The sequence below is a fragment of the Actinoallomurus soli genome (assembly GCF_024055715.1).
Lineage (GTDB): Bacteria > Actinomycetota > Actinomycetes > Streptosporangiales > Streptosporangiaceae > Actinoallomurus > Actinoallomurus soli.
In genome coordinates, this window is the sequence record NZ_JAMXMV010000008.1 from 338,762 (window position 1) to 389,433 (window position 50,672).

43 protein-coding genes (1 of these 43 cut by a window edge) are annotated in these 50,672 nt (G+C 72.1%); 20 read left to right on the plus strand and 23 right to left on the minus strand.

Annotation, left to right across the window (positions count from 1 at the left end):
- Nucleotides 1–926, minus strand: partial view of a GH92 family glycosyl hydrolase gene (locus NDW01_RS22250; protein ID WP_252823188.1) — the start only. The gene continues 2,989 nt to the left of window position 1, outside the view; 926 of the gene's 3,915 nt are visible here — the first part of the coding sequence; its start codon is at nucleotides 924–926; the stop codon falls past the left edge of the window.
- A 343-nt stretch (nucleotides 927–1,269) separates the two neighbouring features.
- On the opposite strand from NDW01_RS22250, the gene NDW01_RS22255 reads away from it, so the two are divergent.
- Both NDW01_RS22255 and NDW01_RS22260 read left to right on the plus strand, forming a co-directional pair.
- Nucleotides 1,270–4,953: a discoidin domain-containing protein gene (locus NDW01_RS22255; RefSeq protein WP_252823189.1), complete on the plus strand. Its 3,684-nt coding sequence runs from the start codon at nucleotides 1,270–1,272 to the stop codon at nucleotides 4,951–4,953.
- 164 nt (nucleotides 4,954–5,117) lie between these two features.
- Nucleotides 5,118–7,481 (plus strand): transketolase-like TK C-terminal-containing protein, encoded by a 2,364-nt coding sequence (locus NDW01_RS22260; RefSeq protein WP_252823190.1) that lies wholly within the window; start codon nucleotides 5,118–5,120, stop codon nucleotides 7,479–7,481.
- 49 nt (nucleotides 7,482–7,530) lie between these two features.
- Here NDW01_RS22260 and NDW01_RS22265 read toward each other — a convergent pair whose 3' ends face one another.
- Entirely contained in the window at nucleotides 7,531–9,708 is a 2,178-nt protein-coding gene (locus NDW01_RS22265) for an MMPL family transporter (protein ID WP_252823191.1), read from the minus strand.
- A gap of 169 nt (nucleotides 9,709–9,877) precedes the next feature.
- Here NDW01_RS22265 and NDW01_RS22270 point away from each other — a divergent pair, with 169 nt between their 5' ends.
- The gene (locus NDW01_RS22270) at nucleotides 9,878–11,170 is read left to right on the plus strand and encodes a M18 family aminopeptidase (protein WP_252823192.1); all 1,293 of its coding nucleotides are present in this window, start codon (nucleotides 9,878–9,880) and stop codon (nucleotides 11,168–11,170) included.
- Nucleotides 11,171–11,176: 6 nt separating this feature from the next.
- Here the strand turns inward: NDW01_RS22270 and NDW01_RS22275 are convergent, their stop codons facing one another.
- Both NDW01_RS22275 and NDW01_RS22280 read right to left on the minus strand, forming a co-directional pair.
- Nucleotides 11,177–12,784, minus strand: coding sequence for an esterase-like activity of phytase family protein (locus NDW01_RS22275; RefSeq protein ID WP_252823193.1), 1,608 nt, complete (start codon nucleotides 12,782–12,784; stop codon nucleotides 11,177–11,179).
- Between the two features lie 178 nt (nucleotides 12,785–12,962).
- On the minus strand, nucleotides 12,963–14,387 hold the full coding sequence (locus tag NDW01_RS22280) for a dihydrolipoyl dehydrogenase family protein (RefSeq protein ID WP_252823194.1): 1,425 nt from the start codon (nucleotides 14,385–14,387) through the stop codon (nucleotides 12,963–12,965).
- 84 nt (nucleotides 14,388–14,471) lie between these two features.
- On the opposite strand from NDW01_RS22280, the gene NDW01_RS22285 reads away from it, so the two are divergent.
- From NDW01_RS22285 to NDW01_RS22300, 4 genes are all read left to right on the plus strand, one after another.
- Complete coding sequence (locus tag NDW01_RS22285; RefSeq protein ID WP_252823195.1) at nucleotides 14,472–14,714, plus strand: hypothetical protein; 243 nt, start codon at nucleotides 14,472–14,474, stop codon at nucleotides 14,712–14,714.
- A gap of 127 nt (nucleotides 14,715–14,841) precedes the next feature.
- A complete protein-coding gene (locus NDW01_RS22290; protein WP_252823196.1) occupies nucleotides 14,842–15,432 on the plus strand; it encodes a hypothetical protein in 591 nt (196 codons plus the stop codon).
- A gap of 91 nt (nucleotides 15,433–15,523) precedes the next feature.
- A complete protein-coding gene (locus tag NDW01_RS22295; protein WP_252823197.1) occupies nucleotides 15,524–16,714 on the plus strand; it encodes a sensor histidine kinase in 1,191 nt (396 codons plus the stop codon).
- A complete protein-coding gene (locus NDW01_RS22300) occupies nucleotides 16,711–17,400 on the plus strand; it encodes a response regulator (RefSeq protein ID WP_252823198.1) in 690 nt (229 codons plus the stop codon). Before NDW01_RS22295 ends, NDW01_RS22300 begins: the two co-directional genes overlap by 4 nt.
- A 201-nt stretch (nucleotides 17,401–17,601) precedes the next feature.
- Here the strand turns inward: NDW01_RS22300 and NDW01_RS43060 are convergent, their stop codons facing one another.
- The 4 genes from NDW01_RS43060 to NDW01_RS22310 are packed head-to-tail and all read right to left on the minus strand — an operon-like array spanning nucleotide 17,602 to nucleotide 18,680.
- Entirely contained in the window at nucleotides 17,602–17,733 is a 132-nt protein-coding gene (locus NDW01_RS43060) for a DUF397 domain-containing protein (RefSeq protein WP_308211757.1), read from the minus strand.
- Between the two features lie 5 nt (nucleotides 17,734–17,738).
- A complete protein-coding gene (locus NDW01_RS44400) occupies nucleotides 17,739–17,849 on the minus strand; it encodes a DUF397 domain-containing protein (protein WP_406567751.1) in 111 nt (36 codons plus the stop codon).
- Complete coding sequence (locus tag NDW01_RS22305) at nucleotides 17,834–18,181, minus strand: Scr1 family TA system antitoxin-like transcriptional regulator (RefSeq protein ID WP_406567752.1); 348 nt, start codon at nucleotides 18,179–18,181, stop codon at nucleotides 17,834–17,836. The genes NDW01_RS44400 and NDW01_RS22305 overlap by 16 nt, the downstream gene beginning before the upstream one ends.
- The gene (locus NDW01_RS22310; RefSeq protein WP_252823200.1) at nucleotides 18,174–18,680 is read right to left on the minus strand and encodes a helix-turn-helix domain-containing protein; all 507 of its coding nucleotides are present in this window, start codon (nucleotides 18,678–18,680) and stop codon (nucleotides 18,174–18,176) included. Before NDW01_RS22310 ends, NDW01_RS22305 begins: the two co-directional genes overlap by 8 nt.
- A 177-nt stretch (nucleotides 18,681–18,857) precedes the next feature.
- Between NDW01_RS22310 and NDW01_RS22315 the strand changes: the two genes are divergently transcribed.
- The gene (locus tag NDW01_RS22315; RefSeq protein ID WP_252823201.1) at nucleotides 18,858–19,193 is read left to right on the plus strand and encodes a hypothetical protein; all 336 of its coding nucleotides are present in this window, start codon (nucleotides 18,858–18,860) and stop codon (nucleotides 19,191–19,193) included.
- 276 nt (nucleotides 19,194–19,469) lie between these two features.
- Here the strand turns inward: NDW01_RS22315 and NDW01_RS22320 are convergent, their stop codons facing one another.
- A complete protein-coding gene (locus tag NDW01_RS22320) occupies nucleotides 19,470–20,399 on the minus strand; it encodes a LysR family transcriptional regulator (protein ID WP_252823202.1) in 930 nt (309 codons plus the stop codon).
- Nucleotides 20,400–20,471: 72 nt separating this feature from the next.
- Here NDW01_RS22320 and NDW01_RS22325 point away from each other — a divergent pair, with 72 nt between their 5' ends.
- On the plus strand, nucleotides 20,472–21,359 hold the full coding sequence (locus tag NDW01_RS22325) for a PhzF family phenazine biosynthesis protein (RefSeq protein ID WP_252823204.1): 888 nt from the start codon (nucleotides 20,472–20,474) through the stop codon (nucleotides 21,357–21,359).
- A gap of 224 nt (nucleotides 21,360–21,583) precedes the next feature.
- Here NDW01_RS22325 and NDW01_RS22330 read toward each other — a convergent pair whose 3' ends face one another.
- From NDW01_RS22330 to NDW01_RS22355, 6 genes are all read right to left on the minus strand, one after another.
- Nucleotides 21,584–22,642 (minus strand): M56 family metallopeptidase, encoded by a 1,059-nt coding sequence (locus tag NDW01_RS22330; RefSeq protein ID WP_252823205.1) that lies wholly within the window; start codon nucleotides 22,640–22,642, stop codon nucleotides 21,584–21,586.
- A complete protein-coding gene (locus NDW01_RS22335; protein ID WP_252823206.1) occupies nucleotides 22,639–23,013 on the minus strand; it encodes a BlaI/MecI/CopY family transcriptional regulator in 375 nt (124 codons plus the stop codon). Before NDW01_RS22335 ends, NDW01_RS22330 begins: the two co-directional genes overlap by 4 nt.
- A 51-nt stretch (nucleotides 23,014–23,064) precedes the next feature.
- A complete protein-coding gene (locus tag NDW01_RS22340; RefSeq protein WP_252823208.1) occupies nucleotides 23,065–23,784 on the minus strand; it encodes a hypothetical protein in 720 nt (239 codons plus the stop codon).
- Between the two features lie 232 nt (nucleotides 23,785–24,016).
- Entirely contained in the window at nucleotides 24,017–24,892 is an 876-nt protein-coding gene (locus NDW01_RS22345) for a TIGR03619 family F420-dependent LLM class oxidoreductase (RefSeq protein ID WP_252823210.1), read from the minus strand.
- Between the two features lie 6 nt (nucleotides 24,893–24,898).
- On the minus strand, nucleotides 24,899–26,149 hold the full coding sequence (locus NDW01_RS22350) for an LLM class flavin-dependent oxidoreductase (RefSeq protein ID WP_252823211.1): 1,251 nt from the start codon (nucleotides 26,147–26,149) through the stop codon (nucleotides 24,899–24,901).
- Nucleotides 26,146–26,958 (minus strand): alpha/beta fold hydrolase, encoded by an 813-nt coding sequence (locus NDW01_RS22355; protein WP_252823213.1) that lies wholly within the window; start codon nucleotides 26,956–26,958, stop codon nucleotides 26,146–26,148. The genes NDW01_RS22350 and NDW01_RS22355 overlap by 4 nt, the downstream gene beginning before the upstream one ends.
- Before the next feature lie 104 nt (nucleotides 26,959–27,062).
- Between NDW01_RS22355 and NDW01_RS22360 the strand changes: the two genes are divergently transcribed.
- Complete coding sequence (locus NDW01_RS22360; protein ID WP_252823214.1) at nucleotides 27,063–27,938, plus strand: LLM class F420-dependent oxidoreductase; 876 nt, start codon at nucleotides 27,063–27,065, stop codon at nucleotides 27,936–27,938.
- Between the two features lie 458 nt (nucleotides 27,939–28,396).
- Here the strand turns inward: NDW01_RS22360 and NDW01_RS22365 are convergent, their stop codons facing one another.
- Nucleotides 28,397–29,881 carry an aldehyde dehydrogenase family protein gene (locus tag NDW01_RS22365; protein ID WP_252823215.1) on the minus strand — a complete coding sequence of 495 codons (1,485 nt, stop codon included), beginning with the start codon at nucleotides 29,879–29,881 and terminating at the stop codon, nucleotides 28,397–28,399.
- A 56-nt stretch (nucleotides 29,882–29,937) separates the two neighbouring features.
- The gene (locus NDW01_RS22370) at nucleotides 29,938–30,753 is read right to left on the minus strand and encodes an SDR family NAD(P)-dependent oxidoreductase (protein WP_252823216.1); all 816 of its coding nucleotides are present in this window, start codon (nucleotides 30,751–30,753) and stop codon (nucleotides 29,938–29,940) included.
- A gap of 114 nt (nucleotides 30,754–30,867) precedes the next feature.
- Between NDW01_RS22370 and NDW01_RS22375 the strand changes: the two genes are divergently transcribed.
- Together NDW01_RS22375 and NDW01_RS22380 are read left to right on the plus strand one after the other, a co-directional pair.
- The gene (locus NDW01_RS22375; protein WP_252823217.1) at nucleotides 30,868–31,476 is read left to right on the plus strand and encodes a TetR/AcrR family transcriptional regulator; all 609 of its coding nucleotides are present in this window, start codon (nucleotides 30,868–30,870) and stop codon (nucleotides 31,474–31,476) included.
- Between the two features lie 405 nt (nucleotides 31,477–31,881).
- Nucleotides 31,882–35,169, plus strand: coding sequence for an NACHT domain-containing protein (locus NDW01_RS22380; RefSeq protein WP_252823218.1), 3,288 nt, complete (start codon nucleotides 31,882–31,884; stop codon nucleotides 35,167–35,169).
- On the opposite strand, the gene NDW01_RS22385 is transcribed toward NDW01_RS22380, so the two are convergent.
- The gene (locus NDW01_RS22385; protein WP_252823219.1) at nucleotides 35,170–36,285 is read right to left on the minus strand and encodes an alcohol dehydrogenase catalytic domain-containing protein; all 1,116 of its coding nucleotides are present in this window, start codon (nucleotides 36,283–36,285) and stop codon (nucleotides 35,170–35,172) included.
- 187 nt (nucleotides 36,286–36,472) lie between these two features.
- Here NDW01_RS22385 and NDW01_RS22390 point away from each other — a divergent pair, with 187 nt between their 5' ends.
- Nucleotides 36,473–37,114 (plus strand): PaaI family thioesterase, encoded by a 642-nt coding sequence (locus tag NDW01_RS22390; RefSeq protein WP_252823220.1) that lies wholly within the window; start codon nucleotides 36,473–36,475, stop codon nucleotides 37,112–37,114.
- Nucleotides 37,115–37,149: 35 nt separating this feature from the next.
- On the opposite strand, the gene NDW01_RS22395 is transcribed toward NDW01_RS22390, so the two are convergent.
- Together NDW01_RS22395 and NDW01_RS22400 are read right to left on the minus strand one after the other, a co-directional pair.
- A complete protein-coding gene (locus NDW01_RS22395; protein WP_252823221.1) occupies nucleotides 37,150–37,764 on the minus strand; it encodes a hypothetical protein in 615 nt (204 codons plus the stop codon).
- A gap of 20 nt (nucleotides 37,765–37,784) precedes the next feature.
- A complete protein-coding gene (locus NDW01_RS22400; protein ID WP_252823222.1) occupies nucleotides 37,785–38,579 on the minus strand; it encodes an SDR family NAD(P)-dependent oxidoreductase in 795 nt (264 codons plus the stop codon).
- Nucleotides 38,580–39,139: 560 nt separating this feature from the next.
- On the opposite strand from NDW01_RS22400, the gene NDW01_RS22405 reads away from it, so the two are divergent.
- From NDW01_RS22405 to NDW01_RS22420, 4 genes are all read left to right on the plus strand, one after another.
- Complete coding sequence (locus NDW01_RS22405; RefSeq protein ID WP_252823223.1) at nucleotides 39,140–40,147, plus strand: hypothetical protein; 1,008 nt, start codon at nucleotides 39,140–39,142, stop codon at nucleotides 40,145–40,147.
- Nucleotides 40,148–40,307: 160 nt separating this feature from the next.
- Nucleotides 40,308–42,371, plus strand: coding sequence for a hydantoinase/oxoprolinase family protein (locus tag NDW01_RS22410; protein ID WP_252823224.1), 2,064 nt, complete (start codon nucleotides 40,308–40,310; stop codon nucleotides 42,369–42,371).
- A gap of 55 nt (nucleotides 42,372–42,426) precedes the next feature.
- A complete protein-coding gene (locus NDW01_RS22415) occupies nucleotides 42,427–44,031 on the plus strand; it encodes a hydantoinase B/oxoprolinase family protein (protein WP_252823225.1) in 1,605 nt (534 codons plus the stop codon).
- Nucleotides 44,028–44,861 carry a TIGR03619 family F420-dependent LLM class oxidoreductase gene (locus tag NDW01_RS22420; RefSeq protein WP_252823226.1) on the plus strand — a complete coding sequence of 278 codons (834 nt, stop codon included), beginning with the start codon at nucleotides 44,028–44,030 and terminating at the stop codon, nucleotides 44,859–44,861. Before NDW01_RS22415 ends, NDW01_RS22420 begins: the two co-directional genes overlap by 4 nt.
- 229 nt (nucleotides 44,862–45,090) lie before the next feature.
- Here the strand turns inward: NDW01_RS22420 and NDW01_RS22425 are convergent, their stop codons facing one another.
- The gene (locus NDW01_RS22425) at nucleotides 45,091–45,747 is read right to left on the minus strand and encodes an enoyl-CoA hydratase/isomerase family protein (protein WP_252823227.1); all 657 of its coding nucleotides are present in this window, start codon (nucleotides 45,745–45,747) and stop codon (nucleotides 45,091–45,093) included.
- 238 nt (nucleotides 45,748–45,985) lie between these two features.
- On the opposite strand from NDW01_RS22425, the gene NDW01_RS22430 reads away from it, so the two are divergent.
- Together NDW01_RS22430 and NDW01_RS22435 are read left to right on the plus strand one after the other, a co-directional pair.
- On the plus strand, nucleotides 45,986–46,213 hold the full coding sequence (locus NDW01_RS22430) for a DUF397 domain-containing protein (protein WP_252776537.1): 228 nt from the start codon (nucleotides 45,986–45,988) through the stop codon (nucleotides 46,211–46,213).
- A 74-nt stretch (nucleotides 46,214–46,287) separates the two neighbouring features.
- The gene (locus NDW01_RS22435; RefSeq protein WP_252776539.1) at nucleotides 46,288–46,611 is read left to right on the plus strand and encodes a YkvA family protein; all 324 of its coding nucleotides are present in this window, start codon (nucleotides 46,288–46,290) and stop codon (nucleotides 46,609–46,611) included.
- Nucleotides 46,612–46,663: 52 nt separating this feature from the next.
- Here the strand turns inward: NDW01_RS22435 and NDW01_RS22440 are convergent, their stop codons facing one another.
- Together NDW01_RS22440 and NDW01_RS22445 are read right to left on the minus strand one after the other, a co-directional pair.
- Complete coding sequence (locus tag NDW01_RS22440; protein WP_252823228.1) at nucleotides 46,664–48,109, minus strand: GAF domain-containing protein; 1,446 nt, start codon at nucleotides 48,107–48,109, stop codon at nucleotides 46,664–46,666.
- A gap of 369 nt (nucleotides 48,110–48,478) precedes the next feature.
- Nucleotides 48,479–49,036 carry a TetR/AcrR family transcriptional regulator gene (locus tag NDW01_RS22445; RefSeq protein ID WP_252823229.1) on the minus strand — a complete coding sequence of 186 codons (558 nt, stop codon included), beginning with the start codon at nucleotides 49,034–49,036 and terminating at the stop codon, nucleotides 48,479–48,481.
- Between NDW01_RS22445 and NDW01_RS22450 the strand changes: the two genes are divergently transcribed.
- The gene (locus NDW01_RS22450; RefSeq protein WP_308211759.1) at nucleotides 48,980–50,533 is read left to right on the plus strand and encodes an amidase; all 1,554 of its coding nucleotides are present in this window, start codon (nucleotides 48,980–48,982) and stop codon (nucleotides 50,531–50,533) included. The two genes, NDW01_RS22445 and NDW01_RS22450, sit on opposite strands and share 57 nt — an antisense overlap.
- Nucleotides 50,534–50,672 lie beyond the last annotated feature (139 nt).

Genomic DNA, 50,672 nt, shown 5'->3' on the forward strand with positions numbered 1-50,672 from the left:
TACGTACTCGGGTATCCCAGATCCCTGCCCGTGAACTCCGGGAAGACCTTGTAGGACAACCGGGTGTCGCGGCGTACCGGCAAAGAGACCCGGTAGATCTTGTCGTACGCCGTGCCGTGGCCGGTGAGCTGCCAGCCCGCGTAGTGGAGAGCGTGCGTCCCGGTGAAGCCGACGTGCGTCTTGGCCGTGGGGCTCGACGCCGGGCCGTCCCCGATCGCGGTCGTCATCCCGGCGTCACCCGGCGGCGCCCCGCCCAGTGCCAGTTCGGCGAGCTGGGTGTGACCGTCACCGTGATTGGCGGAGACCGCCAGCCGGTAGTGGGAGTACGCTCCCGCGTGCCGGACGGTGAAGAGTCTCGTCTGCGAGCGCTGACCGAACCGCTGCCTGCTCTCGGTGTCCACCGTCTGCCAGGTCCGGCCGTCGGTCGAGCCCTCCAGCCGCCAGGACTCGGGGTCCCGTTCGGGCCAGTCGGAGGCCGAGGTCATGGCGTAGCCGTCGATCCGGGTGGGTGCGGCGAAGGCCACCGTCAGCGAGGGCGTCCGGCTCGCGGCCTGCCAGCTGCTGCCGACGTCGCCGTCGACGGCACGTTTCGCGCCGTGGTCGGGCAGGACCTCGTCGCTCGCGGTGACCTCCGTCACCGCGGACATCGCCGAGCCGGGCAGCCCGGCGCCGGTGTCGGGGTACACGCCCGCCGTTCGGTGGGCGCCGCGGCCGCTGTCCGAGGTGTTCTGCCAGGTAGGGGCGGGGTCGTTCGGCTCGAACGAGGTCGCGAAGGTGCCGCGTTCGGCGGAAGCCGGCGCGGGCCCGGCCAACGCGCTCTGCGCCGGGAGCAGGGACAGGACGATGCCGGCCAGTGCCGCCAGCGGTACGGGCGCGGGAGGTCGGGAACAGCGCCTGTGGGAGAGGCGACGAGGGGGTCGGGCCACGACCAGGCTCCTTGGCGGGGGAGAGAGACGCTTCGACAGCTCGGGAGTTCGCGAAGAGATCTGACGGCTCGGGGAGCGCGGCCGGCGGTCGACGCTAGGCACGCAGGGGCAATGACAACGTTGACAACAAGGGGACAGTGTCAGACGTGCCGAATTCGCCTGTCAACCCTCCGTCGAGCCCCATCGACGGACATCGGCACCTCGGGTCAGCGTTGGAGTCTTGACGAACGTGCGGCCTGAGGCCAAAACTAGGCGGAGCTTTGACAACGATGTCATGCCATCCGACCTACGTTGCCGTGCCTCCGCGCCACGAGGTCTCCGCACCACGAGCCAAGGAGCGCCGATGCTCGACGACCATGCCGAGGACACCCGCGAGAGAGCGCGGTTGTCGCGCCGCGACATCCTGCGCACGGGGGCCACTGTGCTCGCGAGCGTCAGCCTGTTCGGGGCGTTCGAGGACCGGGCCGTCGCGTCGCCCGCCGCAGCGGGCCAGGCGCCCGCCGGCGACCTGGCGCTCTACCGCCCCGTACAGGTCTCCTCGACCGCTTACGCCCCCACTCCCGGTCACTTCGTCGTCGACCGCATGGCGAGCAGCGGGCCCCGCGGCAGCGGGTGGCGGGCGGCCGACGCCGAGACCCCGCAGTGGGTGGCCGTCGATCTTCAGGCGGCGTGTCAGGTCACCTCGGTCGTCCTCGTCTTCGAGGCGGCCGAGGGCGACGTCGTGTTCAAGCCCGCCGACGACGTCAACCCTCGCGTGAACACGACGGGCTGGGAAGTCCTGTCCAGCTACGCCACCCGCTTCCGCATCGAGGTCTCGCCCGACGGAAAAGCGTGGAAGACGGTCAAAGAGGGCACCACCAAGGCCGGCGGCACCGTCGAGGTGGCCCTCGACCAGCCCGTCACGACGCGGTGGATCCGCATGGTCGGCACCGCGCTGTCCAACCCGAACCCCCTGGGCCTGAACTCCTTCCAGGTCCTCGGCACCGCGCCGGCCAACCGTCCGCGGTCGTCGGGATGGACCGACTGGACGAGCGGCGCCCGGCCGGTCCCCCCGCTCAAGGTCGCGGACGACGGCACCGTGCCGATCGAGTCGGGCTGGAACCTCACCCTCGAAGGATTCGCCGGCACCGGTGACGGATCGCGGCTGTCGTCCCCTGAGGTGGACACCTCGCGCTGGTTGCGGGCACAGGTGCCGGGCACGGTACTGGCCTCCCTGGTGGAGGAGGGCCACCTGCCCGACCCCGTGCGGGGCCTCGACAACCTCCACGTCCCGGAGGCGCTCAGCCGCAACTCCTGGTGGTACCGCCGCGTCTTCGACGTCCCGCATGGTTTCGGCGCCCGCGGCCATGACCACGTCTGGCTGGAACTGGACGGCGTCAACCACCAGGCCGAGATCTGGCTCGACGGCACCAAGGTGGGCGAGCTCGCCCACCCGTCCGCGCGCGGCGCCTTCGACGTCACCGCCCGGCTCCAGAACGGCGGGCGGCACGTGCTGGCCGTCCGCATCGACCCCATGCCCTACCCGGGCAGCCCCGGGGACAAGGGTCCCGACGGCATCCCCTACGCCGACGCCGGCTCCGGCATGATGATGCGCAACGGCCCCACCTACCTGGCGGTGTCCGGCTGGGACTGGATGCCCGCGGTACGCGACCGCGTCATGGGCATCTGGAACCATGTGCGGCTGCGCTCGACAGGCCCGGCCGTCATCGGCGATCCACGGGTGGACACCGTGCTGCCCGATCTGCCGGAACGCTCCCGGGCCGACGTCACCATCACCGTGCCGATCCGTAACGCCTCCGCGAACCGGCGTACGGTGACGGTCCGGGCCCGGCTCGGCGACGTCCGCGTCCGCAAGGACGTCCCGGTCGACGGCGGGAAGATCGCCGACGCGGTCTTCACCCCGGACGAGTTCTCCGCCCTGCGCCTGTCCGACCCGGCCCTGTGGTGGCCCAACGGCTACGGCGATCCCACCCTGCACGACCTGGAGGTCTCCGCCTCGGTCGGCGCCGTCACGAGCGACCGGCGCACCGTACGGACCGGGTTGCGCCACCTGCAGTACGCCTCCGAGAACCCCATCACCTTCGAACCGGGCGCCAACCGCGTCGAGCAGACCGTCGACATCCCGACGCAGCAGGCCCGATACGTCCGTGTGCAAGCGGGCCGTCGCGCCACCGGCTACGGCGTCTCCCTGTGGACGCTGTCCGTCATCGACAGCGCCCAGCCCCAGACCGACCTCGCTCTGCACGGCGACGCCTCCGCCTCTTCCACCGACAATTCCAGCAATCCCGCTTCGGCCGCGGTGGACGGCGACCCCCAGACCCGCTGGTCGTCCGCCTACTCCGACAACCAGTGGATCCAGGTGGACCTGGGCAAGACACGAACCTTCAACCGGATCACCCTGCTCTGGGAGGTCGCGTACGCCCTGACCTTCACCATCCAGGTCTCCGACGACGGTCAGAAGTGGACCGATGTCCAGGCCGTCGACAACCGGCCTCACCAGCTGCAGATCAGCGTCAACGGCGTGAAGATCATGTGCCGTGGCGGCAACTGGGGATGGGACGAACTGCTGCGCCGCATGGGGGGCGGCCGCATGGAGGCCGTGGTCGAGATGCACCGCGACATGAACTTCACGATGATCCGCAACTGGCTCGGCAGCAGCGACCGCGAGGAGTTCTACGCCCGTTGCGACGAGAACGGCCTGCTGGTGTGGAACGACTTCTGGAACGCGTGGTTCCTCGACCCGCCGGACCACGCGCTCTACCTCGACCACGTACGCGACACCGTGCGACGGTACCGATCGCACCCGTGCATCGCGGTGTGGTGCGGCGCCAACGAGGGCACTCCTTCGGGCGAGATCGACGAGGGCGCCAAGACGGCCGTCGCCGAGGAGCATCCCGGCGTGCGTTACGTCAGCAACTCGGCGGCCGGCGTCGTCAGCGGCGGCGGGCCGTACGCCTGGATCGATCCCGCGCAGTACTACTCGCCCCACACTTACGGTGCCGGCACCTTCGGCTTCCACACCGAGATCGGCATCCCGACCGTGTCGGTCGTCGAGAGCATGCGCAACCTGGTGGGCGACGAGGAGGGCTGGCCCATCGGCACGGTGTGGAACTACCACGACTGGTCCACCCGCGGAAACCAGTACCCGCAGAACTACAAGGCGGCGATCGACGAACGCCTGGGCGAGTCGTCCAGCCTGGAGGAGTTCTGCGCCAAGGCGCAGCTGGTCAACTTCGAGTCCATGCGCGCGATGTTCGAGGCGTGGAACGCCAATCTGTGGAAGGACGCCAGCGGCCTGCTGCTGTGGATGTCCAACCCGGCCTGGCACAGCACCGTGTGGCAGACATATGACTACGACCTCGACGTCAACGGCAGCTACTATGGCGCCCGCGCCGGCTGCGAGGCGCACCACGTGCAGGCCGACCCACAGCACTGGAACGTGATCGCGGTCAACCACACCGCCGGCGAACTGCGCGCGGCGGTCGTCGAGGCCGAAGTGCTGGACCTGTCCGGTCGGCGGCTGGCGGCACTTCAACGGCAGACCGTCGACATCGCCGCCTCCTCGACGGCGCCCGCCTTCACCGTCGCCCAGCCGGGCGGTGACGTCCCCCTGCACCTGGTCCGGCTGCGCCTCACGGACGCCGACGGGAAGAAGCTGTCGGAGAACACCTACTGGCGCTGCGCCGAGCCCAAGAATCTCCAGGCGCTGACCAAGCTGTCCGGAGCCGTCTTGCGCCTCACCGGAGGCCACGTCCGCACCGGACGTGACGGCCGCCTGACCACCACGGTGACCGTGCGCAACACCGGCGACGTCGTCGCCCCGATGGTCCGGCTCTCGCTCCGCGACCACCGGTCGGGAACCCGGGTGCTGCCCACCCGATACTCCGACAATTACCTGTGGCTGCTGCCGGGAGAACAGCGGACCGTGACGATCTCCTGTCCACGAGGCGAGCTGTCTCCCGGGCACCTGGAGGTCACGGCGCAGGGCTACGGCACCTCCCGCGTCTCGGATCGCCCAGGACGCTGAGGCCCGGCCGAACGAGGGATCACTCGAGTCCCGGCGCGCCGCGTCCTGGCGGGCGGCGTGCCGGGCCGAGCAGTATCGAGGCAGGATCCAACGTCCTTTACGCTCATCTCGGAGGGCAACCCGCGCTGAACGGATACAGTGCGCTCTTCCGCTGAGAGGCTGACATGCAGGACGTTCGTGACAATGGGGTCGCGGGTGTGGACCTGGCCGGCGTCGACCTGAGTGTGCTGGAGGAGATCCAGCGCCGGGTGCTCTGGCTGGCCGTGCGCATCGTCGACGCGGCCAACCGGGAGCGCAGCACCGGCGATGGCGTGAAGGTCGGCGGGCACCAGGCGTCGAGCGCGTCGCTGGTCACCGCGATGACCGCGCTGTGGTTCGCGCACCTGAACGCCGAGGACCGGGTGAGCGTGAAGCCGCACGCCTCCCCGGTGTTCCACGCGATCAAGTACCTCCTCGGCGACCTCGACCGGTCCTACCTGACGACCCTGCGCGCCCGCGGCGGCCTGCAGTCCTACCCGAGCCGTACGAAGGACCCCGACGACGTCGACTTCTCCACCGGCTCGGTCGGCCTCGGCGCGGCGGCGCCGCTGTTCGCCGCCGCGGTCCGCCGTTACGTCGACGCGCACTGGGGTGACGGGTCCGGGCCGGCGGCGCGGTTCGTCGCGCTGCTGGGCGACGCCGAGCTCGACGAGGGCAACGTCTGGGAGGCCATCGCCGACCCGGCGACCCAGGGCCTCGGCAACGTCATGTGGGTCGTCGACTTCAACCGGCAGTCCCTCGACCGCGTCGTGCCGGGCATGCGGATCGCACAGTGGCGCGGCCAGTTCGAGGCGGCGGGCTGGCACGTCGTCGAGGTGAAGTACGGCCGGCGGCTGCGCGAGGCGCCCGCCGCCGTGCGCTCCTGGATCGACGCGATGCCGAACGAGCACTACCAGGCGCTGTTCGGGCTGACCGGCACGAAGCTGCGCGAGACGTTCCTGGAGGGGGCACCGGCCGAGGTCGCCGCGGCCGTCGCCGGCCTGCCCGACGACGAGCTCGCCGGGCTCGTGCAGGACCTGGGCGGCCACGACCTGGTCGCCATGCTGGAGGCGTACGCCCAGTGCGACGCGGTCACCGACCGGCCCAGCGTCGTGTTCGCGTACACGGTTAAGGGCCACGGCCTGCCGATCGCCGGGAATCCGCGCAACCACTCCGCGCTGCTGACCGGCGAGCAGATCGACGCGCTGCGCACCTCACTGCGGCTGACCGACGACTGGGAGCGGTTCGACCCGGCGACGCCCGAGGGCATCCTGTGCAACCAGCGGCGCGAGGCCCTCCGCCGTACGCCCGCGCCGCGCTCGCTGGGCGTCAAGGTCCCGGCGGCGACCGGGGTGCGCACCTCGCGGCCCGTCTCGACCCAGGACGCCTTCGGGAAGATCCTCGTCGACCTGTCCCGCGCGGAGGAGGTCGCGCCGTACCTCGTCACGACCGCGCCGGACGTGGCGACGTCGACCAACCTCGCCGGGTTCATCAACCGCAAGGGCGTGTTCGCGCCCGCCGAGCAGCGGGCGTGGAGCGTCGACCCGCTGCTGAAGTGGACCGAGGGGCCCACCGGCCAGCACATCGAGCTGGGCATCTCGGAGATGAACCTCTTCCTGCTCCTCGGCCAGCTCGGCCTCGCCGGCGACCTGCACGGGCAGCCGCTGCTGCCGGTCGGCACGGTGTACGACCCGTTCGTCTGCCGGGGGCTGGACGCCTTCATCTACGGCGTCTACTCCGGGGCGCGGTTCGTCGTGGCCGGTACGCCGTCCGGGGTGACGCTCGCGCCGGAGGGCGGGGCGCACCAGTCGACGATCACGGCCTCGATCGGGCTGGAGCTGCCCAACGTCACCTACGTCGAGCCGGCGTACGCCACCGCCCTGGACTGGCTGCTGTGCGACGCGCTCGGCCGGATCGCCGCCGGCCCGGCCGAGACGACCACCGCGGTTCCGGCGGAGGATGGCGCCTACTACTTCCGCCTGACCACACGGCCGCTGGACCAGGCGCCGTTCGAGGGGGCGCGGGAGCGTCTCGGCGACGCGGTGCTGCGCCGCCAGGTGCTCGCCGGGGCGTACGTGCTGCACCGCTCGCAGATCGACGGACCGGCCGTGCAGCTGGCCGCCTCGGGTGCGGTCCTGCCCGAGGCCCTCGCGGCGGCCCGCGAGCTGGAGGAGGAGGGCATCGCCGCCCACGTCGTCGACGTGACCTCGCCGGACCGGCTGTACTCCGCGTGGCAGCGGACCCTGCGGCAGGGCGTACGGACGGCGAGCACGCCGTCCGAGGCGGGCGCGCTGCGGGCGGCGTTCCCGGTCCGCGCACCGATCGTCACGGTGCACGACGCGGCCTCGCACGCCCTGGCCTGGCTCGGCTCGGCGTTCGGCGTGCCGTGCGTGCCGCTCGGCGTCGACCAGTTCGGCCAGTCCGGTTCGATCGCCGAGCTGTACGAGCTGCACGACCTGCTCCCGGGCTCGATCGTGAACGCCGCCCTGGCCGCTCTCGCACTCGGCTGACCACGTACGTCCGCCGGCCCGGTCGACGGGCCGGCAGACAGGGTGGTGCTCAGTGGTTCGTCGGGACGTAGATCGGCTGCGGCACGGTGGGCGCGGCGGCCGTCGGCTCGCCGTGGGACACGCCGGGCAGCCAGGACAGGGCGCGCGGGAGGTACCAGTTCCGCTCGCCGAGCAGCGTCATCACCGCCGGCAGCAGCACCGCCCGTACGATCGTGGCGTCCAGCAGCACGGCGATGGACAGCCCGACGCCCATCTGCTTGAAATCCTGCATCGACAGGGTGCCGAAGACGGCGAAGACCGCCACCATGATCACCGCCGCGCTGGTCACGGCGCCGGCGGTCGCCCGGATGCCCTGCGCCACCGCCGCCGTGGTCGGGACACCGCGGTCGTACGCCTCGCGGATCCGCGACACCACGAAGACGTGGTAGTCCATCGACAGCCCGAACAGCACGACGAAGACGAACAGCGGCAGCCATGCCTCGATGGCGCCGACGCCCTGGGTGCCGACGAGGCTCGCGCCCCATCCGTGCTGGAACATCGCGACCATCACCCCGTACGCCGCGCCGACCGACAGCAGGTTGAGCGCGATGGCCGTGGCGGCGATGGGCACGGAGCGGAACGAGATCAGCATCAGCAGGAACGTGACGCCCAGCACGAACAGGAAGACCGGCACGATGCTGTCGCGCAACTGGGCGTTCCAGTCGGTCGAGAAGGCCAGGGGGCCGCCGACGCGCGCCTCCGCGACCCCGCCGAGCGCCGCGGGCACCAGGCGCTGCCGCAGGGTCGCCAGCGCGTGCCGCGACGTGGCGTCCGAGCCGTTGCCGGCCAGCGGCACGCTGATCGTGGCGACGTTCGCCGCGGCGTGGACCTGCTCGCGGATCGGCTGCCCGAACTCCCCGTTCCGCCGCGCGGCGTTCCGCAGCGACGCGATCGCCTGCCGCACGCGGGGTGCCTGGATGTCGGACGCCTTGACCACGACGAGGGCCGGGTCGTTCCCGCCGGGGAACGCCGCGTTGATGCGCTCGTAGGTCTTGATCAGGGCGGTGTCCTTCGGCACCTGCTGATCGATCCGGAGCTTCTCGGTGTGCATGCCGAGCGCGGGCGCGGCGAGCGCGAGCAGGAACGCCGCGGCCAGCGCGGCGGAGACGCCCGGCCTGGCCAGCACCGGACGCAGGACGGCGTTCCAGAACCGCCCGCTCGACCGCCTGCGGCGCAGGAAGGGGATGCGCCCGAACTCCACCCTGTCGCCCAGCAGCGACAGCAGCGCGGGCAGGACCGTCACCGAGCCGATCACCGCGATGAGCACCACGAGGATCGTCGCGACCGCGAACCCCTCGAAGATCGCCATCCCGGACATGAACATCCCGGCCATCGCCACCATGACCGTCAACCCGGACACCAGGACCGAGCGGCCGGACGTCGCGGCGGCGATGCGCAGCGCGGTCTCCCGGTCCCGTCCGGCGGCCCGCTCCTCGCGCTCACGCCGCAGGTAGAACAGGCAGTAGTCGACGCCGACGGCAAGGCCCATCAGCAGCATCACCGAACTCGCCGAACCGTCCATGTGCATGGCGTGGCTGATCACGGCGAGCAGTCCGTTGGCCGCCAGGAACGCCGTCAGCGCGATGCCCACCGGCACCACGGCGGCCAGCAGCGCGCCGAAGGCGACGAGCAGGATGCCCAGCGCGAGCGGCACGGCGGTCAGCTCCGCCTGGGAGAAGTCCTTGCCCAGCGTCTTGTTGAACCAGCGGTTCCCGGACGCGTCACCGAACTCCTCGACCCGGACCTCAGGGTGCGCGGTACCCGCCCGCGCCACCGCGGCCTGGACGGGCTCCACCCGGTCCGCCGCCGTCTTCGGATCCCCGGCCATGTCGAACTGCACCAGCGCGTCCCGGTGATCACGGGAGATCAGCGGCTCGCGGACGGTCGCCGCCCGCCCGCTGTCCCGGATCGCGCGGGTGACGTCCGGGACCGCCGCGCGGAATCCGTCCGGGGCCGCGCTGTGGATCAGCACCATCTCCGTGGCCGGGCTCGTGATGCCGGCCTCCTCGAGGATGCGGACCGCGCGCCCGGAGTCCCCGGCGCCCTGCTCGCCGTCGGTGAGCTGCCGCTGCCCGGCCATCCCGCCGATGAGCACCGCCGCCACGACGAACACCAACCACCCGATTATCGCCGTCTTCCTGTGGCGGGCACTCCAGCCGCCCAACCGAGCGGCCAGGTTCTCCTCCATCGGCGTTCTCCTTCACCGTCTGACGGGTACGTCTCTTCGCTGAAGACGGTAGGAATCCGGGGATCTCAGCCCCAGCCGGTGGGCACCCGGCTTCCCCGTGGGGGTGACCACCCGTGGACGGTGTCGCTGGCTACACCTTGACCCGACTCGCTGTCCCTATTCTTGACTCATGAGCGCGCAGCCCCAGTTCGACCGCGGCCACACGGACGACCTCGCCGACTTCATCGCCGCCAGTCCCTCGCCCTACCACGCGGTCGCCAGTGCCGCCGAGCGCCTGGAGAAGGCCGGGTTCCGCCAAGTGGCGGAGACCGACCCCTGGACTGGGGAAACGGGTGGACGATACGTCGTACGCGGCGGCGCGATCGTCGCCTGGTACGTCCCGGAGGGGGCGGGTCCGGAGACGCCGTTCCGGATCGTCGGCGCGCACACCGACTCGCCGAACCTCCGGGTCAAGCCGCGACCCGACTTCGCCGCCCATGGTTGGCGTCAGATCGCTGTCGAGATCTATGGGGGGCCGCTCCTCAACAGCTGGCTCGACCGCGACCTCGGCCTGTCCGGCCGGATCGTGCTGCGCGACGCCACCACGCGGCTGATCGCCGTCGACCGCCCGCTCCTGCGGGTGCCGCAGCTGGCCATCCACCTGGACCGGAGCGTCAACGAGAACGGCGTCGTCCTCGACCGGCAGCGGCACGTGCAGCCGATCTGGGGCCTCGGCGACGCCCACGAGGAGACGCTGATCCGGTTCGTCGCCGAAGAGGCCGGGGTGGACGCCGACGACGTCGTCGGCTGGGACCTGATGACCCACGACGTCCAGCCGCCCGCGTACCTCGGCCGGGACCGGGAGCTGCTCGCCGCCGCCCGGCTGGACAACCAGCTGTCGGTGCACGCGGGCACGGCCGCGCTCGCCGCGGCCGCCGGCTCACCCGGCCTGTCCCGCATCCCGGTCCTCGCCGCCTTCGATCACGAGGAGAACGGCAGCCAGTCCGACACCGGCGCGTCGGGCCCGCTGCTCGGCGCCGTCCTCGAACGCTCGGTCTTCGCCCGCGGCGGCTCGTACGACGACAAGGCGCGTGCGTTCGCCGGGACGATCTGCGTCTCCGCCGACACGGGCCACGCCGTCCACCCGAACTACCCCGAACGGCACGATCCGACCCACCGCCCGATGCCGAACGGCGGGCCGATCCTCAAGGTCAACGTCAACCAGCGGTACGCCACCGACGGCATCGGCCGCGGCGTCTTCGCCGCGGCCTGCGACCGGGCGGGCGTGCCCTGTCAGGAGTTCGTCTCCAACAACGCGATGCCGTGCGGGACCACCATCGGCCCCATCACCGCCGCCCGGCACGGGATCAGCACCGTCGACATCGGCGTTCCGATCCTGTCGATGCACTCGGCCCGCGAGCTGTGCGGCGTGGACGACCCGCACCTGCTGGCGAGCGCGCTGAAGGCGTTCCTGGAGGGCTGACCGGGCTCAGCCGGTGACCTTGACGGTCACCGTGGCGGTCGCGACGGCCGCCGGCAGGCGCGTCGTGTCGATCTCCAGGTACTCGCCGTCGTCCTGCCGGCCGTCCGGCAGCGTCTTGGTGTGCAGCGCGAACGGCGGCGCGTCGTTCGTGATCCCGTCGATGCCGAAGTCGCTGTCGTTGCTGATCACGAGGGTACGCCCGCCGTCGGTCGTGGCGACGCCCTCGATCTTGTCGTGCCCGAAGAAGCCGCCCGCCGGGTCCAGGCGGGTGAGCAGGCCGCCCAGGTCGAGGCCGAGGCTCTTGCGGACCGGCGTCACGCCGGCCGAGGCCAGCGCCGCCTGCGCCGTCGCGGTGTCGTCCGCGCCGACGTACGCGTCGATCGTCCGGTGATCGGCGCCGACGAGCAGCCCGCCCTTCGCCGCGTCGTAGCCGGCGCCGGGCACCGACGCCCGCGGCCCGACGTCCGTCGCGCCGGACAGGTCGATCGTGAACAGCCTCTTGTACGCGCCCGGCTCGGGGTTCCCGTCCCGCTCGTCGACGAGGAACCTCGTGCCCGACAGTGCGGTGATCTCGCTGACCGCGCCACTGTTCGTCTTGGGATCGTCGAGCAGGTAGACGTACTCGTGGGTGGCACGGGTGCGCAGGTCGTACGTCACGATGCGCAGCGTCGTCACGTTCTTCGTCTTGGCCGTCAGGTCGGGCTGCTGCAGCGCCGACTGCATGATCCCGACGAGCGTCCTGCCGTCGGGCGTCAGGGTCAGGCCCTCCATGCCCTTGTTCGGCACCCGGTTCGCGAGCTCGCGGGGCAGCGACCCGTCGAACGGCGACAGCCGCTCGATCGCGCGGCCGTCCCGGTCGAAGTGCGTGATGAACGGCCCGTACTCGTCCGACACCCAGAAGGACCCGTCCCGCATCGCGACCAGGCCCTCGGAGTCGTACCCGTTCGCGCTCGGCGCCAGGGTGTTCCCGTCCAGGTCGGTGAGGGTCTCCCCGGTCGTCGCCTGCGGATTGACCCGCCCGTTGTAGGGGGTGCCGTCGGCGGCCCGCAGCGGGATCGTCCGCTCCAGGACGGCCGTGCCGTCCTTCAGCCGGAACCGCCCGATGGCCGGCGTGAAGCCGGGCAGCGGCAGGATCTTCGTGCCGTTCGGGCCGTCGACGTTCGGCCCCCGGTCGGTCAGGCCGTAGAACTCGTCCCGGTGACCCGGCACGGGCGCGAGCGCCGATCCGTACGCGCCGCCGGTGACCTTCACACCGCCGATCGTGGCGAGCGGCGGCAGGTGGGTGGCGTAGAGCCGGACCGCGTCGCTGACGGTGTAGCGGAACGTGTCCGTCCCGGTGAACCCGGCGGCCGGCGTGTAGCGGAAGGAGCCGTCGGGGTTCAGGCTCAGCGACCCGTGCGCCGGGGAGGTGTGCGAGACCAGCGTGACGGGCCGGCCCCGGTCGTTCTGCAAGACGCCGTGCCCGTGGACGGTGAGCGTCCGCCCGGCCCGTACCCGGTAGGCGTCGTCCCGCGCCCTCAGGGCGGGGGCCGTACCGGCGGTCGCGATCCCCGCGCCGGAAAGGGACAGGGCGAGCGTTCCGGCGGCGGTGACCGCGACGGCTCGACGGTTCATGCGAACGTCTCCCACGGAGGTGATACAGATCTGCCAACCGGATTCTGCAGATCACGCATGGCCGTGGGACGCCCCCGAGACGACGCGCCGGTTAACCACCGAGGGTGAGTGCCCACCCGGAAGGCGCCGGGCGGCGTCAGGAGGACGCGGAGGGGCGTCAGCAGGGCGCCGGGAGGCGTCACATGCCGTAGTCCAGCAGGAGGTTCAGCCAGATCTCGCTCGTGGTCGGGAAGGACGGAACGGCGTGCCAGAGCCGGTCGAGAGTGACCTCGCCGGTCACCGCGATGGTCGCTCCGTGGAGGAGGTCAACGGTCGCCGGACCGACGAAGGTGGCGCCGAGCAGCACCCGCCGCTCCTCGTCGACGATCAGTTTCGCCCGGCCGGTGTAGCCCGGGGACTGAAGCCGGGCGCCGATCACCGCCCCCATGTCGGACTCCACGGTACGGACCGGGAAGCCGGCGGCGCGTGCCTGCGACTCGGTGAGCCCGACCGCGCAGACCTGCGGGTCGGTGAAGATGACCTGAGGGGCGCCCCGGTCGTCGGCGGTCCCGCGGAACGCCGGCAGGTCGTCGGGCCGGCCTTCGGCGCGGGCGACGATCACGTCGCCGCAGACGCGGGCCTGGTACTTGCCCATGTGGGTGAGCAGGTCGCGCCCGTTGACGTCTCCGACGGCGTACAGCCAGCCGTCCGGCACTCCCGTCGCCCGCATGCTCGCGTCGACCCGGATCGGGCCGCCGGCATCGAGACCCACCGTCTCCAGCCCGATGTCCTCCACGGTCAGGCGCCGGCCGGTGCCCACCAGGACCTCGTCCGCCTCGATCGAGGCGCCGTCGTCGGTGTGGACGGTCACCGGACCACCCGGAGCGAGGCGTTCGACGCGGACGGGGGTGCGGCCGAAGCGCACGTCGATCCCGGCCGCGGCGAACGACGCGGCCACCAGTTCCCCGGCGAACGCCTCGGTCCTGGTGAGGAGACGGTCCTCACGGACGACGACGGTGGTCTCCACGGCGCCGAGCGAGTGCAGGGCCTGGGACATCTCACAGGCGACGGGGCCGCCGCCGATGACCACGAGCCGTTTGGGCACCTGCTGGACGCTGGTCGCCTCCTGGTTCGTCCACGGACGCGCCTCGCGAAGCCCGGGCACGTCGGGGATGAGGGGATCGCTGCCGGTCGCGACCACGACGGCGTGCCGGGCCCGCAGCCGCCGGACGCCGCCGTCCGGCGTCGTCACCTCCACCCGCCGTGGTCCGGCCAGGCGCCCGTGCCCCCGCACGAACGTCGCCGGCAATCCCTCGAGCCATCCCACGTAGCCGCTGTCGTCGAAGTGGGAGACCACCTCGTCACGGCGGGCCAGCACGGCGGCCGCGTCGATCGGCCCGCTCAGTGCCAGGCCCGGCATCCGATCCACCTCGGCCGCCAGTTCCATCGGCCACAGGAGCGCCTTGCTCGGCACGCACGCGTAGTAGTTGCACTCGCCGCCCACCAGGCGCTTCTCGACGACGACGGCCGTCAGCCCGCCCCGTACGACACGCGCGGCGACCGTCTCGCCGACCGGTCCGGCGCCGACCACGATCACGTCGAAGGAGTCGTCCCCGTCTGTCATGAGATTCTCCGATCGCGGTCGGCGTGGCGGGACCCGCTGTTGGACCTGCCCCGACTCACGGCAACGGACCGGAAACACACCCCCGTGAATCCTTGGCGGAAGGAACGCCGGACGGTCGCGAAGGAGTTCGACGGCCGGGCTCCCGAGCTCACCGCCCTGATCACCGACAGCGACACCCCGCCGGCCCTGCGCCCCATCTTCACGCTGCCGGCCGGGCACCGCTGGGACCGCGTACCGGGGGTGACCCTGCTCGGCGATGCCGCCCACCTCCGGGCGCCGAACGGACGCGGGGCGCCGGCGGCCGGGACGCCGGCGGTGAAGCCGTAGCGGCCGAGCAAAGCGGCCGCCGGCAGAGGGGGTGGACCGCGGTCTCCACCCCCGGTCCTCGGATCCCCACCCGGTGACCGGCCCGGAGGCCGATGGCAGGGCCGGGCGTCGCGGCGAGGGTGGGTGCATGACAGCGAACATCGTGATCATGCAGCTGGCGATCCTGGCCGTGGTGCTCGAGTCCGATCTCGGCCGCCGCAAGATCGGCTGGTTCCGGGTGGGACGGCCGGTCATCGGCGTCGCCCTCATCGTGCCGTTCTTCTTCACCTCGCTGCCCACCGGCGGCAACGACCTGCTGCTGCAGGGCGTCAGCGCGCTGGCCGGGGCGGCGCTCGGGCTTTTCTCCGTCTGCCCGCTGCTGGTGTCCGTCGACTACCACCTCGATTGGCGACGTCGTTGGCCGCGCACCTCGCCCACCTCGGGCAGGCCCGCTGCGGTCAGCCGCTCAGGGGCCGGTTACGCGGCGGTCTGGATCGCCGTGACCGCCGCCCGGTTCGGCTTCGCCTACGGAGCCCAGCACATCTTTCCGGTAGGGCTCGGCGTGTTCATGACCACCCACCACCTGAGCAGCACCGGTCTGACGAACGGCTTCATCTTCCTGTCCGTGAGCATGAGCCTGTTCCGTAGCCTGGGGCTATGGGTACGCGGCCGCCGTGCGCGTCTGGCCCAGGCCGGCCCGGTCGTGGACGCCGCGCATACGACGGGCGTCGCACGGTGATCCTCATACCGCTGCTCACCCTCATCATCCGTACTGTCCGCGCGCTTCGGGCACGCTGTTCAGGCACGCCGTCCCGGGATAATGAGGGTCGATGAGCATCACCAGTAGATTCACCCCGGACGCGGACCATCCCGGGATCGGGCTGAGCGGTATGATCCCCGACCCGCGGGCGCGCGTCGCGGTCATGCTGGTAGGGCTGGGAGTGTCGATCTGGATCAACGTCGTCACGCTCCCCGCCGATCCGGGGATCGTGGCGCCCGTCGCCCTGGCCGTCGCCGCGCTGGCCTGGCTCGCCCTGATCGCCGGCACCCGCGGTGGCCACGTGGCCGCGGTCGCCGCGGTGATGTGCGCGGCCGGGGCGGTGATCGCCGTCACCGATACCAACGGGCTGATCTTCACCGGCGTTGCGGCGAGCATATCCGCCGTCGCATTCGATCCGGTCGCCGCCCTCGTGCTGGCCACCGCCGGTCCCGTCGCCCACTGTCTCGCAGCGATCCCCCATGGGCCGTTTCCCGGGCGCCTGCTGACCACCGCTGCGGTGGCCCTCGCCGGACTGGCGGCCGGTGCGAGCCGACGCGAGACCGAGCAGCGGGCCCGGCGCAGCGCGCTGGTCGCCACGGAACGCCGGCGTGCCGAGCTCGCTCGGGCCCAGGCGGCGCTCACCGGTGAACGCAACCGTCTCGGCCGCGAACTGCATGACGTGCTCGCCCACACCCTCGGCGCCCTGTCGATCCAGCTCACCGCGATCGACACCCTCGCCCGCAACGACGCGCCGCGCGAGAAGCTCATCACACAGATCGAACTCGGCCACGAGCTGGTCAGCAGAGGCCTGGACGAGGCACGCCAGGCGGTCCGCGCGTTGCGCGGCGAGAGTGCACCGCCGGCCGCGCAGCTCGAACGGCTCTGCGAACTCCACCAGGCAGAGCTCGAGCTGGTCGGCAGCCGGCGGGAACTCGATGCCGACATCATGCTCGCGCTTTACCGCCTCACCCAGGAAGCACTGACCAACGCCGCCAAACACGCCCCCGGCTCGCGCGTGAGCGTCCGGGTCGACTTCGGTCCGCAGGACGTGACCGTACAGGTCGGCAACACCAGACCCGCCCCGGACGCGCCCGCAGCGCTGCGCGCGAGCGGCGGCGGGTTCGGGCTCCAGGGCATGAGGGAACGCGTCGAACAGGCGGGCGGCGATCTCCAGGCGGGCCCCACGCCCGATGGCGGTTGGAAGGTCGCCGCACGCATCCCCTACCGACAAGGCAACCGCGGCGACGGGAGCAACCGATGAGCCCTGCACCGATCTCCGTCATCATCGCCGACGACCATCGGGTCGTGCGCGAGGGACTGGTCACCATTCTCGGCGCCGTCGACGGGGTGCACGTCGCCGGGGTGGCCGCGGACGGCGCGCAGGCCGTCGACCTCGCCGTCGAGCATGAGGCCGACGTGGTCTTGATGGACCTTCACATGCCCGGCACCGACGGCGTCGAGGCCACACGCCGGCTGAGGACCGAGCGTCCGGCCACGGCCGTCGTGGTACTCACCACCTACACCGACGACGACTCCATCCTCGCCGCACTCGAGGCCGGCGCCACCGGTTACCTGACCAAGAACGCCTCCGCCGCGGACATCCACCGCGCCATCGAGGCCGCCGTCTCCGGCCACGCCATGCTCGACCCGCTCGCCGCCGCCCGTCTGATCCACGCGAGCCGCCGCAACGACCCAGGCCACCCCGGGAAGGACGCCACCCTCCCCGACGGCCTCACCGAACGGGAGGGCCAGGTGCTCGGCCTGATCGCGCAGGGACTGTCCAACGCCGAGATCGCCGCCAGGCTCTACCTGAGCCGCTCGACGGTGAAGACCCACATCAATCAGATCTTCGCCAAGACCGGCAGCCGCGACCGCCCGCAGGCCATCGTGTACGCGCACCGGCATGGGATCCACGCCGAGGAGGATCCGGCCCAGCGGAACAGGTGACGGGCATGGCCCGTTGGGGCTTCAAGATCAATTCATGGGCCCCTTTGACGCTTCACGCCGCCGCTCGCCCACCGGACCCTGCCCCGCCCCGGTCGCCCGCCATGGCGGCGCGGGAAGCCGCCATCAGCGCCGAGGATCGTCGTCGCTCCCGGCACCGGAACCCTCGGCGCTAAGCCGGCGAAGCCTCAGGCCGCACGGCCGTCATGATGGTTCGACGCAGTCACCGCCGTTGGAGGAGCTGTGGCTCGCCTTGCGCCAGGCGGTGGCGACCTCGACACAGTTGCCGCCGTTGGAAGAGCTACGGCTGGCCTTCCGCCACTTCATTACAGCCATACCGGCTACCCCGCAGCCTTGCGGCTGGTCAGGGCGGCGACTTCTACGCAGTCACCGCCGTTCGGAGAGCTGTAGCGGGACTTGCGCCACTCGGTCACGGTCACAACCGCATCCATCGGTCCTGCCTCACCTTCGATATGAGGTCGACGCTCGCTTGGGCGGGAAGTGCATCCGCGCGAATCGCATCGTACCAGTTGAGGATTTCCGTGATCTCTGATGAATTGCTTGCGACGCGCCCCTCGGCGGCATCATCCAGGTAAATGGCGTCGGGCTCTCCGTCCATCGTTGCGATCACGAAAGGGCCGGACAAGCCAGCCGTTCCGGCCCTCTCCTTCGGCACGACCTGGACGGTGACATGGTTGACCGCTGCCGCCTCGATGAGAGCGGCGAGTTGATCCCGCATGATCTCCTCGCCGCCGACCAGCCGCCAGAGGACGCTCTCATCCACGATCGCCCAAAGCAGCGGTGGGTTGTCGACCGCTAGGAGTTGTTGTCGCTCGATCCGTGCCGCGACCTGTTTCTCCAGCCAGTTGCTCATCGGTGATTCCGGGCCTGCCCTTGAGGATCGTTCGTGCGTAAGCAGGCGTCTGCAGGAGACCGGGGATCACTAGCGGTTGCCAGGACCTGAGAACCTTCGCTTTTCGCTCGATCGAAATCCAGGGTTTGAACCAGGAAGGCGGTGCCGTCCTTTGGTTGGCGCATTTGATCGTTTTCCAGAGGCGGTGGAAGGAGCCGTTCGTCTGGAAGTAGGTGTCGAGGTCCTGGGCGAACGCTTCGGAGGGGGCCTTGTCGGCGAGTTCGACCGCGCCGACCCACTGGCCGGTGCAGCCGAGGGCGTCGGCGAGCTGGCCTTGGGACAGTCCCGCGTCATTGCGGTAGGTGCGGATTTCCAGGCCGAAATGACCGATAAGTGAGTCTGGAGCGAGGTCGCGCTGGGGTCGGGCCATGGAGACCTCCTCGATTCTCAACCTCCGGCCGGCGGTGGAAATCGCTAGAGCGGAGGTGATTTGCGGTTGGTTGTCGTTGGTGGCTGAGCGTAATCGGTCCGCGCGAGTCTGTAACCGGATTTCAGCGAATTCGGAGAGCGAGGGTCGCGCGAAATGGAAATACCACCGCAATGCGCAATGGTCGGGTCGCTCGTCAGGGACCTCGCGCGTTCTCTGGCCGCGCGGGGGCTCGCCGCGGAGGTCGTCGGCGCGAGCATGGTGTGGGCGGTCAACCGGGCGGTCGACGGCGAGGATCCGGTGGGCAGGGCGATGAGTCCGGGTCTGCGGCAGGCGGTCGCGTGCCGGCCGGACGAGGACGGGCGGCTGCTGTGGTGGTGGGTCTGGTCCGGACCCACCCGGGACGCGCCGTCGGAGTACGAGCCTCTCGGCCCCGCGGCCGACGTCGAGGCGGCAGCCGACCGGATCGTCTCGGTCCTGCGCCTGGACGGGGTAAGTCCGGAGGCGACGGCATGACCGCGCCGCCCACGCTCGTCGGCTCATGGCCGTCCGGCGCGCTCTCGGAGATGCAGCTGACGGTGATTCTGCGGCGGCGGTTCCCGGACACCGTGCTGTGGTTCGGTCCCTACACGCGGCACTGGTGGGCGATGCTCCCCGCGCGCGGCCGGCAGGGTCTGGACGACCCGGGCCCGCCATCAACGCCGAGGATCGTCGATGCCCGTGGCCCCGAAACCCTCGGCGCAACCGAACGTATCGGCGATCGACACGTCCGACCCGCCCGCGCTCGCGCCGTCAACGCCGAGGATCGTCGTTGCCCCCGGCACCGAAACCCTCGGCGTTGTCCGGTACGAGGTCGGTCAGCAGACTCTGGACGGCCCTAATGGCGGGGGAGGGCCAGCGGGAGCGGGGGCGTAGAAGCCAGAGTCGCTGGTCGGCGAGGCGGGGAGGCGTGAGCCGTACGAGACGGCCGTCGGCGAGTTCTTCGGCGACGGTGACGGTCGGCAGGAGGGCCAGGCCGAGACCGGCCGCGACGCACCGCTTCACCGTCTCGACGCCGCCGAACCGGGGCTGGGCCACCGGCGTCCCGGCGGCGGCCATCAGGGCGGCGAGGTCGTCGCTGTACGCGCAGCCCTCCTCCAGCAGGAGAACGCCCGCCGCCGCGAGCTCCGCCGGGGTGATCGGGCGGTCGCGGGGGAGGCCGCACGAGGCGGGCGCGACCAGGGACAGCTCGACCCGGCCCAGGTCGACCAGGTCGGCCTGTGGCGTGTCGACGGACGGCTCCAGGAGGAGGGCGAGGTCGGCGCGGCGTTCGGCGATCGCGGCCAGCGCGGTCCGGGTGTCGGCGGGGAACAGCGAGAGGCGGACCTCCGGCAACCGCTCCCGGAACACGGACAGGAGCGGCGCCAGGTGGTAGGCGCACACCGACTCGGGGGCGCAGAGCCGTACGGGACCGGCCGGGCGGGCGGCGTCGGCGGTCAGCTCGGCGAGCATGCGGTCTTCGAGGTCGAGGATCTGCTGGGCGCGTTCGGCGAGCAGCGCGCCCGCGTGGGTGGGGGAGACGCCCCCGGGGTGGCGGTCGAGCAGCGGGGTGCCGGTCAGGCGTTCGAGGGCCTGGACGTGCGTGGTGACCGTCGACTGGACGAACCCGAGCTCGGCGGCGGCCGCCGTGATCCCGCCGGCGCGTACGACCGCGAGGAAGCTGCGGAGCAGGCGTGTGTCCATCGGAGTTCTCGATCCCTCTGATCGATATTCATCGTTGGACGCGATGGTATCCCCGCCCGCAGAATCATGGGCATGACGAACACCGCATCGCAGACCCAGCGCCAGGCGGCCCCGGCGGCCGTCCTCCGGTACACCGCCTTCGACCTGAACGGAGCGGGCGGCAATCCGGCCGGGGTCGTGCTCGACGCGCGGGGGATGGACGAGGCACGGATGCAGGAGATCGCCGCCGAGGTGGGCTACTCGGAGACGGCGTTCCTGACCGAGGAGGGGGCTGGCGAGCGCCGGTACCGGATCCGGTACTTCAGCCCGCTGGCCGAGGTGGCCTTCTGCGGGCACGCGACGATCGCCACGGCCGTCGCGCTGGCCGAGCGCGAGGGCCCGGGAGACGTCGTGTTCCGTACGTCCGCCGGGGAGGTGCCCGTCGAGACCCGCGTCGAGGACGGCCGGATCCTGGCCACTCTGACCAGCGTCGCCCCTGCCGTACGCGCGGTGGACGACGCCGACCTCGCCGCGGCGCTGACCGCACTCCGCTGGGACGCGGCCGAACTCGACCCGGCCCTCCCGCCGCGCATCGCCAGCGCGGGCAACGACCACCTGGTCCTCGCCGCCGGCTCACGCGCCCGGCTCGCGGATCTCGACTACGACTTCGAGGCGCTGGGCGACCTGATGGCCCGCCGGGGCTGGACGACCGTGCAGCTCGTGTGGCGGGAGAGCGAGACCGTCTTTCACGCGCGCGACCCGTTCCCGCCGGGCGGGGTCGTCGAGGACGCCGCGACCGGCGCGGCGGCCGCGGCCTTCGGCGCGTACCTCCGCGCTCTGGACCTCGTCGTGCCCCCCGCCCGCGTCAGGATCGATCAGGGGGAGGACATGGGCCGCCCGAGCCGCCTCCTCGTCGACGTGCCCGCCGGAGCGACCTCGGGCATCCGGGTGAGCGGTACGGGAGCCCCGATCACGGACTGAGCGGATCGGCCGCCCCCGTTCGGCCGTCCCTGTCTGGTTGTTCCGTCCGGCCGCCCGGGGACGGCAGGGGTTTCCCGGGTCAGCAGGACGGCGGTCCCGATCGGCGGCTGAGACTCGGGCCGCCCGGTGCGGGACCCCGTTCGGGCCCGGGGCCCGGGGCGTGGCCGGGACTCCGGGTCGCCGGATGCGAACGGCGGCCCGTGCCTGGGGCGTGGCCGGCGTTCTCAGGTCGCCTGATGCGGATGGGTGCCTGGAGCGAGAGCGCGGTCCGGATCCAGGGCTCGTCGGGCCGTCTGGACCGGGCATTGCGGCGCGCACAGGACGTGACCGGTGGTGGGCGACGGGCCGCAGCAGGCCACCGTCGTGGTGATGACCGGGCCGGCGGCCGCGAGTGGAGCGGTCAGGACCGCCGCCGCGACGGTCAGACCCAGCAGGGTACGGGCGGGACCGAGCGGCCGGGTGCCGGTGATGAGGCGGCGCGCGCGGGCGCCCGTCGCCGTACCGCCGGCGGCCAGCACGGGCGCCGGCGTTCCGATCGGAACGGCCTCGGACAGCGTCAGCAGGCTCTCGGCCACGGTGAGGCGGCCGGTGCGCCTCGCCGCGGCGTCGTCGGCGGCCAACTCGACCAGGAAGGCGATCTGGTCCGTGGCGGCCGTGAAGGCGGGGAGCGGGCCGAACGCCCGGACCAGGGCCCGGCTCGTGGTCAGGGCGAGGTGGTGGCGCTGGCGCAGGTGGGCGCGCTCGTGCGCGAGGACGGCGCTCAGTTGCGCGTCGTCGAGGGCCGCGAGCGCGCCGCTCGTCACGACGATCCGGGAACGGCGGCCGGGGACGCAGTACACGGTCGCGGTCGCGTGGTCGACGACGGTCACGCCGAGCCGGGCGTCGGCGTGACCGACCAGGGTGAGGGCGTCGAGCCGTCGGCCTCGCTCACGGGCGGCGGCGCGGAACTCGGCGAGCAGGCACCATGCGGTACGAGTGGTCAGGGCCAGCGCGGCGACGGCGCCGGCCGCGGCCAGGACGCCCATCTCGGAGAGGGCGTCGGGGGCGCACGGCCAGTGAACGGGCCCGTAGCACCGGCCCGGGGCGACACCGGCCCGGACCGCCGCCGAGGTGGCGGTCAGCCCGGCCAGGACCACCGAGCCGACGATGGACGCCGACATGCCCAGCCAGGCGGCGACGGCGAGGCGGGGAGCGCGCGACGGCCATCCGGCCCGGCGGAGCGCGGCCGTGCCGACGGTCGCCAGCAGCAGGGCGTGTCCCAGGAGGAGCAGTGTGACGGTCATCGCGGCCGCCGGTCGGCGTCCTTGGCGGCGTCGAGCGCGCGGCGGATCTCGGCCATCTCTCCCGGCTCCATCTTCTCCATGAACCGTACGAGGGCGGCGGCACGGTCCTGCGCGGAGTCGAGCGCCTCGGCCACCAGCTGGGCGGTGTAGTCGTCTCGGCTGCCCGCCGGCCAGTAGCGGAAGGCCCGGCCGTGCTTCTCCCGGGCCAGCCAGCCCTTCCGGTAGAGGATCTCCGTCACCGTGAGCACGGTGTTGTAGGCGGGGGTCGGCTCGCGGCTCAGCCGGTCACGGACGTCCCGGACCGTGATCGCCTTGTCGGCCGACCACATCACCTCCATGATCGCCGCCTCGAGCTCCCCGAACCGCGGCATGGGTCCCCTTCCGCCTCTGCTTTCACCTAAGCCGGATAGTACATGTGATCGTCACTCGCCGACCGGGAAGTCGTAGTGGGACGGCACCCGAATGCTCGCGTGCGCCGGTCCGTACACCAGCGCGATCTCCCGGTGGGGTGCCAGTTCGATCGCGGCGGGGTCGCCGGTCTGCCGCTTGCCGTCGACGTAGGCGGTCAGCGTGCGGGTGCCGCCGGCCTTGAGGGCGCCGAGGCCCGTGGCGCTCAACGGGACACCCCATTCGGTGAACAGTTGGCCGAGCGTGTACCGCTTGCCGGTCGTGGGCGCTTCGATGTGCAGCACTCCGGTGGTGTCGTGGGTGTGCAGCTCGGACATGGCGTCGCCGGACGCCGCGATGCCCAGGTCGGCCGGAACCGGCACGGCCTTGCCGTCGACCAGGATGTCCAGGTGCGTGTGGAAGTGCACGGCGGTGCCCTCCATGGGGGCCACGGCCAGGCCTTCCTTCCGGGCGCGGTCGGCCGTGTCGTCCGGGCGGGGCCACGGCGGGCGGGCCGCCGCCGCGCCGTCCGCCGCGGCGGGGGCGGCCGCACCGCCGGGGCTCTTCTTCTCATGGGACGTCGAGGCCCAGACGCCCGCGGCCACCAGGACGGCGGCGACGCCCCCGCCCGCGACCCAGGTCGTGATCCGCCGGCGCCGCCGCCTGCGCTCCTCGGCGGCCCGCTCGGCCGCGAGCCGCTCCCGCGCGCTCCGTCGGCGCGCCGCCTCTCTGTCGCGTCCGTCCGTCTTAGCCATCCCGCGCCTCCTCGACGTAAAACCTAAGCGGCTTAGGTGAAGGGTAGCGCGCTTCGATCCCGTGATCGAGGCTCGGGTCGTACGTCGTGCCGTTCCGGGCGCGAGCGAACGTCCGCGGGGCCCCGGCACGTCCGCGCGGGCTCCGGCACGTCGGCGCGGTGTTCTCGGCGGGCGACGTGCGGCGGGGCGACGTGCGGCGGGGCGACGTGCGGCGGGTGACCTGCGGCGGGGGTTACATCCGGGCGATGACGTCCTCGGCGAAGCGCTCCATCGTGGCGATCTTGAGGGCCAGGCCGGAGCAGCGCCGCTTCTCCTCCTCGGTGGCGAGCCGCCAGGGGGCGGCCATGGTCCCGTCGACGCCCCGGTCCCGCCACTTCCGGTACAGCGACGGGCTCGGCATCGCCGCGATCGGCGCGATGACCCGCAGGTCGCCGAGCTTGCGGCCGTACTCGGCGAGGTGCGCGGACAGGCGTTCGAGCAGCTCGGACAGCCGGTCCTCCGAGTAGATCCGGTTGCCGATCCACCCGTCGGCGAACCGTGCCGTACGGCGCAGCGCCGCGTCGCTGTCCCCGCCGACGTACACCGGGATCGGCTCGGAGGGGACCGGTGCGATGCTCAGCGGCCCGAAGTCGTACCGGTCGCCGTGGTGCTCGACCGGTCCGGCGCGCCACAGCGTCCGCAGGGCCGGCAGCATCTCGTCGAGCCGCCGGCCGCGCGTGTGGAAGTCCTGCCCGGTCTGCCGGAACTCGTCCGCGCACCAGCCGACGCCGACGCCGAACCGTACGCGGTTCGCCGACAGCACCGCCGCGGTCGACACCGCCTTCGCCACCGTGAACAGGTCGCGCGCCGGCGCGACGTAGACGTTCGTGGCGAAGTTCAGCCGGGAGGTCACCGCGGCCATCGCGCCGATGGTGACCCACACGTCCGGCCAGTGCGTGGTCGCGTCGTACGGCGGCTCACCCGTCCGGGAGTACGGGTAGCGGGACGTGAAGTCGGCGTGGAACAGGTGGTCCGAGACGGTCAGGGTGTCGTAGCCCAGCCGCTCGGCCGCCTGTGCCAGCCCGACGTACTCCCCGGCGTCGCAGAACCCGCCGAGCCAGAACTCCATGGCCGCTCAGTCCGCGAACTCGGGGATGACCTTGGTGGCGAACAGTTCGAGGTTCCGCTTGACGGTGTCGAGCGGCAGCACGCCCTGCTGGCCCTGCATGTACAGCCCGAACCATTCGAGGTCCGGCATCCGGTCGAGCATCCGCTGGATGCCGCGCTTGACGTCGTCCGGGCCGCCGAGCAGCGCCATCTCGACCTCGTTCATGCGCTTGAAATCGCCCTTCTCCGGGCTGATGGGGACGTGCTTGTCGTCCTCCTTCTTGCGCATGACCTCCAGGTACCCGAACGGGCCGAAGAAGGCGGCGAAGTCCTTGGGCATGTTCCGGCCGTACGTCTCGATGGCGTCCTCACGCGTGTCCGCCATGCCGACGATCTTGAGGATGCCGGTGTGCTCGCCGAGCTTGTAGTTCTTGCCGCACTTGGCCGACTCCTCCTGGTACAGGCGGGCCTTGGCGGCGTGGTCGTCCGGGTTCGGCGTGAACAGCCACGGCAGGATGCCCTCCTGGGCCGCCCGGATCACGGACCGGTCGCTGATCGTGAACGGCTGCCACAGCTCCGGGTAGGGGTTCTGGTACGGCCGCGGGCACACGGCGACCGAGCGGATCACGCCCTCGTCGTCGATCTCGCCCGGCGCGCCGAACGTCCGCGTCCACTCGGTGGCCGGCCAGCCCTCGATGCCGTCGTACGGGAACGGCACCTCGTAGTCCAGGACGTCGCTCTTGTACTTCACCGTGTCCTGCGTCCACGCCATCTTCATGATCTTCAGGACTTCGCCGAAGACGTCGAAGTTGCGGTTGTCGGACGCCGAGCCGTCGGACCGCGCGGCCGCGGCGTGCCAGCGCTGGCCGAGCACGTTCATCCAGCGGTTCTGGTAGCCGCGGGCGACGCCGAGGCGCAGTCGCCCCTTGGAGAACTGATCGAGCAGCGCGACGTCCTCGGCGGCGCGGATCGGGTCCCAGGCCGGCAGGACGAGGCCGAGCGGCGCCAGCAGGATCCGCTCCGTACGGGCCGCCAGGTCGGTGAGGAACATCAGCGGGTTGACCGAGAACTCCATGCCCTCGGAGTGGAAGTGATGCTCGGTCATCATGAGGGCGTCGAAGCCGACCCGGTCCGCGTGCACCGCGATCTCCCGGACCTCGTGCAGGAGTTTCTGGTACGACTCGGTGTCCCGCCCGATGGGGCGCCTCGCCCTGGCGTTCTCCTCGGCGCTGTAGCCCGACCCCGGAATCTGCGGATTGAGGAAGATGGCGAACTTCACTGCGTAACCCCTTTGATCCATCGGTTCATGACGAGCAGGAATTCCCTGGGGCGTTCCTCATGGAGGCGGTGGCCCGAGCCGGGCCACGTCACGGTCGTCGAGGCGGGATGCCTGAACAGCGACTCCTCCCAGGCGGCCTGGGCCGGGTCGTAACGGAAGGTGAGCACCGGGCACTCGCGGCGCTTGAGGTAGTGGTCGGAGGCCGGCCGGCTGCCGATCTGGTCGTCGCCGGTGAACAGCCCCGCGAACGCCTCGGCCAGCACGTGCGGCGGCATGGCGAGCAGCCGCCGGGCGTGCCACACCTTGATCATGGGCGGCGTGACCGGCGTGTAGCACCACTCGTCGATCCGCAGCGCGGCTCCGGCGTCCGCCCGCAGCGCCCGTACCTGCGCCGGAGCGGCCTCGGAGATCGCGGGTGGATGGCCGTAGCCCGGGTCCACGCAGACGAGCGCCGTGATCCTTTCGGGATGCTCGACCGCGAGGACGCTGACGATCTGGCCGCCCATCGAGTGACCGACCCCGATGACCCGCGGGATGTCGAGGTGGTCCAGCAGCCGCACGAGGTCGGCGGCCATGTCGCGCGGGTGGAACCCGCTCGGCGGCACCGAGGAGTTGCCGTGGCCGCGCAGGTCGACGGCGATGACGCGGCGGCGCGCAGTCAGGTCCGGCAGGTGCCAGGACCATTCCTGGGAGTCCGAGCCCCAGCCGTGCACGAGGAGGAGCGGCGGGTCGCCGGTCCCGTCGTCGGTGTAGAACAGCCGAACGTCGCCTCCCGGCCGGCCCGGATCCGCGAGGTCCGCGAACGGCATGGCGCCCCTCTCCGTCGTGCTGCCGGCTGTGCCCGAACAAGCGCACGCTACATCAATCTACAATTACCGAGCAATCGCTTGGTCGAATAACCTTCGGAGGGCGTATGAGGCTCGGCGTCACGATGTTCGCCACGGACCGGGCGATGGCCGTCCCCGAACTCGCCGTGGAGGCCGAGAGGCGCGGGTTCGCCTCCCTCTACCTGCCCGAGCACACGCACATCCCCGTGAGCCGCACCACCCCGCCGCCGACCGGCGACGCGGCCCTGCCGGAGGAGTACGCGCGGACGCTCGATCCGCTCATCGCCCTGGCCGCCGCCGCGTCGGTCACCTCGCGGATCGTCCTGGGCACCGGCGTCTCGCTCATCGCCGAGCGGGAGCCGATCGTCACCGCCAAGGCGGTCGCGACCCTCGACAACCTCAGCGGCGGCCGGGTCGCCCTCGGCGTCGGCTTCGGCTGGAACCGCGAGGAGGCCGCCGACCACGGAGTGCGCTGGGAGACCCGCCGCGCCCGCGCCCGCGAACACGTCCTCGCCATGCGCGCCCTGTGGGAACGCGAGGAGGCGTCGTACGAGGGGGAGTTCGTGCGCTTCACCCCGTCATGGGCCTGGCCCAAACCGGCCCGGCGCATCCCGGTCCTGCTCGGCGGCGCGCCGGGACCGACGCTGTTCCGCCACATCGCGGAGTACGGCGACGGCTGGCTGCCCATCGGCGGCGCCGGCGTCCGCGAGGCGCTGCCCGCCCTGCGCGACGCCTGCGCCCGCGTCGGCCGCGCCCCGGTCCCGGTCATCCCGTTCGGCACCGAGCCGACCCCGGGCAAGCTCGACTACTACGCCTCCCTCGGCATCGAGGAGGTCGTCCTCCGCCTCCCCGCGGGCCCGAGGGACGAGGTCCTCCCGATCCTCGACGCCTATGCCGACACCTACCTGTCGATCCACCTCGGCCGGACGCGGGTAACGCGTCGCGGATCACGGCTTCCGTGATCACAGATCCTCGCCGGATGGAGACTGCGGCCTGGATCTTCATCACCGACCCCGACTTCAGGATCAAGGCCGAGCGGGTGCTCGGCTTGTACGCCCGCGCCTGGCAGAGCGTCCAGCTCGACACGGGCGAGTACGTCATCAGCGCGGGCCCGAAGACCTCCATTCAGGCCCGCTGCCGCTGTCACCCCACCCTCGCCCCGGGCCAGGCGAGAGCGATGCGCGTCAACCACACCTACGGACGCGGCGGCGCCTGCTCCAGCGAAGGAGCCGGCCGAGGTTCGGACGATGACGTCGGCGGCGGCCAGGTCGGTGCCGACGTCGCGCAGCCCGGTGAGAACGCCGATCTACCAGCAGATGCCGACCATTCCGCCGCCGCTGAGGACGAGTGCGATGTGGCCATGAGGATCTGCATTTCGCGGATGATGGTGGTTTGTCCGGGCTCGGGTCGGCGTCGGGTGTCAGAGGTTGACGACGACGGCCTTGGTTTCGGTGTAGGCGTCGATGACGTCGGTGCCGTGCTCGCGTCCGATGCCGGACTGCTTCATGCCGCCGAAGGGCAGTGGGCCGGTGCTCATGTCGTTGACCGTGTTGACCCATACCGTGCCGGCCTGCAGGCGCTCGGCCATGGTGTGGGCGCGGGAGAGGTTGGTGGTGTAAATGCTGGCGGCCAGGCCGTAGGGGGAGTCGTTGGCGATGTGTACGGCTTGCTCGTCGTCGTGAAAGGGCATCAGCAGGGCTACGGGCCCGAAGATCTCTTCCTGGGCGATGCGGGAGGCGTTGTCCAGGCCGGTGACCAGGGTGGGGCCGACGAACAGGTCCTTGTCCCCGAAAGGACCGGTGCCGGCGATGGTGCCGCCGAGTTGCCGGGCGAGGCCGATGTAGCCGGTGACCTTCTCGTAGTGGCCGCGTGAGGCGAGCGGGCCCATCGCGGTGGCCGGGTGGAAGGGGTCGCCGAGGGTGTAGGCGGCCATCCTCTCGGTGAGAAGTCGGGTGAATGGCTCGCGTACGTTCTCGTGGACCAGGATGCGGGTGCCGGCGACGCATCCTTGTCCGCTGCCGGCGCAGAACGCCATTGCGGCCGCTGTGGCCGCGTCGTTGAGGTCGGCGTCATCCAGGACGATGAACGGGGATTTACCGCCCAGTTCGAGGGTGACGCGTTTGAGGGTGGTGGCGGAGGCTTGCAGCACGTGCTTGCCCACGGCTGTCGAGCCGGTGAAGCTGATCTTGTCCACGCCGGGGTGGGTGATCAGGAGTTCCCCGGTGCTGTGCCCGGGCCCGGTCACCACGTTCAGCACACCGTCGGGCAAGTCGGTGTGCTGGGTGATCAGTTCGGCGATCCGCAGCAGGCTCAGTGATGTCTGCTCGGAGGGCTTGGCCACCACGGTGTTGCCGGTGGCCAGGGCCGGGGCGATCTTGTAGCCCATCTGCAGCACCGGGCCGTTCCAACCGGCGATGGCGGCGACCACGCCCAGCGGCCTGCGGGTGGTGTACTTCAGTTGCGAGGGTGCGGAGGGGGCGGTGGCACCGTAGATGCGGGTGGGCCAGCCGGCGTAGTGCCGGAACACCTCCACGGTGTGCGCCACCATGTAGCCGGTGCCGGCCAGCGGTCCGCCCATCTCCAGCGAGTCGAGGGTGGCCAGCTCCTGCGCATGGGCCTCGATCACATCAGCGATCTGATACAGGATCCGGCTGCGCCGCTCGGGCGTGATGCCGGACCACTGCGGCGAGGCGAAGGCCCGCCGTGCGGCCGCGACCGCGGCATCGACATCCTGCGGCCCGGCCACGGCGATCGTGGTCAGCTCCTGTTCGGTCATCGGGTCGATGCTGGCGATGCGCTCACCCTGCTGCGCGGGCTGCTCACGGCCATCGATGAAGACGCCGTGCGGCATCTCCAGGAAGGGGGGAGCCGGCCGGGGCGTGGTCAGAGTCAATGGGGAGGACATGGTGGTGGCGTACTTCTCTCTGGGTGCGGGCGTGAGCGATCGGCTGTGCAGGCCGCTCAGGCGTTCTTGCGGTCGCCGGCGGCAGTCATCCGGTCGATCATCTGGGTCATCTGCTTGCGGGTCATCAGGTGCCGCCCCAGGGCGGCCATCAGGCGGTTGCGTCGCCCGGCGGCCACGCTGGGCGGCGGGTTGGTGCGGTCCAGGGCCCTGAACACGTCGGCCACCACCTCACGTGGTTCCTGCAGCTTCTGCCCGCCCGTGGCCGCAGTGGTACCGGCGACGTCGAAGAACTCCGTGGCGGTCGCTCCGGGCGACAGTGCGATGACCTTCAGACCGGTGCCGCGGGATTCCGCCCACAGCGCCTCCGTCAGGCTCAACACGAACGCCTTCGTCGCGCCGTAGACCGCCATCCGCGGGGTGGCCTGATACGCGGCCATGCTGGCGACGTTGATGAGGACGCCGTCGCCGCGCTCACGCAGCGGGCCGATGAAGGCGCGGGTGATGTCCACGACCGCGGCCACGTCCAGCGCGATCTCCTGCCGGATCCGCTCCGGGTCCTCCTCGTGGAAGGGCCCGTAGGTGGCGAAGCCGGCGTTGTTGACCAAGCTGGTGACCTGAAGGCCGCGGCGCTGGAGCTCGGCCGCGAGCTTCGCCCCCGCGCGGTCATCCGCCAGGTTCTGTGCGACCGTGTGCACGGCGACCTGGTGCCGGTCCGAAAGTTCGGCCGCCAGCGTCTTGAGCCGGTCCTCGCGGCGGGCGACCAGCACCAGGTCCGAGCCTCTCGCGGCCAGCTGTCGGGCGAACTCCGCGCCCAGCCCGGCACTGGCCCCGGTGATCAGAGTCAGCTGCCCCCGGTACGTCATGGGTGCCATCTCGATACCTCACTTTCAGATCCCGAATGTCCGTTTAGTCTGTCTCGGCCAACCTGTCAGTCATTGACTATAAGGCAATGTAGGACTGAGTGGCAGTTGCGGTAGGCTGGTGGCATGAAGCAGGGTGCAGGTGCGACGTCGGTGTGGGATCGCTCGCGGCGGATGGTCAGCCGGGAGATCTTCGAGACGGCGATCCGGCTGTTCACCACCCAGGGCTACGAGGAGACGACGACCGAGCAGATCGCCCGCGAGGTCGGGATCTCCCAGCGCACTCTGTTCCGCTACTTCGGCACCAAAGAAGACCTCGTCTGCGGAGATCAGGAGGCCATCGGCGCGCTGCTCAAGAAGACCGTCGAAGAGCAGTCGGTCGATGTCTCGGTCTGGGATGCGCTGCGCACCGGGTTCGCCACGATCGTCACGGCCAACCACTCCCTGGAGGAGACGCTCACCGTCTCGGCCCTGATCTTCCGCACCCCCGCCCTGCGCGCCCGCTACGAGCAAAAGCGCATCCGCTGGCAGTACGACCTGATGCCCGTGGTCCGCGACCGGCTCATAGCGCAGGGACGGAAGGGGCTGCTCGCCGATCACGAGGCCCGCACCGTCATCGCCGTCTCCTTCGCCTGCTCCGATGCGGCAACCGGTACCTGGATCGCCAGCAACGGCGAAGCCGATCTCGCCGAGCTCTACGACCAGGCCCTGGCCCTCACGCGCGCCGCCCCCTGAGCGCCGCCGCGGCGTATCCCGCCCGACGGCCGGCGTGCCAGAGCGCGAGCAGCAGCGCTTCCTTTCATCACTCCGGGAGCGTGAACGCCTCGGTGATGCCGCCGTCCAGGGGGCGCCGCGCAGTGATGAATCCCGCGTCGTCACCAGCGGCGAACGCTCCAGGATGAGCCGCTGGTTGGCGGTGTCGATCGGCCCGAACAGCACCGTCCGCGCCTGGCAGGGGCGTCCAGTTCGACACGGGCGAGTACGTCATCAGCGCGGATCCGTTGCTGGGCGCTGAGGACCCAGTCCTTCAGCCCACGGGAGCGATCCTCGGCGGTGAGTTGGAGCCGGAGGAGACCGACCGGCGTCTAAGGCGTCATACTCCGCGATAACGCGCGTCGGGCTGTCTCGGGAGGGCTTCGCATGGCACTGGAGGCCGTGGCCGTCGCCGTCGGCAAGGCGCTGGGCCGGCACCTGGCTCAGACCTGGCTGACCGGGCGGTCCGCCGAGCAGGAGCGGGCCCGGGACCTCGTCGACCTGCTGCAGACGCGGTTCCCCGACCGGATCGTGCGCCGTCGGTTCGAGCGGCAGATCGACGACATCGCCGACCAGGTCGCCGAGCGGCTGCTCACGATGTGCGGGCACGAGTACGGCGGACTGCGCGAGAACGACAAGGCCGCCGCGCTGGCCGAGGTCGCGCAGACCCTCGCCGGCGCCGACCTGTCCGACCGTGCGCTGCTGGCGACCGACCTGGACCCGGCGCGCCTCGCCGCCCACGTACGGGCCGGGCTGCCGCGTCGCGGGCTCGACGGGCAGCTCGGGGAGGCCGGGGCGCGGCTGTACGACGTGGTGCTGGACGAGTGCTGCGACTGCTTCGCCCGCATCGTCCAGCAGCTGCCGCAGTTCGGCCCCAGGGCGTCCACCGAGACGCTGGCGCGGCTGACGGCCGTCGCGGACCAGGTGTCGCTGCTGCTGGCGCGTCTCCCGGTCCGCACGCTCGACGCGCCGGAGGGAACGGCCACCGACGAGGCGTTCCGGCGGCGCTACCTCGAACACGTCAGCACGACCTTGGACGTCCTGGAGCTGTTCGGCGTACGGGTCGAGCGCTACCGCCCCCGTACGACGCTGAGCGTCGCGTACATCAGCCTCAGCGTGTCCACGGAAGAGGAGCAGGCCAAGAGCTCCCGCAGGTCCGCCGCTCCCGGCATGCCGGACATCGGCGAGTGGCGCAGAGACGAGCCGCAGCCGGGAGAGGCGACACTGCGCGTCGAGACGGCGCTGGGGCGCGCGCCGCTGACGCTGATCCGCGGTGAGGCGGGCTCGGGCAAGAGCACCCTGCTGCGCTGGCTGGCGATCTCCGCCGCGCGGGGCGCCTTCACCGGAGACCTCGCGGACTGGAACGGCTGCGTGCCCTTCCTGATCAAGCTGCGCAGCCACACCGGCGGGACGCTCCCGTCGCCCGAACGCTTCCTCGAAGGCGTCGCCGACCCGATCGCCGGGCTGATGCCGGCTGGCTGGGTGCACCGGGTGCTCGGCAGCGGCCGGGCGCTGCTGATGGTCGACGGCGTGGACGAGCTGCCGGGCGCGCGCCGCCGGGCCGTACGGCCATGGCTCAGCGGGCTGCTCGCGGCGTACCCGGGGCTGCGGGTCGTCGTCACCTCCCGGCCCGCGGCGGCGAGCGCCGACTGGCTGGCGGGGGAGGGGTTCGCCACCGCCCTGCTGGAGCGGATGACCCCGGCGGACGTCAAGGAGCTGGTCCGGCACTGGCACGAGGCCGTACGCGATGCGGGTGACCTGCCCTGCGCTCCCGAACACCTGCCCGGCTTCGAAGCGGCGCTGCTGGCGCGGCTGGAGTCGGCGCCGCACTTGCGCGCCCTCGCCGGCAGCCCGCTGCTCGCCGCGATGCTGTGCGCGCTCAACCTCGACCGGGAGAAGCAACTGCCGCGCGACCGGATGGGCCTGTACGCGGCGGCGCTGGAACTGCTGCTCGAACGCCGCGACGTCGAACGGCAGATCGCGGTCGACGACGCCGTCGTTCTCGAACGCGCCCAGAAGATGCTCATCCTGCAGGACCTGGCCTGGCGGCTGTCGATCACTGGGCGGACCGAACTGCCCAAGGACGCGGTCGTCCGCTGGATCGGCACCAGGCTCGCGACGATGCCGAGCGCGCCCACTGACGCGGAGGCGGTGCTCGACCACCTGCTGGAGCGCAGCGGCGTGCTCCGCGAGCCGGTCGCCGGGCGGATCGACTTCGTCCACCGCACCGTGCAGGAGTACCTGACGGCCAAGCAGTTCGCCGACGACGGCGACCTCGAACCGCTGCTCGCCCAGGCCCACAAGGACCAGTGGCGCGAGACGACCATCATGGCGGCGGGTCACGCCAACGCCCCGCAACGCGCCGAACTGCTCGGCGGCCTGTTCCGCCGGATCGAGACCGAGCCGCGCCACGCCCGGCGGCTCAAACTGCTCGTCGCCGGCTGCCTGGAGACCCTTCCCGCCATCCCGGCCGAGTTGAGAAGCGCCTTCGACGCCTGTCTCGACGACCTCGTCCCGCCCCGCGACCTGGCCTCGGCACGCTCTCTGTCGAGCGTCGGCGAGACGATCCTCGACCGCCTCCCCAAGAAGCTCGACGACCTTACGCCCGCCGCCGCGCGAGCCGTCGTCCGTACCGCCTGGCTGGTGAACGGCCCACGCGCTTTCGACCTGCTGGTCGGCTACCGCACGGACACGCGGAAGCTCGTGCAGGAGGAGCTGATCAGGGCCTGGGACTACTTCGACCCGGACGACTACGCCCGTCGGGTTCTCGCCGGCGCCCCATTGATCGGCGGCCATCTCCCCGTGACGGCACGGCGCTTGCTCCCCGCCGTCCAGCACATCACGCACCTCGGCTCCGTATTCTTCTCCGGCGGTCGCGACGTGGTCGATCTGGGACCGTTGACCGCTTGCGCGGAGAGTCTGCACACGCTGAACGTCGTCGCCCCGTCGGGTGTGGCAGACCTTGCGCCGCTACGTCGACTCCCGCGGCTGACGCAGTTGTGGCTGACAATGCCCGGACTGAGGGGCGTGGAGTTCGTGAGGGACCTTCCTCAACTGGAGTCGCTGTACCTCGACGATCTGATCGATGTCCGTGATATCTCCGCCCTCCGTTCGCAGCGCTCACTCAAGGACCTCAGCCTCATCGGCTGTCGTTCGCTGAGTGATCTCGATGCTCTGCCTCCATTGGACGGTCTCGTCGAGCTGACCATCACCGGCTCATGCCTGAGGGAACTGCGCGATCTGGTGGGGCGTGCACCGAAGCTGCGGTCGCTCACCCTCAATGAGTCCCAGCGGGCGATCGACCTCAGCCCGCTCACCGGCATGGCTCTGACGAGCCTCGGCCTGTGGGCCTGCCGAGAGATCACCGATTTCGCCCCTCTCGCGCAGTTGACCGGACTGACCTTTCTGGACCTCGAGGGCACGGTGATCAACGACCTCACCCCACTCGCCCCGCTCGCCGAGTTGGAGACGGTCTGGTTGCGCGAGTGCTCCGAGGTCACCGACCTGGCTCCGCTGAAGGGGCTGAGTAAGCTGCGACGTCTCTACATCAGGGGAGTCGCGCCAGGCGTGGATCTTGCGCCGCTGGCCGGACTTCGGCGGGTGACCGTCTACATCGATCACGGGCAGGACGTGCGGAACGGGCATCTGCTCGGGCGGCGGCTGCAGGTGGGCTGATCAGTCGAAGACGATGACGGAGCGGGCGACCGCGCCGGAGCGTACGTGGGCGATCGCGTCGTTGATCTTGTCGAGGGGTACGCGTTCGCTGACGAGGCCCTCCAGGTTGAGGCGGCCGCGGCGGTGCAGGTCGGCGAGGAGGGGGAGGTCGCGGCGGGGCACGGCGTCGCCGCCCTGGGTGCCCATCAGACGCCGTGAGGCGAACAGCGCCTGCGGAGGGACCGGCAGCGGCCGTCCGGCGGGCGGGCTGCCGACCATCACCGTGGTGCCGCCCGGCTGCGTCGCCGCGAACGTCCTGGCGAGCACGTCGACGTTGCCGGTGACGTCGAAGGCGTAGTCGGTGCCGCCGCGTACGATCTCGCCGACCTGGGCGGGCAGGTCGTCGGCGAGGAGCGTGTGCGTCGCGCCGAACTCCTCGGCGAGCGCGAGCTTGGCCGGCACGACGTCGGCCGCGATGATCGTCGTGGCGCCCGCGAGGACCGCGCCCTGGATGACGTTGAGGCCGACGCCGCCGCAGCCGACGACCAGGACGCTCGATCCCATCTCGACCCGGGCGGTGTTCAGGACGGCGCCGACGCCGGTGACGACGGCGCAGGCGGTCAGGGCGAGCAGGTCGAGCGGCGCCTCGGCGCGTACCTTGACGCAGGCCGCCTCGCCGACCACCGCGTACTCCGCGAACGACCCGATCCCGATCATGGGCCGGGCGGGGACGCCGTCGACCGACAGCCGGGTGGTGCCGTCGCCCATCAGGCCCGTGATCGCGTTGAGCCGGGCGCGGCCGGAGCACAGGTGGACGCGGCCGCGCGAGCAGTTGCGGCAGCGTCCGCACGGGCCGTTCATCGCGATGACGACGTGGTCGCCCGGCCGTACGCTCGTGACGCCCGGACCCACCTCGGCCACCACGCCCGCGCTCTCGTGGCCGAGCACCAGCGGCGGCTGCCCTGCGACCGGGCTGTGGCCGTCGAGGGCCTTGAGGTCCGAGCCGCAGACCCCCGACGCGGCGATCCGCACGAGGACCTCGCCGCTCCGGGGCGGCTGCACCCGTATCTCGGTCAACTCCATCGGGGCGCCGAACTCCCGGACCACGGCCGCGCGTGCCATCCGTTCTCCCGCCATGGAGGGGACGGTAACACCAAGCATTTGCTTGGTCGAGTGACCGGGGAAGGGCCGCCGGTTAGAATCCAGCTCGGTGGCGAGGCGGGGAGGCGGGGTACCCCGCCGACGAGGGAGGCCGTGTGAGTGAGCGGAGCGAGCGAGCCATGAGCACGGCACCTTCGATCATTCCGCCGACGAGGGGGGCCGCATGACCGGGGCCTGGGCGGCCATGCAGCGGGTGTTCGAAGAGCGGGATCGGCAGGACGTCGACGAGGTGCGCATCGCGGGCCTCGCCGAACTGGCCGCGCGCGTGCGGGAGCTGTCGGAGCTGGTCGTCCTGACCCGCGCCGGCCAGGATGAGGTCGCCGCCGTCGCCGGCGAGGTCGAGGCGCTGACCCGGCGGCTCGCCGAGGCGGGCCGGGGTGTTCCGCCGGGCGCCCGGGTGGACGAGGGCGGGGTCGTCCGCCAGATCGGCAGCCCGGTCACCGGCGAGCTGAACGTCCTCGCCCCGCCGATCGAGATCGGAGTGCTGCCCGACGGCACGGCGCGCAGCGAGTTCACCCTCGGCGTGCTGTACGAGGGGCCTCCCGGATTCGTCCACGGCGGCGTGTCGGCGATGGTCCTCGACCACCTGTCCGGCGTGGCCGCGTCCGCCAACGGCACGCCCGGCATGACGGCCGGGCTGGACCTGCGTTACCGGCGGCCCACGCCGCTCCACGTTCCCCTGGTCGCCGAGGCGAAGGCGGTCCGGGTGGACGGTCGCAAGACGTTCGTCGAGAGCCGCATTCTGGGGCCGGACGGGCAGGTCACCGCGGAGGCGACCGCGGTGTTCATCATGCCGTCGCGCTGAAGAGGCGGATGCCTCAGTGCCTCAGAGGCGGGTGCTCAGCGCGGCGGGCTGAACGACGGGCCGCCGCCCGGCCGGCCGGGCTCGGTGTACGCCTCGAGTTCGGCGGCCATGCCGAAGAGCTCCAGCCCCTGCCGGCTCAGGTTGTGGCTCAGCGTGTCCATGATCGTCAAAGTGACGTGCAGGAAGACGTCCGGCGCGAGCCGGCGGACCTCGTCGGCGTACACCCGATAAGACTCGGGATTGCCGGTGAGCGCGGCGAACACCCCGGTGCGGACCCGCTGGCTCATCGACCGCCACACCTGCTCCTGCTCGGGGGTGGCGCCCCTGCGCCAGGGGCCGTCGTAGTCGAGGGTACGGACCAGGTCGCCCGCGGGCTCGCCCGCGCGCAGGTCCCACAGCACCGCCCAGAAGGCGATCAGCCAGTTCATGCCGGTGAGGACCCGCAGCGGGTCGGTGTCCAGCGCGCCGAAGAGCTCCGCCTGCGGCCCGGCGTCCGCGCGGAACGCCAGGCCCTCGAGCCGGACGATGTCGTCCATGGCCAGCAGATCGGGCGGCGGACGGCGCAGCACCGTCGTGCGCCCGGACACGAGATCGCGCAACTCGACCATGTCGGCCTCGGCTAGGCGCGACCACGTGTACGACCCCGGCACGATCACATCGTAGGACGCGATCACGACGATGGGGATGCCGTCGCCCTCACGTGAACAACTGACCGCCGTTCACGTCGAGGGTCGCGCCGGTGATCGCCCTGGCCCGGTCGCTCGCCAGGAAGATGACGGCACGGGCGACGTCCTCTTCGGTCGCGATCCGCCGGAGCGCCATGCGGCCCACGTCGTGGTCGTGTATCGCCTGGAACGTCGTGCCCTCGTCCCGCGCGCGTCTCCATCCATGCCGTGAGCGCGTCGCTCGCGATCCAGCCCGGCGCGACGCAGTTGACCCGGATGCCCAGCGGGCCGAACTCGTCGGCAAGGCAGTGGGACAGCAGGTGCACGCCCGCCTTCCCGGTGGCGTAGTCGCTGCGGCCGGCGTAGCCGCTCCGGCTCGACAGGGAGGTCACGTTCACGATGGACCCGCCGCCGCCCTCGACCATGTACGGGGCGAGGTACCGGCACGCCGGCAGGGTGCCGTACGTCGCCGTCTCCACCGCCGAGCGCCGGAGCTCGAGATAGGCGGGGTCCATGTCGAGGACGTTCTTGCGGTGGGTTCCGGGGAAGGCCGCGTTGACCAGCACGTCGATCCGGCCGAACCGCTCGGCGGTCGTCCGGGCGAGGGCCCGCACCTGGTCGGCGTCCCGTACGTCCGCGGCGACCGCGAGCGCTCCGGTCTCGGCCGCGGTCCGCTCCAGAGCGGCCCGGGACCGGGCGGAGACCACGACCCGCGCGCCCTCCTCGACCATCAGCCCGGCGAGCGTACGGCCCAGGCCCGGACCGGCCCCGGTGATGACGGCGACCTTTTCGGACAGCACGGGACCTCCCGAGGTGTTGCGACGCGGCATCATACCAAGCGATCGCTAGCTTGGTATAGATGGCCGAATCTGGAGGAATTGGAGGATTCTCGCGCGAGAGGCCGCCGGGTAAACGTTCCGCGCCTTCCGTGATTCCTCCGGACGTCGTGTTACCGTCTGGCCTGGGGGAGGCCTGATCTTCATCGGCATTGTTCGTGGAAGGCGCTTCACGGCGTTCTCGGAATTCCGGTGCACGACGAAATGCCGCGTTGTGGGAGAATGGTGAGTCAATGCGTAATCCTCGGATGAACGCCGCGGTTCTCCCTTCCTTGAAAACGGTGCCGGCCGCGGTCGCCGTCGGATCCCTGGGCGTCATCGTCGCCGCGGCCGTCTCGTCGCTCGCCGCCGTGAGCGCCGCGTCGGCGCGCGGCGCGTCCTCTTCGCTCAGACCGGACGCCGATGCGCCGGGGCCGGGGGTCCCGGCGGCGGTCCGCGGAGCCCGCCGGGCCGTACCGCGCGCCGTCGCCCCGCGGGGTCCGCGACCGGGACCGCGGCCCGCCGCGGGCCCTTCCGTGACCCCGGTGGCCTCGCCCGCCGCGACCGTCACCGTGACCGTGACGGCGTCACCTACCGCGACCGCCTCGCGTACCGTGACGGCGTCACCTACCGCGACGGCGTCACCTACCGCGACGGCGTCACCTACCGCGACGGCCTCGGCCACGGCGACGGCCTCGCACACCGCGACGGCCTCGGCGTCGCCCGCCGTCAGCCCGACGCCGAAGTCCGACGGCATCACCGTCTCGATCGGTGCGACGCCCACCGCCTCGGCCTCGCCGTCGGCCGCGGCCTCGGCCTCACCGACGCCGACGGCCTTCCCGAGGCCGCGCCGTCCGTTTCTGTTGCCCCTGCGGGCACGCTGCGATCCTCGCGTCTTCTTCCGCCTCCGGTACACCAAGCCGGTCGACCTGTTCGTACCCAACTCCTATTTCATCGACGGCCCCGGTGGTGACATCCAGGTCTGGCTCAGGCGCGTGCACACGGTCAGGCTCCACGTCGAACTCGAAAAGGAGGCGGGCGTCGACACCACCATCCAGAACTTCCTCGCCCGGGTCAGAAAGGATCTGCACCCTGAGGTCGAAGAGGAACATTCCATTGAGGCCGGGCATCAGTACACCGTTCACGTCACCAAGGGAATGATCGGGCATGTTCGTTATCGAGTGTTCGGGCTGAGAATCGGTTTCGAGGAGTGGAAGATCTACCACGACTGCGGCCGGCTTCTGATCAACTCGGGTACCGCGGTCTTCCCGACGATCCGTGAGGGCTGGAAGTTCTGGGAGACGAAGACCTGGCCGGCCGCGCTCGGCGGCCGCGGTCGTCGCGGTGCCGGCGGCGGTGCCGGTGGCGGCGGCGGTGCCGGTGCCTATGGTGGCGGGCGGGGGCTGGGCCGTGTCGGCGGCGTGATAGCGAACCGGACACTGAGAGGCCGCCGTACGACGAACCTGGAGCGCCTGATCACCTCGGGGCCTCGCGGGCCGCTGCGCCGGCACGGCGCGAAATCCCCGAGCGAGACCGCGGGCAGCCGGCGCTGACCTCCGCCCGGCGGCGGGCCCCGGCCGCTCCGCCATCCCCCGGCCGCTCTGCGCGACCCCCGGCCGCTTCACGCGCCCCGGCGGTCGCGGTCACCGTTGACAGCCGCCCGGCCGCTTTCTAGGCTTCACCAAGCGGTCGCTAGGTTGGTTGGAGGTCGGGGTGACGGCACTGGCCACGGACATCGGCGGCACCTTCACCGACGTGGTCCTCGTCGCGGACGGCCGCCTCCACGTCGCCAAGACGCTCACGACCCCGGACGACCCGACGGAGGGACTGCTGCGCGGCGTCCGCCGGGTGCTCGCCGACGCGGGCGTCGCGCCCGCCTCGGTCGACCGGTTCACGCACGCGACGACGCTCGCCACGAACGTCATCCTCGAACGCCGGGGCGCCGCCGTCGCGTTCGTCACGACGCGCGGATTCCGGTCGATGCTCGCGCTCGGCCGCCAGGCGCGCGTCGAGGAGGAGCGGTACGACCTGGCGTACTCGCCGGGGGAGCCGCCGGTGCCGCCGACCCGCACCTTCGAGGTGCCCGAACGCCTGGCCGCCGACGGAACCGTCCTGACCCCGCTGGACGAGGACGCCGCCCTGCGGGTCGCCGAGCGCGTCGCGGACCTCGGCGTCGCCGCCGTGGCGATCTGCCTGCTCCACTCCCACGCGAACGACGCGCACGAGAGACGGCTCGCGGCCATCCTCGCCGACCGGCTCCCCGCCGGCACCCCCGTCGTGACCTCCTCGGAGGTGTGGCCGGAGCTCGGCGAGTACGAACGGGCGACGACCACGCTGATGTCCGCGTACGTCGGTCCCGTCATGGGCGTCTACCTGCGGCGCCTGCGCGACCGCCTGGCCGAGGTCGGGATCACCGCGCCGGTGCACGTGATGGAGTCGGCGGGCGGGGTGCTGCCGGCGGGGCTCGCCGCCTCCCGTGCCGTCTACACGATCGAGTCCGGTCCGGCGGCCGGAGTGGTCGCGGCGGCCCGCGAGGGCGCCCGGCACGGGCTCGCCGACCTCATCTCCTTCGACATGGGCGGAACGACGGCCAAGGCGGGGCTCGTACGGGACGGGCGCCCCGGCGTCACCCACGAGTTCCAGGTCGGCGGGAAGGGCAGCTTCGGCGGACGGCGGCCGGGCACCGGCGTGCCCATCAAGGTCCCGGCGATCGACCTGGCCGAGGTGGGCTCCGGCGGCGGCTCGATCGCCTGGGTGGAGGCCGGCGGGCTGCGGGTCGGGCCGCGGTCCGCCGGGGCCGCGCCCGGCCCCGCCTGCTACGGGCGGGGCGGCACCCTGCCGACGGTCACCGACGCCGACCTGGTCCTCGGCTACCTCGACCCGGACGGCTTCGGTGACCTCCGCCTCCGCCCCGACCTGGCCGAGGACGCCCTCGCCCGGCACGTCGCCAAGCCGCTCGGCGTCGACGTCGTCGAGGCGGCCGCGGCGGTCCACGACATCGCCGGCGCCCAGATGGGGACCGCCGTGCACGTCGTCACGGTGCGGCGCGGCGTCGACCCGCGCGGGTTCACCCTCGTCGCCCTGGGCGGGGCGGCCCCGACGCATGCCGCCGGCCTCGCGGAGCGCTTCGGGATCCGCCGGGTGCTCGTCCCGGCGCGCTGCGGCGTCGGCTCGGCGGCCGGGCTGCTCCACGCCGACCTGGCGATCGAACGGTCGCGGTCCTTCCTCGCTCCGGCCGCCGCGGCCGACCCGGCGGCGCTGGAGACGGTGCTCGCCGACCTGGAGGCGGCCTGCCGCGCCGATCTCGCCCTCGGCGACGCGCGGCGGGGCCGGGTCACCCGCGCCGCCGGCCTCCGCTTCGCCGGGCAGGCGCACGCGTTCACCGTCGAGCTCCGCCCCGGCCCGGTCACCCGCGAGGTCGTCGACGCCGCGGTGCAGGAGTTCTACGCGCGGTACCGCGCGTCGTACGGCATCGACCTGCACGACCCCGCCGAGCTGACCGTCGCACGGGTGCGCGTGTCCCTGCCCGCGGGGGCGCCGGACCTCCGTGGGACCGAGCCGCCGCGACCGGTGCCGGCCCGCACCCGGCGGGCGTGGTTCGGCGGCGCGTTCCGCGAGGTCCCGGTGCGCGAACGGGCCGCCTGCGTCCCCGGTGAACGGTTCGCCGGCCCGTGCGTGATCACTGAGCCGCAGGCGTCACTGGTCGTGCCGCCCGGCTGGAACGGCGTTCTCGACGACCACGGCGCCGTCTCCCTGGAAAGGGCGGAGGATCCATGAGCGAACGGATCATGAGCACAGCGCCTCCGGTCACGCCTCCAATGGAGGAGGGCTCGTGAACGCGGACCTGACCGCCGAGATCCTCCGGAACGCGCTCCGCGTCGCCGCTGAGGAGGCGAGCATCGTCGTCGTCCGCTCGGCGTACTCCACGTTCATCGTCGAGGGCGCCGACGCGGCCGCCGCGATCCTCGACGCGGACGGGCGCCTGGTCGCGCACTCGCTGTCCACCGCGATCGTGCAGTGCGCGAGCCTGCGCAGCGCCCTCCCGTACGTCATCGACGCCTACCCGCTCGCCGGCATGCGCCCGGGCGACGTCTTCTGCTCCAATGACGTCTACCAGGGCGGGGTGCACGCCAACGACCTCCTGGTCTTCCGCCCGGTCTTCGCCGGCGGGAGCCCGGCCTACTTCACCGGCACGCTCATCCACGTCGCCGATCTGTCGGGCCTGTCCGCGGGCGGGATGGCCAGCGACGCGACCGACGTGTTCCTCGAGGGACTCCAGCTACCGCCGGTGCGGATCGCCACCGCCGCCGGGTGGGACGAGGGCCTCGTCCGGGTGCTCGCGGCCAACAGCCGCACGCCGGAGCGGCTGCTCGGCGACCTGCGGGCGCTGGTCGCCGGGGTCAACGTCGCCGCGCGCCGGGTCGAGACGCTCGCCGCCGAGCAGGACCTCGCGGCCGGGATCGACGGTTATCTCGCCCACACCGAGGCGCGGATGCGCGAGGAGCTCGCGCGGCTGCCGACAGGTACGTACGAGGGGGAGTACGCCGTCGAGGACGGCGACGAGCGGCACCGGGTCCGCGTCGCGGTGACCGTGCGCGGCGAAGGGGTGCTCGTCGACTTCGCGGGCACCGACCCGCAGGTCGCCAAGCCGGTCAACTCGGGGTTCTCCCAGACGCTCGGCGGTGTGATGTACGCGCTGCGCTGCTTCGTCGATCCGGCGCTGCCGATGAACGAGGGCTGCTTCGCGCCGGTCGAGGTGCGGATGCCCGAGGGCAGCCTGGTGAACTGCACGAAGCCGTACCCGGGCGGTGGCCGGTGGGCCACCGTGGCTGCGGCCGAGGAGGCCGTCTTCGCGGCGCTCACGCGGGCGCTGCCCGGCCGTGGCGCGGCCGCCTCCGGCATCCTGCAGGCCTTCAGCATCAGCGGCGCCACGCGGCCGTGGCTGCACATGGCGTTCGAGCTGGGCGGCATGGGGGCGCGGTACGGCCGCGACGGGCCGGACGCGACCGGTGCGCTGTTCGGCGGCGGGCGCAACATCATTCCGCAGGTCGAGCCGATCGAGGCGCGGCTGCCGGTGCGGATCGAGGAGGTCGCGCCGATCCCCGACTCCGGCGGGCGGGGGCGCTGGCGGGGCGGGCTCGGCACCCGTACGGTCATCCGGGTCCTGGAGGACGCGCTCGTCGACACGCGCGGCGACCGGCTGCTCGACCCGCCCGCCGGAGCGGAGGGCGGCGGGCACGGCCGGGCCGGCGGCTACTTCCGCGAGCGTCTCGACGGCGTCCGCGAGCCCCTGCCGCCGAAGGCGACGCGCTCTCCGCTGCGCGCGGGCGAGGCGTTCGTGGTCGAGACGTCCGGCGGCGGTGGCTACGGCGACCCGGCGGAACGTGATCCGGACGCCGTGGCGCGGGATCTGCGCGACGGGAGGGTCACCCGGTGAGATTCGGCGTTCCGCTGGGGCTCGTGCATCCCGGCGTCTGGCGGGACCTGGCGGTCGAGGCCGACCGCCTCGGCTTCGAGTCGGTGTGGATGCCCGAGCACCTCGTCTTCGCCACCGACCTGTCGACCGCCGCCTATCCCGGGACAGCCCGGCCCGGCATCGTGCCGTCCACCCCGCTGTTCGACGCCCCGGCCCACCTGTGCGCGCTCGCCGCCGTGACCGACCGGATCCGGCTCGGCACGGCGGTGTACCTGTTCGCGCTGCGCCACCCGTTCGTGGCCGCGCGGGCGTTCGCGACGCTGGACCACGTCTCCGGCGGGCGCGCTCTCGCGGGCGTCGGAGCCGGATGGTACGCGGGGGAGTGGCGGGCGGCCGGGGTCGACTTCGCGAGCCGGGGACGGCGGCTGGACGAGGCCATCGACGTGGCCCGTCGCCTGTGGACCGAGGACGCCGTCGAGCATCACGGGGAGTTCTTCGGCTTCGACGAGGTCGCCTTCGAGCCCAAGCCGCGCGGCATCCCGATCCTCGCGGGCGGAGAGTCGGCGGCCGCCCTGCGCCGCGCCGCGACCCGGTGCGACGGCTGGATCGGGATGCCGCACACGCTCGAGTCGGTGCGCCCGCTGCTGGACCGGCTGCGCCGCCATCTCGCGGGCCGCGACCGGCCCTTCGAGATCACCGTGCACGCGTACGAGCTGGCCGGGCCGGAGGAGGTCGGCGCGTGGGCCGCGCTGGGCGTGGACCGCCTGATCGTACGGCCCTGGACGCGCACGCGCGAGGCCCTCGACGGGCTGCGGGGTTTCGCCGCGGAGTACGGCATCACCGCTCGTTGAACCGGCGGCGGCGCGGCGGTGTCACCACCTCCACGCCGGAGGGGAGGGCGGGTTCGGCCTCGCTGCCACTCGGGGCCGACCCCGCCGCCGTCTCGTCCGACCGGACGCGCTCGGTCGCGCCGAGACGGTCCCCCGGGACCAGCCCGCGATGGCTGCCGCAGGAGCGCCGGTCTCTATGTCTACTATATCGGTCGGAAATGCAAAGTAAACCCCTCCGTGGTGTCCCGTCTCAGCGGGACGACAGGGCGGCGAGCACCGGCTCGTACATGGCCGTGCGGATCCTGCCGACCGTCGCGCCGTCCTTGGCGGCCAGGGGGGCGGCCATGGCGAGCGCCGTCGGGAGGACCTCGGCCTCCGGGACGTGCCGCTGGACGATGGACGCCTCGCACGCGTCCGGCGCGGCGTAGCGCCGGCCCGTGAGCATGGCCTCGTGCGCGGTGGCCCGTGGCAGGCGAGCCTGGATCAGGGCGGCCATGCCGGGGGTGAAGGAGAGTCCGAGGTCGACCTCGGGCAGGCAGAAGTAGCCGCGGTCGCCGCGCATGACGGCTTGGTCGTGGGTCAGGGCGAGCATGGCGCCGGCGGCGAACGCGTGGCCGTTGAGCGCGGCGACCGTGGGCATCGGCAGGGTGAGGAACCGCGCGAACACCGCGTGGACCCGGTCCAGATAGGGCTCGAACCGATCGGGGTTCTCCGTCAGCCATTCCAGGTCGAGACCGTTCGAGAAGAACTTGCCCGTGCCGGTCGTCACCAGGGCGCACGGGCCCTCGGCGGACTCCAGCTCGCCGAGTGCCTTCTCGAGCTGATCGAGGAAGCCGGGGCTGAAGCGGTTCTCGCCCTCGTCCATGCGAAGGATGCGAACGTCCCCGTCCCGCTGTAGCTCGATCATGTCGCCTCTCCTGTTGCTACCCGTGAGTAACTGCTGGAGTGAGCATCTCATCTCCGTGTCCGTCGCGGCAGGGCCGCCGGGGCACGAGAGCGCGGCGGCGTGCTGTCCCGACCCGGCCGCGACCGACTCGCGCTCGACGGTGTTTCGGTCCCGCGGCGGCGGGCGTGCCCGATAGCCTGGGGGCCAGTCGCGTCCGGCGGGAGCGTTCCCCCGAGCACCCGAGCAGAAGAGGGACGACATGAGCCAGGAGTCCGGATCCGTCGAGATCCTGTTCGTCGACGGCGCAGACGTGCCCATCAAGCACAAGCACGCCGACCGCATGGTGGTCATGCGCGACGCCGCCAGGCCCGACGGCGACGCGCTGTACTACACCCCCGCCGAGTGGGAGGCGTTCATCCTCGGGGTCAAGGACGGCGAGTTCGACGACATGGTCGAGGACGCGCCCAACCCCTCGCAGACCTCCTGACGGGCCTTCTCACCGGCCTGCTCGCCGCGGCGGCCGGTCTCGTCCTGCTCTGGCTCGTCCTGCTGGTCTTCCTCGTGGTGGCCCGCCCCGAGGGCGGCGCCCTCGGCGACGCCGTCAGGCTGCTGCCCGACCTGCTCCGGCTCGTCGGCCGGCTGGCGCGCGACGCCACCCTGCCCGGCGGCGTACGCCTCCGGCTGTGGCTGCTGCTCGCCTACCTGGCGATGCCCATCGACCTGATCCCCGACTTCGTCCCGGTCCTCGGCTACGCCGATGACGCGATCCTGGTGGCGTTCGTGCTGCGCTCGGTGATCCGCCGGGCCGGTCCGGAGGCCGTCGCCCGCCACTGGCCGGGTGGCGAGGAGGGGCTGCGGGCCGTCCGCCGCCTCACGCGGACCTGAGCGGCCCGGTCCTCGTCGGGCGGCGAGCGGCCCGGTCCTCGTCGGGCGGCGTTCAGTCGTCGCGTAGGACCCGCTCGCGCCGGAGCTGGGCGGAGACCCGCCGCGGATCGCCCGGCGGCAGGACCGCCGCCAGCTTCGTGAGCACCTCCAGGTCGTCGTCCGCCGCCTGCGCGTAGCACCACAGCGCGTCGAGGTCCCCCCGGTGCAGCAGCTGCCGGCGCAGCTGTGCGGTCAGCTCGTCCCGCTCCGCCTGCACGGCCGGGGACTCCGAGCGGGGCAGCAGCGGCCCCGGATACAGGCGTACGGCCGCCGTGACGTCGCCGGCCGCCAGCAGCCGCCGTACGGTCAGGAAGTCGGCCTCCACCTCGCAGTCGAGGCGGTACGGCTTGGCCCGGACGATGTTCCCGAGCTGGCCCCGCAGTCGATGGATCTCCGCGCGGAGGGTGACCGGATTGCCCTCGTCGCCGTACAGGTACAGCGACGACTGCTCGCAGGTCAGGCCGTTCGGGTGCAGGGCCAGCAGCGCGAGCAGCTCGGCGTGCCGCAGGGACAGGGGAACGCGGCGGCCGTCGAGGAAGGCGCAGGGCTGTTCGTCGCCGAGCAGCCGCAGGGTGAGCGAGCACCGGTCGTCGGAGCCGGCGGCGCGCAGGAGGTACGCCTGACCCAGCGTCTCCGCCACCGCGGTGCGGCCGTCGGGCAGCGCGACCCTGCCACCCGCCTCCGGAACCACGACCCGCCCGCCGCGCCACCCGTCCGGATCCGCGGCCAGGATCCGCCCGGTCGTCGTCACCAGGGCACGGGTGTCCCCGCGTACGTGCCGGAGGTACCGGGCGCGCAGGCACTCGTCGCGGTGGTTCATCTCCACCGTCAGCCACGCCTCGGCCAGCCGGGCGGCCGCCTCCACGAGCGCGACCACGGCCGGATGCAGCGCGTCGACCGTCGCGCTGATGTCGATGCATCCGATCACCTCGTCGGTGTCCGGGTCGACGACCGGGGCGCCGGCGCAGGACCACGGCTGGAGGACGCGCACGAGGTGCTCGGTGGCCTGGACGTAGGCCGGAGCCCGGGTGCTGAGCGCCGTGCCGATGCCGTTGGTGCCGATGGCCTCCTCCGACCAGCGGAACCCCTCGATCAACCCGACCGCGTCCGCGTGCCGCCGTACGTCGCTCGGGCCCTCGCTCCACAGCACCCGCGCGTCGCCGTCGGTGATCACCATGAGCTGGGTGGTGGCGTCGGCGACGCGGCGCAGCGTGTCGCGCAACTGCGGAAGGTGCCGGTCCAGCGGGTGGGCGGCCCGTACGTCCGCGACCCGCGCGGCGTCGATCACCTGCGGCGCCGCGCTCATGTCCGGGTCGACCCCCGCGTCCAGAGAACGACGCCACGACTCACGGATCAGCGGACGGTCGGTGCGGGCCGGCCCGGCGACGGCCGCCTCGTGCAGCACGGTGGTCCGGAGATCACAGTCCGCGGGGTTGTCGCACACGTGGCTGCTTCGCATGGCGCTTCTCCACTGGGGGCGTGTCTGCCCCGAGCATTGGGGCTGCCGACCCCGGCCGCAAGCGATTCGGCCAAACTGGCGACCTGCGATCATCGCCATGGGTCATCGGGCGGTTGCAACGTGTTTGCAACCCTGCCTCGTCTACCGTACGTTCCGCGACCGCAACGGGGCGTCACCTTTCCGCTCCGGGCCGCGGTCGTCCGTGGCGGTCAGCCCGGACCCGTGAGAGGGGACGGATCCGGTGCCTCCGCGCACGCGCCCGCCGCCGTTGGGCACGCCGGGAGAGGAGCGCCCCGGCGGCGGGCGGCCCATCCCCGGTCGCTCCGGCCAGGGGAAGAACGCTCCGGCGGTGGGCGGTTCACCCTCGGGTCACTCCGGGCGGGGCCCCGCCGCGCCGTACAGCAGGAGGCGGAGCGCCTCCGCCGTACCGGAAGGGTCGCCGGTGGCCAGGCGGCGGACCGCGAGGCCGTAGAGCAGTGCGACCACGGTGGGGGCCTTGACCTCCGGCTCGGGGATGTCCAGGGCCGTCAGGATCGCGGTCGCCAACTGGTCGTACGCCTGCATCGAGCGGACGGCGGCCTCCCGGACCAGCGGGTCGCGGGAGGCGTGCAGGTGGAGTTCGAGGGTGGCGACCTCTTCGGGGCCGTCCGGCAGGTCGGCGATGGCGCGCTCGGTCTCGACGACGGCCTGTTCCGGGCCGATGCCCTCCAGCCGCGCGGCGATCTCGCTGATCCGGTGGATCTCCTCGTCGACGTACCGGCTGAGGGTCTCGCGGAGGAGTTCGGCCTGGCTGGGGAAGTGGTAGGTGAGCGAGCCCAGGGCGACGCCGGCGGCCGTCGCGACGCGCCGGTTGGTGACCGCGCCGACACCGTGCTCGCCGATAAGGCGCAACGTGGCGAGCAGGATGCGTTCTCGTGTGTCTTCCATCGCGGGGCAAGTCTGACGTATCGGGGCCTTCTCCTCGAAGCCCTTCTCGGATTATCGTTCGTTCGAACGAACGAAACCAGTCCCCGGGGGGATCCTGTGATCGAAGGACTCACCGCAGACGCCGCCCGGCTGGCCGGGGGAGAGGTCTCCGCCCGCGAGCTGGTCGAGTACTCCCTGGACCGCATCGAGCACGACGCGCTCGGCGCCTTCCGCGTCACGTGCGCCGAGCAGGCTCTGGAGGAGGCGGACCGGGCCGACCGGTGGCGCGGGCGGGAGCGCCCCCCGCTGCTCGGCGTCCCCGTCGCCATCAAGGACGACACCGACCTGACCGGGCACATCACCCCCTTCGGCTGCCGCGGGAGCCACCGGCCGAAGACCGCCGACAGTGAGGTCGTACGGAAGCTGCGCGCGGCCGGCGCGATCATCGTGGGCAAGACCAACACGAGCGAGCTCGGCCAGTGGCCCACCGGGGAGACCGGCTTCGGGACCGTGCGCAACCCGTGGAACCCCGAGCACACGCCCGGCGGGTCGAGCGCCGGTTCGGCGGCGGCGGTCGCGGCCGGCATGGTCTCCGGCGCGGTCGGCTCCGACGGCGCCGGCTCCCTGCGCATCCCCGCCGCGTGGACCGGGCTGGTCGGCCTCAAGCCGCAGCGCGGCCGCGTCTCCATCTGGCCCTACATCGACTCCTTCTACGGCATCGCGGTCGCCGGCCCCCTGACCCGTACGGTCGAGGATGCCGCCCTGTTGCTGGACGTGCTCACCGGCAACCACCCCGACGACATCCACCGCCCGCCGGCCCCGGCCGAGCCGTACCGGCGCGCCGCCGCGCGCGAGCCCGGACGCCTGCGGATCGCGCTGTCGTTCCGCACGCCGTTCGGCGTGCCGTCGGGGATCGACCCGCAGATCAGGGCCGCGGTGCTGCGCGTCGCGGATGTGCTCGCCGATCTGGGCCACGAGGTCTTCCCCGCCGACCCGGACTACGGCCTGATCGGCCTGAACTTCCTGCCGCGCGGGACCGCGGGGGTCGCCGACTGGCTGGAGACGACCCCCGACGCCGAGCCCGAACCCGCGACCGTCACCGAGGCGTTCCTCGGCCGGCACTTCGGGCGCCGTCTGGTGCCCCTCGCGCGCCGCACCGAACCCCGGATGGCCCGCCGGATCGGCCGGATCTTCGAGCGCGCCGACGTCGTGCTCACCCCGACCACCGCGCGGCTCCCGCTGCGGATCGGCGCGCTCAGCGGCCGCGGCTGGCTGGCGACCGGCCACCTGGCCGCCGGGGCCTGCCCGTTCTGCTGGGCGTGGAACGTCCTCGGCTGGCCCGCTATCGGCGTGCCCGCCGGGCTCAGCACCGACGGCCTGCCCATCGGCGCCCAGTTCCTGGGCCGCGCGAACGACGAGGCCACGCTCCTGTCGCTGGCCGCCCGGCTCGAGGCCGCCGAACGCTGGCCCGACCGCCGCCCCACCGTCGTGGAGAAGAGCGTCGGCGGCGTGGCGTAGCGACGGGAACCCTTGACGCTTCTATGTTCTGTCAAGCGGCCTTCGCAGCCGGTGCTGGGCCGTTTTCGAGGGCCCGGAAGATCCTGCGGGCGAGATAGCGCTTGAGGCAGCGGATGGCTTCGCGGCGGGTTTTGCCTTG

Bases quoted from the DNA above. Each gene is read 5' to 3' on its own strand.
- NDW01_RS22325 (WP_252823204.1), top strand. From the start codon at position 20,472: ATGACGAACACCGCATCGCAGACCCAGCGCCAGGCGGCCCCGGCGGCC.
- NDW01_RS22375 (WP_252823217.1), top strand. From the start codon at position 30,868: ATGAAGCAGGGTGCAGGTGCGACGTCGGTGTGGGATCGCTCGCGGCGG.
- NDW01_RS22330 (WP_252823205.1), bottom strand. From the start codon at position 22,642: ATGACCGTCACACTGCTCCTCCTGGGACACGCCCTGCTGCTGGCGACC.
- NDW01_RS22370 (WP_252823216.1), bottom strand. From the start codon at position 30,753: ATGGCACCCATGACGTACCGGGGGCAGCTGACTCTGATCACCGGGGCC.
- NDW01_RS22355 (WP_252823213.1), bottom strand. From the start codon at position 26,958: ATGCCGTTCGCGGACCTCGCGGATCCGGGCCGGCCGGGAGGCGACGTT.
- NDW01_RS22295 (WP_252823197.1), top strand. From the start codon at position 15,524: ATGAGCATCACCAGTAGATTCACCCCGGACGCGGACCATCCCGGGATC.
- NDW01_RS22320 (WP_252823202.1), bottom strand. From the start codon at position 20,399: ATGGACACACGCCTGCTCCGCAGCTTCCTCGCGGTCGTACGCGCCGGC.
- NDW01_RS22260 (WP_252823190.1), top strand. From the start codon at position 5,118: ATGCAGGACGTTCGTGACAATGGGGTCGCGGGTGTGGACCTGGCCGGC.
- NDW01_RS22430 (WP_252776537.1), top strand. From the start codon at position 45,986: ATGAGCCAGGAGTCCGGATCCGTCGAGATCCTGTTCGTCGACGGCGCA.
- NDW01_RS22440 (WP_252823228.1), bottom strand. From the start codon at position 48,109: ATGCGAAGCAGCCACGTGTGCGACAACCCCGCGGACTGTGATCTCCGG.
- NDW01_RS22425 (WP_252823227.1), bottom strand. From the start codon at position 45,747: ATGATCGAGCTACAGCGGGACGGGGACGTTCGCATCCTTCGCATGGAC.
- NDW01_RS22280 (WP_252823194.1), bottom strand. From the start codon at position 14,387: ATGACAGACGGGGACGACTCCTTCGACGTGATCGTGGTCGGCGCCGGA.
- NDW01_RS22265 (WP_252823191.1), bottom strand. From the start codon at position 9,708: ATGGAGGAGAACCTGGCCGCTCGGTTGGGCGGCTGGAGTGCCCGCCAC.
- NDW01_RS22255 (WP_252823189.1), top strand. From the start codon at position 1,270: ATGCTCGACGACCATGCCGAGGACACCCGCGAGAGAGCGCGGTTGTCG.
- NDW01_RS44400 (WP_406567751.1), bottom strand. From the start codon at position 17,849: ATGGATGCGGTTGTGACCGTGACCGAGTGGCGCAAGTCCCGCTACAGC.
- NDW01_RS22275 (WP_252823193.1), bottom strand. From the start codon at position 12,784: ATGAACCGTCGAGCCGTCGCGGTCACCGCCGCCGGAACGCTCGCCCTG.
- NDW01_RS43060 (WP_308211757.1), bottom strand. From the start codon at position 17,733: ATGGCTGTAATGAAGTGGCGGAAGGCCAGCCGTAGCTCTTCCAACGGC.
- NDW01_RS22340 (WP_252823208.1), bottom strand. From the start codon at position 23,784: ATGGCTAAGACGGACGGACGCGACAGAGAGGCGGCGCGCCGACGGAGC.
- NDW01_RS22270 (WP_252823192.1), top strand. From the start codon at position 9,878: ATGAGCGCGCAGCCCCAGTTCGACCGCGGCCACACGGACGACCTCGCC.
- NDW01_RS22365 (WP_252823215.1), bottom strand. From the start codon at position 29,881: ATGTCCTCCCCATTGACTCTGACCACGCCCCGGCCGGCTCCCCCCTTC.
- NDW01_RS22310 (WP_252823200.1), bottom strand. From the start codon at position 18,680: ATGGCCCGACCCCAGCGCGACCTCGCTCCAGACTCACTTATCGGTCAT.
- NDW01_RS22335 (WP_252823206.1), bottom strand. From the start codon at position 23,013: ATGCCGCGGTTCGGGGAGCTCGAGGCGGCGATCATGGAGGTGATGTGG.
- NDW01_RS22315 (WP_252823201.1), top strand. From the start codon at position 18,858: ATGGTCGGGTCGCTCGTCAGGGACCTCGCGCGTTCTCTGGCCGCGCGG.
- NDW01_RS22390 (WP_252823220.1), top strand. From the start codon at position 36,473: ATGACCGGGGCCTGGGCGGCCATGCAGCGGGTGTTCGAAGAGCGGGAT.
- NDW01_RS22360 (WP_252823214.1), top strand. From the start codon at position 27,063: ATGAGGCTCGGCGTCACGATGTTCGCCACGGACCGGGCGATGGCCGTC.
- NDW01_RS22380 (WP_252823218.1), top strand. From the start codon at position 31,882: ATGGCACTGGAGGCCGTGGCCGTCGCCGTCGGCAAGGCGCTGGGCCGG.
- NDW01_RS22345 (WP_252823210.1), bottom strand. From the start codon at position 24,892: ATGGAGTTCTGGCTCGGCGGGTTCTGCGACGCCGGGGAGTACGTCGGG.
- NDW01_RS22385 (WP_252823219.1), bottom strand. From the start codon at position 36,285: ATGGCGGGAGAACGGATGGCACGCGCGGCCGTGGTCCGGGAGTTCGGC.
- NDW01_RS22445 (WP_252823229.1), bottom strand. From the start codon at position 49,036: ATGGAAGACACACGAGAACGCATCCTGCTCGCCACGTTGCGCCTTATC.
- NDW01_RS22300 (WP_252823198.1), top strand. From the start codon at position 16,711: ATGAGCCCTGCACCGATCTCCGTCATCATCGCCGACGACCATCGGGTC.
- NDW01_RS22290 (WP_252823196.1), top strand. From the start codon at position 14,842: ATGACAGCGAACATCGTGATCATGCAGCTGGCGATCCTGGCCGTGGTG.